The organism is Actinotignum timonense (assembly GCF_900155575.1).
Taxonomy (GTDB): Bacteria; Actinomycetota; Actinomycetes; order Actinomycetales; family Actinomycetaceae; genus Actinotignum; species Actinotignum timonense.
This window is the reverse complement of sequence record NZ_LT706966.1, coordinates 376,881-426,222: the sequence shown is the minus strand read 5'-3', so window position 1 is coordinate 426,222 and position 49,342 is coordinate 376,881. Positions and strand designations below refer to the sequence as shown.

At 61.9% G+C, this 49,342-nt stretch carries 38 protein-coding genes; 27 read left to right on the top strand and 11 right to left on the bottom strand.

Annotation, left to right across the window (positions count from 1 at the left end):
• On the top strand, positions 1-517 hold a 517-nt coding region (locus tag CZ322_RS10180), incomplete at its 5' end, for a glutamate--tRNA ligase family protein (protein WP_234984414.1).
• On the opposite strand, the gene ybaK is transcribed toward CZ322_RS10180, so the two are convergent.
• Positions 514-1,023 (bottom strand): Cys-tRNA(Pro) deacylase, encoded by a 510-nt coding sequence (gene ybaK / locus CZ322_RS01805; RefSeq protein ID WP_180948650.1) that lies wholly within the window; start codon positions 1,021-1,023, stop codon positions 514-516. The genes CZ322_RS10180 and ybaK overlap by 4 nt on opposite strands.
• 85 nt (positions 1,024-1,108) lie before the next feature.
• Here ybaK and CZ322_RS01800 point away from each other — a divergent pair, with 85 nt between their 5' ends.
• The 4 genes from CZ322_RS01800 to CZ322_RS09955 all read left to right on the top strand — a co-directional run bounded on the left by CZ322_RS01800 (position 1,109) and on the right by CZ322_RS09955 (position 5,928).
• On the top strand, positions 1,109-1,339 hold the full coding sequence (locus CZ322_RS01800) for a hypothetical protein (RefSeq protein ID WP_087069974.1): 231 nt from the start codon (positions 1,109-1,111) through the stop codon (positions 1,337-1,339).
• A gap of 281 nt (positions 1,340-1,620) precedes the next feature.
• Positions 1,621-1,956 (top strand): WXG100 family type VII secretion target, encoded by a 336-nt coding sequence (locus CZ322_RS01795; protein ID WP_087069973.1) that lies wholly within the window; start codon positions 1,621-1,623, stop codon positions 1,954-1,956.
• 46 nt (positions 1,957-2,002) lie between these two features.
• Positions 2,003-2,290, top strand: a complete 288-nt coding sequence (locus tag CZ322_RS01790) for a WXG100 family type VII secretion target (RefSeq protein WP_087069972.1) — start codon at positions 2,003-2,005, stop codon at positions 2,288-2,290.
• Positions 2,291-2,364: 74 nt separating this feature from the next.
• Complete coding sequence (locus CZ322_RS09955) at positions 2,365-5,928, top strand: VaFE repeat-containing surface-anchored protein (RefSeq protein WP_459543365.1); 3,564 nt, start codon at positions 2,365-2,367, stop codon at positions 5,926-5,928.
• A 103-nt stretch (positions 5,929-6,031) separates the two neighbouring features.
• Here CZ322_RS09955 and CZ322_RS01780 read toward each other — a convergent pair whose 3' ends face one another.
• Entirely contained in the window at positions 6,032-7,441 is a 1,410-nt protein-coding gene (locus CZ322_RS01780) for a type VII secretion protein EccB (RefSeq protein ID WP_087069970.1), read from the bottom strand.
• Positions 7,435-8,871, bottom strand: a complete 1,437-nt coding sequence (locus tag CZ322_RS01775; RefSeq protein ID WP_087069969.1) for a hypothetical protein — start codon at positions 8,869-8,871, stop codon at positions 7,435-7,437. The genes CZ322_RS01780 and CZ322_RS01775 overlap by 7 nt, the downstream gene beginning before the upstream one ends.
• 325 nt (positions 8,872-9,196) lie before the next feature.
• Here CZ322_RS01775 and CZ322_RS01770 point away from each other — a divergent pair, with 325 nt between their 5' ends.
• Complete coding sequence (locus CZ322_RS01770) at positions 9,197-13,126, top strand: FtsK/SpoIIIE domain-containing protein (protein WP_159454971.1); 3,930 nt, start codon at positions 9,197-9,199, stop codon at positions 13,124-13,126.
• On the opposite strand, the gene CZ322_RS01765 is transcribed toward CZ322_RS01770, so the two are convergent.
• Positions 13,010-14,029 carry an Fpg/Nei family DNA glycosylase gene (locus CZ322_RS01765; RefSeq protein WP_087069967.1) on the bottom strand — a complete coding sequence of 340 codons (1,020 nt, stop codon included), beginning with the start codon at positions 14,027-14,029 and terminating at the stop codon, positions 13,010-13,012. The two genes, CZ322_RS01770 and CZ322_RS01765, sit on opposite strands and share 117 nt — an antisense overlap.
• A 125-nt stretch (positions 14,030-14,154) precedes the next feature.
• On the opposite strand from CZ322_RS01765, the gene CZ322_RS01760 reads away from it, so the two are divergent.
• From CZ322_RS01760 to CZ322_RS10300, 17 genes are all read left to right on the top strand, one after another.
• Entirely contained in the window at positions 14,155-14,691 is a 537-nt protein-coding gene (locus tag CZ322_RS01760) for a hypothetical protein (RefSeq protein WP_087069966.1), read from the top strand.
• On the top strand, positions 14,675-15,475 hold the full coding sequence (locus CZ322_RS01755) for a Fic family protein (protein ID WP_143231806.1): 801 nt from the start codon (positions 14,675-14,677) through the stop codon (positions 15,473-15,475). The genes CZ322_RS01760 and CZ322_RS01755 overlap by 17 nt, the downstream gene beginning before the upstream one ends.
• A 139-nt stretch (positions 15,476-15,614) precedes the next feature.
• Positions 15,615-18,242, top strand: coding sequence for an ATP-dependent chaperone ClpB (clpB, locus tag CZ322_RS01750; protein WP_087069964.1), 2,628 nt, complete (start codon positions 15,615-15,617; stop codon positions 18,240-18,242).
• Positions 18,243-18,919: 677 nt separating this feature from the next.
• Positions 18,920-19,627 carry a hypothetical protein gene (locus CZ322_RS01740; RefSeq protein WP_087069962.1) on the top strand — a complete coding sequence of 236 codons (708 nt, stop codon included), beginning with the start codon at positions 18,920-18,922 and terminating at the stop codon, positions 19,625-19,627.
• A gap of 26 nt (positions 19,628-19,653) precedes the next feature.
• Complete coding sequence (locus CZ322_RS01735; protein ID WP_234984412.1) at positions 19,654-20,400, top strand: hypothetical protein; 747 nt, start codon at positions 19,654-19,656, stop codon at positions 20,398-20,400.
• 10 nt (positions 20,401-20,410) lie between these two features.
• Positions 20,411-21,136, top strand: coding sequence for a hypothetical protein (locus tag CZ322_RS01730; protein WP_087069961.1), 726 nt, complete (start codon positions 20,411-20,413; stop codon positions 21,134-21,136).
• Between the two features lie 9 nt (positions 21,137-21,145).
• Entirely contained in the window at positions 21,146-21,871 is a 726-nt protein-coding gene (locus tag CZ322_RS01725; RefSeq protein WP_087069960.1) for a hypothetical protein, read from the top strand.
• 23 nt (positions 21,872-21,894) lie between these two features.
• Complete coding sequence (locus CZ322_RS01720) at positions 21,895-22,620, top strand: hypothetical protein (protein ID WP_087069959.1); 726 nt, start codon at positions 21,895-21,897, stop codon at positions 22,618-22,620.
• A 49-nt stretch (positions 22,621-22,669) separates the two neighbouring features.
• Positions 22,670-23,356 carry a hypothetical protein gene (locus tag CZ322_RS01715; protein ID WP_234984411.1) on the top strand — a complete coding sequence of 229 codons (687 nt, stop codon included), beginning with the start codon at positions 22,670-22,672 and terminating at the stop codon, positions 23,354-23,356.
• Positions 23,357-23,414: 58 nt separating this feature from the next.
• Positions 23,415-24,659: a peptidoglycan-binding domain-containing protein gene (locus tag CZ322_RS01710; RefSeq protein WP_087069957.1), complete on the top strand. Its 1,245-nt coding sequence runs from the start codon at positions 23,415-23,417 to the stop codon at positions 24,657-24,659.
• Positions 24,659-25,306: an ABC transporter ATP-binding protein gene (locus CZ322_RS01705; protein WP_016441826.1), complete on the top strand. Its 648-nt coding sequence runs from the start codon at positions 24,659-24,661 to the stop codon at positions 25,304-25,306. Before CZ322_RS01710 ends, CZ322_RS01705 begins: the two co-directional genes overlap by 1 nt.
• Entirely contained in the window at positions 25,303-26,391 is a 1,089-nt protein-coding gene (locus tag CZ322_RS01700; RefSeq protein ID WP_087069956.1) for an FtsX-like permease family protein, read from the top strand. Before CZ322_RS01705 ends, CZ322_RS01700 begins: the two co-directional genes overlap by 4 nt.
• Positions 26,392-26,414: 23 nt before the next feature.
• On the top strand, positions 26,415-27,152 hold the full coding sequence (locus CZ322_RS01695; RefSeq protein ID WP_087069955.1) for an FMN-binding negative transcriptional regulator: 738 nt from the start codon (positions 26,415-26,417) through the stop codon (positions 27,150-27,152).
• A 49-nt stretch (positions 27,153-27,201) separates the two neighbouring features.
• The gene (locus tag CZ322_RS01690) at positions 27,202-28,683 is read left to right on the top strand and encodes an amidase (protein WP_087071126.1); all 1,482 of its coding nucleotides are present in this window, start codon (positions 27,202-27,204) and stop codon (positions 28,681-28,683) included.
• A 415-nt stretch (positions 28,684-29,098) separates the two neighbouring features.
• Positions 29,099-33,619: a S8 family serine peptidase gene (locus CZ322_RS01685; protein WP_159454970.1), complete on the top strand. Its 4,521-nt coding sequence runs from the start codon at positions 29,099-29,101 to the stop codon at positions 33,617-33,619.
• A gap of 12 nt (positions 33,620-33,631) precedes the next feature.
• A complete protein-coding gene (locus tag CZ322_RS01680; RefSeq protein ID WP_087069845.1) occupies positions 33,632-35,056 on the top strand; it encodes an IS3 family transposase in 1,425 nt (474 codons plus the stop codon).
• Positions 35,057-35,076: 20 nt separating this feature from the next.
• Entirely contained in the window at positions 35,077-36,528 is a 1,452-nt protein-coding gene (locus tag CZ322_RS10300) for a hypothetical protein (RefSeq protein ID WP_087069953.1), read from the top strand.
• A 75-nt stretch (positions 36,529-36,603) separates the two neighbouring features.
• On the opposite strand, the gene CZ322_RS01670 is transcribed toward CZ322_RS10300, so the two are convergent.
• From CZ322_RS01670 to CZ322_RS01655, 4 genes are all read right to left on the bottom strand, one after another.
• Positions 36,604-37,698 (bottom strand): alpha/beta fold hydrolase, encoded by a 1,095-nt coding sequence (locus CZ322_RS01670; protein ID WP_234984410.1) that lies wholly within the window; start codon positions 37,696-37,698, stop codon positions 36,604-36,606.
• 21 nt (positions 37,699-37,719) lie between these two features.
• Positions 37,720-38,184, bottom strand: a complete 465-nt coding sequence (locus tag CZ322_RS01665; protein ID WP_087069952.1) for a hypothetical protein — start codon at positions 38,182-38,184, stop codon at positions 37,720-37,722.
• A 68-nt stretch (positions 38,185-38,252) separates the two neighbouring features.
• The gene (locus tag CZ322_RS01660) at positions 38,253-38,957 is read right to left on the bottom strand and encodes an ABC transporter ATP-binding protein (protein WP_087069951.1); all 705 of its coding nucleotides are present in this window, start codon (positions 38,955-38,957) and stop codon (positions 38,253-38,255) included.
• Complete coding sequence (locus CZ322_RS01655; protein ID WP_143231804.1) at positions 38,938-40,821, bottom strand: hypothetical protein; 1,884 nt, start codon at positions 40,819-40,821, stop codon at positions 38,938-38,940. The genes CZ322_RS01660 and CZ322_RS01655 overlap by 20 nt, the downstream gene beginning before the upstream one ends.
• A gap of 511 nt (positions 40,822-41,332) precedes the next feature.
• Here CZ322_RS01655 and CZ322_RS01650 point away from each other — a divergent pair.
• Positions 41,333-42,214, top strand: a complete 882-nt coding sequence (locus CZ322_RS01650; RefSeq protein WP_087069949.1) for a hypothetical protein — start codon at positions 41,333-41,335, stop codon at positions 42,212-42,214.
• Positions 42,215-42,241: 27 nt separating this feature from the next.
• Here CZ322_RS01650 and metX read toward each other — a convergent pair whose 3' ends face one another.
• Positions 42,242-43,522, bottom strand: a complete 1,281-nt coding sequence (gene metX, locus CZ322_RS01645) for a homoserine O-acetyltransferase MetX (RefSeq protein ID WP_087069948.1) — start codon at positions 43,520-43,522, stop codon at positions 42,242-42,244.
• A gap of 22 nt (positions 43,523-43,544) precedes the next feature.
• Positions 43,545-44,861, bottom strand: a complete 1,317-nt coding sequence (locus CZ322_RS01640; protein WP_087069947.1) for an O-acetylhomoserine aminocarboxypropyltransferase/cysteine synthase family protein — start codon at positions 44,859-44,861, stop codon at positions 43,545-43,547.
• Between the two features lie 529 nt (positions 44,862-45,390).
• On the opposite strand from CZ322_RS01640, the gene CZ322_RS01635 reads away from it, so the two are divergent.
• Positions 45,391-46,722: a C40 family peptidase gene (locus CZ322_RS01635; protein WP_087069946.1), complete on the top strand. Its 1,332-nt coding sequence runs from the start codon at positions 45,391-45,393 to the stop codon at positions 46,720-46,722.
• Between the two features lie 152 nt (positions 46,723-46,874).
• Here CZ322_RS01635 and CZ322_RS01630 read toward each other — a convergent pair whose 3' ends face one another.
• The gene (locus tag CZ322_RS01630) at positions 46,875-47,399 is read right to left on the bottom strand and encodes an inorganic diphosphatase (protein WP_026428653.1); all 525 of its coding nucleotides are present in this window, start codon (positions 47,397-47,399) and stop codon (positions 46,875-46,877) included.
• Positions 47,400-47,479: 80 nt separating this feature from the next.
• On the opposite strand from CZ322_RS01630, the gene CZ322_RS01625 reads away from it, so the two are divergent.
• Complete coding sequence (locus CZ322_RS01625) at positions 47,480-48,637, top strand: D-alanyl-D-alanine carboxypeptidase (protein WP_087069945.1); 1,158 nt, start codon at positions 47,480-47,482, stop codon at positions 48,635-48,637.
• Positions 48,638-48,696: 59 nt separating this feature from the next.
• Positions 48,697-49,248 carry a hypoxanthine phosphoribosyltransferase gene (hpt, locus tag CZ322_RS01620; protein WP_016441812.1) on the top strand — a complete coding sequence of 184 codons (552 nt, stop codon included), beginning with the start codon at positions 48,697-48,699 and terminating at the stop codon, positions 49,246-49,248.
• Positions 49,249-49,342: the final 94 nt, after the last annotated feature.

The window sequence follows — 49,342 nt, the reverse complement described above, 5'->3', positions numbered from 1 at the left end:
CAAGCTTGCGGCGGTGGGCCGCCAGCCGGCCCTGCGGCTGCGCACCGAGGTGAAAGAACTGAGTATTCACGATGAGGTGTGCGGGGAAGTGAGCGGCGTCGTCGATGATTTTGTGATTCGGCGTGGCGATGGTCGGTACGCCTACAATTTTGCCTCCGTGGTGGATGATGCGCTTGAGCATATTACCCAGGTCACGCGCGGGGCGGATTTGGCGCCCTCCACGCCCCGGCAGGTGTATTTGCAGCGTTTGCTCGGGGCGCCCACCCCGGAATATTGGCATGTTCCCATGGTGCTCAACCAGGCCGGCGCGCGCCTGGCCAAACGCGACGGGGCCGTGACCATGCGGGCGCTCGCCGAATACGGCTGGAGCGCAGCTGATGTGCTGGCGCTCATCGGGCGTTCGCTGGGGTTGGAGGTGCGCACGGCCGCGGACTTCGCGGAGCAGCTGGATATTCAGGCGCTGCGCCGCGGGCCCTGGTATGTGGACGTGGCGGCTCTCGAAGCTGGGCCGGCCTAAGTATGCCGGCTAAAATCAGCGACCGGCGCGAACGTCGCGCGGGCCGCGGCCGCTAGATCCGCGGGAGCTAGCCGCACCGAGAGTCCGCGTTTCCCGCCCGACACCACCATCGCCTCCAGTTCGCGTGCCGAGGCATCAATAAAAATTGGGCTGCGGTGTTTTTGACCCAGCGGCGAAATACCCCCGGTCACGTAGCCGGTGAGTTTCTCGGCATCATGCGGATCCATCATTGCGGCCTTTTTGCCGCCCGCGGCCTTCGCCAGAGACTTGAGATTGAGCATGGCGGCAGCCGGCACCACCGCGCACACCGCCTTCCCATCCACCCGCGCCAGCAGGGTTTTGAAAATAACACGGGGATCCATCCCCAGCTCAGCGGCGGAATCGAGGGCGAATCCGTGCTCGTGATGCAAACTTTGTTCGTACTCAAGAATCGTGAACTCCACGCCGGATTTCTCCAGGGCGAGGAGGGCCGGAGTCCCGGCCGGCTTATTTTTCTTCGACGACATACGTCCAGGATAGTAGCCCTCATGTTCATATGGATGCACTACCATATTCCTACCGGGAGCCAGCCACCCGGAGACGGAGGAAACCGTGAGGAAACGCCAATTCGGCCGCCGGCATGATGACCAGCAGCGCGGCAGTGCCACCGGGGAAGATCCCGCTATCGAATCCGAAGAAGAACTGAGCGGCGGCTATGATTTCGGCGGCTACCAGCCCGGGCAGAGCTACTACCCGCGCCGTCGCCTCTTCTGGCAACGCGCCACCATTATCGGCATCGCTTTCGTTATTTCGATGGTCGCTTTGGTGGCTTATTTCCTGTAGCGCCGGATAGGGCGCCGCGGAAGCGGCGCGGCGTCGTCGCCCTGAAACAGGGTAGTGAGGTACGACGGCGCTGCCGGGCACGGGGTCGCTAGGCCGGTGAAATCCGGCCTGCCTGTGGGTGACACGCCCGCCGGGCTCGCGCCTGTGGATAACATTTTCTCCCTCTCGACAAGCACCACTTTTATCAGCCACTATGGGAACACCGGTCCTCACCGGCCGGCGTCCGAAGCGCGGAACTCTCACCACCCGCGCGCCACCACCTACGTACCTCAGGGGGATGTATGGCTGTATCCACCGCACAATTGCGGGTCGCTCATGATTCGATTCTCACCGTTCGCGCGCTCGTTACCCAGGCTCAGGAGGAGTTGCGCGCCCACCTGCACTCAACTATGGACCGCATTGCCGCCTGGCATGCCGGCTGGCGGGGTACCGCTCCGGTAGCTTTCGCCGCTGCGCTGGAGGAATACCGCGCGGCCAGCGAAAAACTGCTTGCTCTGCTGGCTGATTACGGGGCGCGCCTGGGCCGCGCGGATGCCACCGTCGCTGAAACAGACGCGGCCACCCGCGCGGATTTTTCCCGCATGGCCGCGCTAGTCGGGGATCTGCCGGCGGCGTAATAGCGCCCACACCCGGGATATCCGCACACTTAAAGAAAGGATTGTTATGACCGAGCTTCGTGCTCATTTTGGGGAACTCTCCGCGGGGGCGGCTGATATGACTGCCCACGCTTCCCGCATCGAGGGGGTGCTCGCGCAGCTTGATGCGCGAATACGCACCGCGATGGCGGATTGGGACGGGCAGTCGCAGGCAGCCTACGAAGCCGCGCAAACGCGCTGGCATGCCGCGGCCCGCTCCCTGAATGACATTTACGCGCGTATTGGCCAGCAGGTGGAATGCGCTTCGCAGAACTATCGCGCGGCTGACCGGGCGGTGGCTCGCCTCTTCGGGTAGCGCGCGGCGGTTAGTGGCTGTTAGCGGCGGTATTTTCCCGCCCGCATTTTCTGCCCGCACCATGTTCGTTACGCATGCGCATTCGCCGTGCATGCAGCTTCATCATGGCTCTATTTCGTCATGCAAAAAATAATATTGTGAAAGGACTCGTATCCACCATGGCAATAACCACGGGCCCGAAATCCACCCCACATGTGATTCGGGTATTTCTTGCTTTTCTCATGGTGTTCGCTCTGGCGGGCGCCGGTCTGTTCGGCGGCGCCGGAGCGCGCGCCGATTGGGATCATTCTGTTGGCCGCGGCATCGAAATTAAAGGTGTGAACATTGTTGGCCACCTCCGCCTCGGCCCGCATTACGCGGAAACACAATCAATTAACGGGGTGGCGGTGGAAGGCTATCCCATCTGGTGTATCCAAGCGAAATATGCCGATCCTGGCCCCGGGGAAATGGTCGATATTACGACTCTTACCGAATCCCGGGCGCTCGGGCCGGGGGAATTGCAGCTGAGCACCCCGCAAATGGCCTGGCTGCTCAACCGCTATGAAGGAAATACCACGGATGACCTCAACCTTGCTGCGTTGAGCTACCTCATCCACGTTAATTTCGAAAAGGAATACCCGGGGCGTCCGGGGCGGGCCCAAGAGACCGTGAACGAACTGGTGCAGGCGGTGCGCACCCAGCGTCCTGATATTGAGGAGCGGGCCCAGAGCTACGTGCGAGAAGCGCGCGCCAGCGCCGCCGTCGGCTACGTGAGCGGAATCGTGGAAGGCGAAGGGGAGCGCAGCGGTGCCATCCGCGGTATCGGCGTGCACCCGGATGATTCCGAGGCGTGGCTGCCCGGAATTCCCGTGGTTATTACCCTCACCGGCCCGGCAGTTTTTGATGCGAGCGGAAGCACAACCTGGAGCGGGGTGACTGATAGTAAGCCGCTGGAGCTGGCGTGGTCGGCCACCGGGAATGGCCAGGTGAGCTACACAGCCGTTTTCGATACCCCGGTTCGTACCACCCTGACTATTTTCGGGGCTGATGGCACTGTCCAAGACACCATCACCTACGGCCACCGCCCGGTCAGCGATCCTCTCACTCGCAAGGTTCCGGGGCGCACCTGGGAAGTTATTTATGATTTCCAGCCGCTTGGCACCTCGAAGGTCAGCACCCGTCCTATTAATACCGACGGCGTTATTCGCGATACTCTCACCACCGCCGTCAAGGAGGATTACGGGGACGGAAAATGGAGCCAGGTAAAGGGGGAAAATGTGCCCGTTACCTACCGGGCTACCGCCTATTGGGCGGGTCGCACCTCCCCGCAGCGCAGCGATATCGTTCCTGAAGGAGCCGAGGTCCTGGGCTCGGTCACGGTCCAGGCCAACGGCCCGGGGCAGACCCTCACCGCGGAACTTTCCACCCCCAAACGCGGTTTCGTCACCTGGGTATGGGAGGTCCGCAAAAACGAGCAGGGGGAGAACTCCCGCTATATTCACGCCGATTGGGCTGATCATTACGGGCTTCCGGAGGAAACTTCTCGGGAAGAATTCCCCTTCCGGCCTCTCGGGGTGTCCCATGTGGCTGATGCGAAAGTGGTAGATACCGGCACGGTCCTCAGCGATACTTTCGTGGCCCGCGCGGATGAGAATTTCCGGGATGGGGAATGGAGCCGCCGCCCGGGAACCAACGGTTCTTTTGAGGATGGCCCCTTTATTCCGGTTACTTACCGGGCCACCGCCTGGTATGTCTCACCCACGGCCGTTCCCGAGCCGGGCGTGGTCCCGGCCAGCTCGGAAAAAATCGGGTCGGTAACGGTGGTGGCCGAAGGCCCGGGCCCGATCCGGGCAGAATTGAGCGAACCGGTGAGCAAGCCCGGAATGTACACCTGGGTGTGGGAAGTCCTCGCGGAGGACCAACCGGCCGAGTTCTTGCCCTGGATCGAGGCCGGCTGGTCGGATACGTTCGGGCTGGCCGATGAAACAACGTCGGTGCGCTACCCCGGGAAGATCGATTCGGCTCTCTCTATTCGCCAAACGAAGTCCGGCACCTACCTGGTCGATGATGTGTGGGTGAGCGGCCTACCCGCGAACCATCCTGATTTCACCGGCGGGGCTGGATTTGGGGCGGATACTCAGACGCTAACCCACACCCTACTGTTCTTCCCGGAAGGCCAGGCGGTCACCGATGAGAACCGCGCGGCCGCCCGCCAAATCGGGCAGCCGGTGGTACTTCCCGCCCGCAACGGTTTCTATCCGAGCGTGGGTGATCCGTCGTGGATTATGGAACAGGATGAGGCCGGGGAGAACCTGCCGGGCACCTACGTAGTGGTGTCTGATTTCGCGGGCGATGACCGGGCGGCGCCGCTGGCCACCAGCGTCACCGATGTGACCGAGCAGTTCACGGTGACCCGCGAACCGTCCCTCCACACCACCATGCACCACGAGGACACTCATATCGCACCCAATACCGGCACCGTCACCCTGGTGGATACTGTTTCTTATCAGCACCTGATTCCCGGTAAGGAATACGAGGTCCACGGGGCGCTCCTGGATCCGGCTAGCGGTCAGCCGCTGCGCGATACCAGTGGCAGCGAGCTCACCAGCACCAGCCGTTTCGTGCCCGAGCACCCCAACGGTAGCGTGGAGGTGGTTTTTGAGGTCGACGCCGCAACTCTGGCCGGCACCAAGGTGGTAGCAACAGAAACTCTGCGCCAGGACGGCCGGGATATTGCCGTGCATGCTGACCTGAAGGATACCAACCAGACGGTGACCTTCACGCGCCTGGCCACCCGCGCCCGGGATGGCGCTCCGAGTGCTGCTGATCATGCCAGCGGCAAAGATGGTTCGGCGGGCATCGATGGTACCGAGGGAACAAATGGTGCCGGCGGCGATCAGATTCTGAGCGCCACCGCGGACGCGGTGATCACCGATGAGGTATGCGAGCTCAGCGGAGCACTTATCCCCGGGGAAACCTACCGGATCGAAACGGCCGCCATGTTCCCCGATGGGACGCCGGTGCTCGGGAAGGATGGCACCCCGGTACGCAAAGTCAGCGACTTCGTTCCCGGTTCTCCCAGCGAATGCGCCCGCATTAAATTGGACTTTGATGCGAGTGCTTTAGCTGGCCGCGAGGTGGTTCTTTTCGAATGGGTGTACCTGGGCGACCGGCTCATTTCCGAGCACACCGATCCGCTCGATAGCGAACAGACCGTTCGTTTCGAAGAACCACCGGTACCTCCGACGACGCCGCCCGCTACGCCACCGGCCACTCCGCCCACCACTCCGCCGGCTACGCCACCCGCTACTCCTCCGGTTACGCCGCCTGCGCCTCCGGAGCTGCAACGCACCGGTGCGGCGCTCGCGGGCTGGCTCCTGGCCGGGCTCACCGCGCTCGCCGGCGGCTTGACCCTGCGCTACCGGGCTAATTCCCGTTCCANACCTCCGCGGCCGCCCCCCGCTCGCCCACCGGCCACTCCGCCCACCACTCCGCCGGCTACGCCACCCGCTACTCCTCCGGTTACGCCGCCTGCGCCTCCGGAGCTGCAACGCACCGGTGCGGCGCTCGCGGGCTGGCTCCTGGCCGGGCTCACCGCGCTCGCCGGCGGCTTGACCCTGCGCTACCGGGCTAATTCCCGTTCCAGCGCTACCCGCTAAATCCGGGATAACCAGCCACTAACTATCTCCAACGTATGTCACTCACCGCCCGGGCCGGGGAGGAAAAATCCTCTCCCCGGCCCGGGCTTGTGGGTCTGGTCATTCACGGCCGGTTCCGGGTGCAGGCAGCAATATCGGTCCGGGCGGTACCGCCAGGACCGGTGCAGAGCGCATCGCCGGAAAGAACCGCGGCCGGCTCTGGAAGGAGTGCGCGCCAGGCGGGCGGAATCTCAAGCGGAGTGATGTTTTCCCAATTCGCGGCCCGGCGCAGCTGGTCAAGATCGGCGATATCTACGAGGGTGCTTCCCTGCAAAAGGGTGGCACTCCCCGCATCCGTGCCGGCCACGAGCGCAGCTCCGCTGGGTAGCAGCGGGGAATCAGGTGCGTACACCAGGAACGAGCGTCCCGCGTGGAAAGCCGCGCATACCCGCGCGGTGCCGGGCTGTGTGGCAACGGGAGTTGGGCCCGAAGCGATAGCGGAATCGTGTTCGGAAACCGGAGCGGTGAGCGCGCCGAGATCAGCGGGCCAGCCGTCCCCGGGGCCGGTTTCGCGAAAGGTGAGATGGGCGCGAGCTGCCGGATCAAGAGCGTATACCCGCGCCCGGGCACTGTGCTCGGAGAGCCGATACAGATGGAAAGCGGTGGGGGAGAGCGGTTCGAGCACCCCGCCCGAACTGATCTGGAACCAGGTGCGGGTGCCGTCACTTCCGCCAAAAACAACCAGGTCACCAACCCGTGCCTCCCCGATACCGGGAAAATAACCGACCGGCTCGCCAGCAGTGGGAACGCTGAGCGGCGTGAGAGCCCGGCCTTCAGCCCAGAGTTCCACCCACGCCGGCGGCGCCTCAAGCACCGGCACATCTGGAAATTCACTACGGAAAGCGGCTTCCGGTATATCCACCCGGTAGCGTTGGCCGGCAGCAATCAGCCACAAACCGCTTGTTGTTCGCACCAGTACCGCGCCACCGAATTCAGGGAGTGGGGCTGAGGCCGCCAGGGATAACGGCGCGGCCGTGCCCTGCGTATTTTCTCTGTTGGCTTCCCGTGAATCTGTAACAGTCGCGGGGCAGGCCACCAGCCACGGGTCACGCAGCTCCGCTGCGTTCGGTAAAGAATCGGGAGCACCCGGAATTCCCACGGGCGCCCCGCGCGGTACATCTGCGAGCCGGGCAGCCGGGAGCACATGTGTCGCCACGCCTTCCGGATACAAAAGATAAGCGCCAGCCAAGGTAGTGAGGGGATGGAGAATTCCCCCGGAACTGAGATAGCGCGCCCCGCTCTCCGCAGCGATGAGAACAGCGCCATCTTCCCAGCCGTCGGGAAGTTGCGGTGAGATCGCTCGCGCTGCCCCGGTACCAGCCGCGGCCACCAGGGCAAGCCCAAGAGCTCCGGCCAGCCCGGCTAATCCCGGGCGGGGAGCTTCCTCATGAGCCGGCATCCCCCACCACAACGCGCCCGCCATGCTGCGGCGCCGAAAACGGCGGGAGCTCATAATCGTGCGTGCGTTTACCATGGGCTGACCGCGATAACTATCCCGGCTCCAAGCAGCGCGGTAAGAATCTGCTCGGCGATCTCTACCCGCCGGATGAGAAGAAGCTGGGCTTCGGAGCGCTCACCGCGGCCCCGATGCTCGGCAGCACCCAGGGTCTCCAGGGTTTCCGGGGCTTCCCGAGGGCTCCGATACCCGAGGAACAGAGCGGGAATACTCACCAGTGCGGGAGCCACCAGGCAAGCAAGAAGGTACAGTGCTGCGTGCGCTGCCGGATTCCGCATGGCCAGCACGCAGAGCTCCACATCAAGAAGAAGGAAGAAGACAAGCCGAAGTACAAACGCGGCGTCGGCGTGCATACTTATGGCACGCAGCCCGAGCACAGTTACTGCCGTGCCGCATATGGCCGCGCTGAGGATATCCGGGCGGTAGGCCAGCGGTAGCAGCGCGGCGATCACGAAGACCGTGCCGGCTTCGCCGCCCAGGGCGCGGAGGATGAGAATGCGGGCCCAGTTTTCCGGGCTGTGCTCCGCCGGTAAATCCGCTATTTCGGCGGCGGACACCTCCGGCGGGGGCGCGCTCAACCGCAAGATAATCGGCGCAATCAGGCGGGTCGTGCACACCAGGGCCACCACGATCACGAGGGCAGCCGGCTCGGTAAGCCGGGCGTGAAGCAGGGTGCTGCCGCCCCAGCCCGCCAAACAAAGTGCCCAGCTCAGCAGCATACTGCGGCCGCCCGGCACGGGAACTATCGCCCGGGCTAGCAGCGCGATGATAAGGAGAAGGCTCCCGGCTGCAATCCCACGCGGTCCCGCACCTGGCACAACCAGCGGGGCCGCGCGCCATCCGCAGGCTGCCCCCGTCCAGCCGCTGGCCGCGAGTAGCGCTAACACCACCAGCTGCACCTGCACGCTCGCACCTGAGCTTCCCTGCCGGCGAGCGTGCGCCCAATTCACGCGGGCAAGACCGAGGAAAACAAGCGCGAGCCCGGCCAGTACGGGAAGGGCGAGCATGTGGGGGAGCGCGGCCCGCGCGGTATATCCGGCCAGGCCCAGCCCGCATACCACCACCAGTACCGTGGCACAGTTGCGGAGTGTGGCTGAGGAAAGTTCGCCGCGCTCCTGCAGGGTGGAATGGCGGATGCGGCTGAGAACCGGGTCGCTGCGCGGGGGCGTGGGCGGTGCAGGTCTGTCAATAAAAAGGCAGATTCCGGGGGAGAGCTGGCCGCCTGCCGGCAGGCTTGGATCTAGCCGTTGCCCGGTGGCGGTACGAACCGTCCAGGTGGGAGCCGCAAAATCCGGGGCGAGGAGGCGCAGCACCTCGGGAATAAGCGCCGTTAGTGAGAGCGAACTGGCCAGCTCGAATTCGCCGCGCTGCCCCGCGCAATGCACGCAGACGGGAATCGCAATATCCGCCGGCTGCGCGCCGCGCGATTCTGCTAGTTCTTCGGCCATATGCCCTCCTTTCTGCGTTCTTAGGTGACCGCGCCCGCCTACCCGAGCACTCGCTTACCCGAGCACTCGTCCGCCCGGCGCGCGGCATACCGCTCGGCATACCCGCCCGCTCATGTCGCCGCAGCCGCGGGGTGAGGGCACGGTATCAAGAAGGCCGCAACCTGACCAGGGCTCATCCACAGGCCAGAGAGTTATCCACAAGCCCAGCTGGCTCTTTGCGAGAGAAATGCGTCGTCGTACCGAAGCTGTGGATAACGGTTCGCCAAGAATCCGGACCCCCGCTAGGGTGTGCCGCAAGGAGAGCGCGCTCGCGAAAGGAGGAGCCATGGAAGGCCTGAGCATTCCCGCGCCGCCCGCGTGTTATCGCGGCAGCGGGCAGAAAATGAGCGCCGTCATGTTCCTTCCCGCGCTGCTGTCCGTGGTGATGCTCGTGATTCTCACGTCCACTACCCGGCGCTCTCTCAACCTGCTTCTCCTCATGGGAACGCTGGGGGTTCTCATGCTCGCGCTCACGCTGCTCAACGTGGGCCTGGGGCTGCGGCGCAACGCCGGGGAACGCGACGGCGCGCGGCGCGACTACCTCGCCGCCCTGACCAGGTGCGAAGCCGAAGCTGCCCGCATACTGGAGGCCTGTGCTCGCGAAGAAGCGCAACGTTATCCGGCCCCGCTCGTGCTCCCGTTGCGCCTGGCCCGCGGCATGCCACCGCCACCGGGCCCGATCCGGGTGGGGCAGGCGCTGCTCGCGCCGCCGTATACCGTTACGCTTGCGGAGGACCCTCCGGGGGAGCGCGACGACGCCGCCCGCCGGGCGCGGGACCGCTGTGCCACGGAGGTGCAGCGCCCGATCCCCGGCCCCGCACTCCTCGACCTGCCCTCGTATTCCACCGTGACGGTGAGCGGGGAGGCGGCCTGGGCCTGGGTGCGGGCCCTCCTCTGCCAGCTCGCGGCGAGCGTTCCGCCTGGTGATCTCGCTATTATCTCGGGCGATCATGTGCCTGCGGCCGAGTCGGACTGGCTCAGTTGGCTGCCCCCGTACGCCGTCTCGGAGGCGGGGCTCGGAAAGGCCATACACCTTATTATTAAGGGGCCTTTCGGGGAGCGTGATTGCCCAGGTTCCTCGTCCCACCTCACTTTGCATGTCCGGGACAAACCAGAGCGCGAAAAATCGCATCCGGAAGAAGCTGGCCCGGCTGATCAACCCTGCGTGCTCGCACGCGACTGGCCTGCCCAGCATGAAGCGGGCCCGCTTCCCGAACCCGGCAGCCTCGTCGCACTTGTGGATTATTCGGAGGGTGCCGAGCCCGCACATCTCAGCCTCGCCGATAGTACCGGGGTACGCTCGGGGATTCCCGATCTGCTTGACCTGGACGGAGCGGCTTATTGTGCCCGGGCGCTCTACCGGGCTCGCGGCTCGGCGGCCCAGGATTCCACCAGCGTGCAGGGTTTTGCGAAGTTGCTCGGATTGCCATCCCTCACGCCGCAACTCGCTTCGCCGCACGCCACGTCGCCCGCTCAGCAGCTCCCCGGCTCGCCTTCTCCAACTCACCGCCCGGCCGCCACCTTGCGCGTGCCCCTCGGGCTCGATCCGCAAGGCGCCCCGGTGTGGCTCGATCTCAACGAGGCCGCGGCCGGCGGGATGGGCCCGCACGGCCTGCTCGTGGGCGCAACCGGCTCCGGGAAATCGGAGCTGCTGCGCACGCTCCTCCTCGGGCTCTGCCTCACCCATTCGCCCGAACAGCTCAACCTGGTCCTGATCGATTACAAGGGCGGGGCGAGTTTCCATCCTTTCGCCGAGCTGCCCCACACCGCGGCCCTGGTCACCAACCTGGAACGCGATAGCTCCCTGAGCGAGCGCATGGAGGAAACCCTGCGCGGGGAAATGAACCGCCGCCAACACCTGCTCGCCGAGCACGGCCAGCACTCTCACCTGGGAGAATACGAGGCAGCGCGCGCTCGCGGCGCCCATGGCGGCCCGCTTCTCGCACCACTCCTTATTATTATTGACGAATTCGCCGAGCTCCTGACCGACCACCCCGATCTCATCGACACCATCGTCGCTATCGGCCGCCTGGGCCGCTCGCTCGGCATCCACCTGCTGCTCGCCACCCAGCGCCTGGACGAAGGCCGGTTGCGCGGCCTGGATTCCCACCTGTCCTACCGCATCGCGCTGCGCACTTTTTCCGAGCACGAATCTCGCGCGGTCATCGGCACCCCGCAGGCCGCCCACCTCCCACCCCAGCCCGGTTGCGGTTTCCTTGCCTGCGGCGGTGTGCCGCATCGCTTCACCGGGTTTTATGTTTCTGCGCCGCTCGCGGCCCGCCCGGCTCAAGTCCCCTCGGTACGACGACGCAGCTCCGGGCCACCAGCCGCCCCGCTCACTCATGCAGCTTCCGGGGCGGGCACGGTTCAGACCGGGCCATCCACACTCACCGCGGCACTCGCACCGCTGCGCGGGGCCGGGCCGCGGGCCCACCCGATCTGGTTGGAGCCGCTCACCCGCCCGCGCCACCTCACCGAGCTCATCGCGGTGCATACCTCAGCCCGGTTTGGGATATATGCGCCGAGCCAGCGCGCCACCCCGCTCCGGCTCACGCTCGGCGAGCGCGATCTTCCGCTGCTGCAACGCCGCGAAGCACTCCATATTGATCTCGCGGATTCTCATCTTCTGGTGCTCGGTGCTCCGGGAGCCGGATGCGATGAAGCATTGCAGACTGTTGCAGGGGTTCTGGCGTTGGGATATACCCCGGCCGAAGCACAGTACGCGCTGTGTGATGCTTCGGGATCTGAGCTCGCCGAGCTTATTAATATTCCGCATATATGTTTCCGGGTCGATCATTCCGAGCCGGAGCGGATGCGCGCCGGATTGGTCGAGCTGAGGAACGTGCTCCGCGCTCGCGAAGCCGCGCGCAGCGGGGAATCACCGAGCCCCGATCCCTTCGGAGAAATATTTATTTTTCTGCGCGGTTGGTCGGCACTGCGGGCACGCCCCGAGCTGGATGAGCCACTAACGGAACTTATTGAGCGCGGCCCGGCCAGCGGCATCCACATTATTACCACGGCTGCCCGCCCCACCGAGATTCCCGCGCACCTGCGCGATTTTTTCACCACCCGCTTGGAGCTGCGCCTGGCTGATCCCTATGATTCCCATGCCCCGCACCGGCGCGCGGCCACTGTGCCGGTGGGTTGCCCGGGCCGGGGGATAACTCCGGCAGGGGAGCATTTTTTGCTCGCCACCACCCGGCCGCGCCCGGATTCACTCGGCCCGCACCCGGATTCACCCGGCGTCGGCCAGGGTGATCTCCTCGCCGAGATTCGCGTGGCCTGGTCCGGGCCACCCGCGCCCCAGTTGTGGGAACTTCCCACCCACCTCGACTACCAGGAACTACAAGCGGGATACGGCCTCCACAAGCCTTCGCTACATTCGCTGCGCGTGGGAGTGAGCGCCCGCAACCGCGGGCCGGCCACTCTTGATCTTGCCGCTACCGGGCATGCTCTTATTATTGGGGAGGCGGGTTCGGGGAAAACCGCGGCGCTGCGCCTCCTCGCCCAGCAATTCGCGCACATATCCCCGCTCCCGCGGCTCTTCCTTATTGACCCGCACGGCTACCTGCGCACGTGCCTCCCGCCGGAACTCATCGCGGGAAGTTACCGAAGCGCCACGCAGGCCCGGGCGGATATGGAAGCCCTCGCCCAGGTGCTCGCCGCCCGCCGCACCCAAATGCACAGCACGGCTGACCGTCCCCACACTCCAGATGCAACCGGCCACACCGAGCCAGCCTCGTCACCAGCCCCGCCGCCATCCCCGTCACCCGCACCGATTATTGTCATGGTGGATGATGCCGAACTTCTTGATCCGCAGAGTTCTCCGCTCGCGCCCCTCGCCGAGGTACTCGTAGATGCCGCAGAACTCGGGTGGCACCTGATCCTCGCCACCGCGGAGCCAGCACACCTCAGCCATCTCCCGCTGTGGCGGCGACTCCTGGCTATCTCCCCCGCAGTATTCCTGCTCTCCGGAGATTTTCGCTATCGCGGCGTGAGTGCCCGCCGCGATATTCCGGGCCGAGCCCAGCTTATTATTGGCCCGGCAGCAGATACCGTGCAGATCGCGTGGTCCCCGCCCGCCCAGAAAACCCGCGGGTTAACGCTGGCAGCCCGGGCACCAGAAGAGGCGCCGCCCCGCCATGAGTTCCTCCCGGATAATTGCGCCGCAGCGCACGCACGGGCGGCCGGTGCGGTGATACACCGCGAAGCGTGAGAGCTCTGGATCGCCTTCGGGAATCGGGTCGGGCTGGAATTCGGGCGGGATCGTCACAATAATCCCGGAATCCACATCGCGGCCCATGCACAGCACCAGGTCATCCCACAGCTCGCGGTAGCGGGATTCGGAAACTTTATTGGCCGGCCGCAGCGGGGAAATCCCGGTGCGCCACAAACAATCAGCCCGATAAATATTGCCCGGGCCCGCCACAACAGCCTGGTCCATCACCACCTGGCCGGCCGGGATTTTCCGGCGGCGCGCCCCGGCCACGAATCGCTGCCGGTCACCCTCCTCATTACGAATAGGATCGGGGCCGAGCCGCGCAATCACCCCCAGGACTTCCTCCCCGCTGAGAATCTCACAGCGGGCCGGGCCGGTGAGCTGGGCAACCGCCTCCGGCCCGGCGAGGCGCAAGCGAGTTGTCGGCGTCGTCGCCAATTCTCCCAGGACTTGAATATTGTCTTCCGGTAGACCATCGCGACCACCCGCAGGCGCGGCCTCTACCAGGCGCGTGGTGCCATCTTGCCCGCCGTCAATGGTTTTGCGCATGCCCGAATCTTCGGTGGGGCTCACCCGAATCCCGGCACCGTGCAAACCGGCCACCCCCGGCCCCGCAAAAGCCCATTTTCCGTAAAGCCCCAGATGAATATGGAGCCAGGTGGCCTGCGGGTCACCGAGCTCAACGGTAGGAATACCATCCGCCGCGGCTTGTTCGGAAGTGGAAAGGAAAGGCCAGAAAAGATGCTTGCCCCAGGCGTGGGCCCGCCCGGCGCGCAATCCGTCCAGCAGGGCCGCACCTTCAGCGAAACGCCCCTGCGGGGAACTGGCAGCCACGGCGTCCCCGCCAAAAAGCGCCGTGAGAATACGTCCGTGACGATGAATAGCGTGACCTTCCGGCACCGCTCCTCCTCCATTCGGTATGCAATTCATCCAGTATAGGCGGGCGGGTTCGGGTGCGCCCCGCGGGGCGGCTCCGCGCGGCCCCGCAATATGCGACGCGGCACGCGGCCGCTAGGATAGCGGGTATGGAGCCGAACGCAGCAGTACGTCTTTTCTCTCGCGCAATCGAGGGGCGCCTGACCGCCACCGATGAGGGCGAGCTGGCTCGGCTGGAGGAAACCGGGCGCGTCCATGATCGCGCGTCGTTGCTGGCCGCGTGTGCGCCGGCCGCGCCGCTGCGAGAACGGGGCGGGCAGCTGCTCTACAGCGATAAAACCGGCAAAGATTTATTGCGTAACCTCGCGCTCATCACAAAAACTTATTGGATTTCTGGGGCTCTTGCGCTGTCGGCGAGCCTGGATCACGCGGTGAGCGGCACACCTATTTTTTATATTCCGCAAGCCGATATTGATCGTCTGGATAAAACGGCTGCCACCTGGGGCGGCATGCAGCCCCTGTGGGTGCTCCCGATTGACGAGGATGTGAGCGCGGGAGCGCAGTGGATCGATTTCTTCAAACATTACGTGGGGGTCGGGCGCGCGGTTGTAGATACGTACGCGGTTGGTGACGTGCCGGCGGCGCTCACCTGGATTAAGGAAAAAGAAGATGATGTCGCGGTATAGCCTCGGGTCGCGGCAGTATCGAGGGTACGACGACGCCGCCACCGGGCAGTCGGACTCTGTAGGCGATGATAGTGCCGTTTTTCTACTGCCCGCTCCTGCCGCACCCGCGATTGCACCCCGCACGCCGGAAAAAGCGGTCGAGCGCTTTGCCTATCTCACTTCGGGACACGTGTGGTCTATGGCCACGCTGGAAGGTAAAACTATGATCCTCCCCGAGATCGTGACCCTGATCGAAGAACGCCCGCTACCCGGCCAGAAGCGCAGCGATGAGGATGTGGCGGCGATGGTTTCCGCCCATGAGTTGGTCGCAAATCTAGTGCGGGCAGGTTTGTTCCGGATGGATGAGGACACCCAGAACCGCATCCATCGCACCCTCACCTACCACTCGCTTATTGATTCCGGCGTATTTCGGGGAGAAGGCGCGGTCCGCGGGGAGCACGGGAATGTGGACGTGGCGGGTACGCACTACCAAGCACCCCAGGATCCGGCTGCGCTGCACGCGATTTTCACGGCTTCGCTGGCGCGTCTGGATGATAGCGATCCACTGCGGAGCGCGGTGCAATTTTTCGCTACCTCTACGCTCGCGCAGTATTACTTCGACGGAAATAAGCGCACCGCACGGCTCATGGCTTCCGGGTATCTCATGACCCACGGATACGATGCCATAGCTATTCCGGCCGCGTATTTCGAGGAGTATCAGGATGCGCTGCGCGAGCTTTTCTTGAGCCGTGACATCGGGCCGATTGCGGAGTTGATCTATCGCGGCGCCCGAGAATTAGGCTAGCGCCCGCGTTTCCGTGGCTTGGTGCCCGCAACTGCCACATCTTCTAACGTGAGTGGAATAGACTCAAGAAAGCTTGCGTTGCTATGAGTGGATCGGCGAAGTGGTGAACAGGTAGCCGCCGCCGATGTAAGGAGTTGTCATGGATAAACTAACAACGAAGTCGCAGGAAGCTTTGGCGCAGGCCATTCGCACGGCGACGGATGCGGGCAATCCCCAGGTGGAGCCGGTGCATCTTCTCAGCGCACTGCTCGCCCAGGAAGGTGGGATTGCTCTTGCCCTGCTCGAAGCGGTGGGGGCTAATCGGGTGGAGATCGCGGAGCGAGTATCCGGGGCGCTGGCTTCGCTGCCGCGCTCGGCGGGGGATTCGGTGCAAAATCCCGGGGCTTCGCGCCCGCTCTCGCGGGTGATTTCGGAGGCCGGCAAGGAAGCAACCAGTTTGGGCGATGCCTATATTTCTACCGAGCATCTCCTCATGGCGATTGCAGCTTCGCAGTCCCAGGCGGGGGAGATCCTCCGGAACGCGGGCGCCTCGCATGAGGCGCTGCGGGCTACCCTGCCGCGCGTGCGCACCTCGAAGGTGGATAGCGCGGATCCGGAAGGCACGTTCCAGGCCCTGGAGAAATACGGTCAGGATCTCACCGCGATGGCTCGGGAAGGGAAAATGGATCCGGTGATCGGCCGCGATAGCGAAATTCGCCGCGTGGTCCAGGTCCTTTCTCGGCGTACCAAGAATAATCCGGTGCTCATCGGGGAACCGGGTGTTGGGAAAACCGCCGTTGTGGAGGGTTTGGCGCAGCGCATGGTCAATGGCGATGTGCCGGAATCTTTGCGCGGTAAGCGGCTCATTCAATTGGATGTGGCCGCAATGGTGGCCGGTGCAAAATACCGCGGTGAATTCGAGGAACGCTTCAAGGCTGTCCTGAATGAAATCAGGGAGGCAGCGGGTGAAATCGTTACCTTTATTGATGAGATCCATACCATCGTGGGGGCCGGTGGCGGTTCCGAAGGCGCCATGGATGCCGGAAATATGCTCAAGCCGATGCTCGCGCGCGGGGAATTGCGGCTCATTGGTGCTACCACCCTGGATGAGTACCGCGAAAATATTGAGAAGGACCCGGCTTTGGAGCGCCGTTTCCAGCAGATTTTCGTGGGTGAACCCTCGGTGGAAGATACCATCACAATTTTGCGTGGCATCGCCCCGAAATACGAAGCACACCATAAAGTAACAATTACGGACGGTGCTCTTGTTGCCGCGGCGCAGCTCTCGAATCGGTATATTACCGGCCGTCAGCTTCCCGATAAGGCCATTGATCTTATTGACGAAGCGGCCTCGCGCCTGCGCATGGAATTGGATTCTTCCCCGGAGGAAATCGACGTGTTGCAGCGCCAGGTGGATCGCCTCACGATGGAGGAGTCCTATCTTTCTGAAACTCAGGACGACGACGCAGCTACCGCCGACCGCCTAGAAACCATCCGTGCGGAATTGGCGGATCGCAAAGAAGAATTAGCTGCCTTGACGGCTCGGTGGGAAAATGAGAAGGCCGGGCGCAACCGGGTGGGTGATTTGCGGGTCAAGCTTGATGAGTTGCGCACCGAGTTTGAGTTAGCGGTTCGCGAGGGCCGGTATGAGGATGCCGGGCGGCTCCAAAACGGTGATATTCCTGATGTAGAACACCAGATTGCCGCGGCGGAAGCTGCTGAAGCGGATGGCCAGGCTCGCGATCATGAACCGATGATTGCTGAGCGGGTGGATTCTGAGGAAGTTGCTGAAGTGGTGGCGGCCTGGACGGGCGTGCCGGTGGGTAAACTCATGCAGGGCGAAACGGAGAAACTCCTCCATATGGAGGAGGAGATCGGGCATCGCCTTATTGGCCAGCAGGATGCGGTGCGGGCGGTTTCTGATGCGGTGCGCCGTTCGCGTGCCGGGGTGCAGGATCCGAACCGGCCCGATGGTTCCTTCCTCTTCCTCGGGCCTACAGGTGTGGGGAAAACGGAATTGGCGAAGTCGCTGGCGGACTTTATGTTCGACGACGAGCGCGCCATGGTGCGTATCGATATGTCGGAGTACGCCGAAAAGCACTCGGTTTCGCGGCTGGTCGGGGCACCTCCGGGATACGTGGGTTATGAGGAAGGTGGCCAGCTCACCGAAGCGGTGCGGCGGCGGCCTTACTCGGTGATTCTGCTTGACGAAGTGGAAAAGGCCCACCCGGATGTGTTCGATATTCTGCTCCAGGTTTTGGACGACGGGCGCCTCACGGACGGCCAGGGCCGTACCGTGGACTTCCGCAATACCCTCCTTATCTTGACCTCGAATTTGGGTTCTCAGGCTTTGGCTGATCCCACTATGGATGCGGCGGCCCAATATGACACGGTCATGGCTGCGGTGCGGGCGCACTTCAAGCCGGAGTTCCTGAACCGCTTGGATGACGTCATTGTTTTCCATCCGCTGAGCATGGAGGAAATTGGCAAGATCGTGGATCTGCAAATCACGCAGTTGGAGCAGCGGCTGGGTGAGCGGCGGATGCATCTGGATGTGAGCCCGGCGGCGCGCGATTACCTGACGATGGACGGATACGATCCGGCCTACGGGGCTCGCCCGCTACGCCGGCTTATCCAGCGGGAAATCGGCGACCAGCTGGCCCGCATGATCCTCGCAGGTGACGCTCATGACGGGGATACCATCCGGGTGGATACCCAGGAAAATGCCACGGCTAGTGGTGGGACTTCGGGCCGTAGCTATGCCCTGCGGCTCAGCACTGAATCCTAATAACTAAATTGCCCTATCTACGTCCGGGGTGTGCCGACGCGGCACACCCCGGACGTTCTTTTCTGTGAAGCGCGATAGCGGTGACGCCCTGAGCGAGATATTGCGACAGGTATGCCGTTAAATGCGATGCCGGTGCACTCGATGTGGTTGCCGAAATTAAGTGGTGTCAAGGTATTGACAGATCATTAACGCGTCCTTTAGCGTAGCCTTAACGGTGCTCATCCGAGCGTCGTCAGGGGTCACAAGTCCCAACCGTTCAACGATGAACAGGAGGCAGATCATGAAGACTATCCGAAAAGTAGGTGCTGCATTCGCGGCAACACTGCTATCAATCGTGGCGTTTATGCCATCAGCCAGTGCTATCCAGGTGGGTGGCTACAAGAAATGCAACTTCAACCAGGCTCATGTTGGCGTATATGCGCAACAGCAGACGTATGAATTGATGACGATTGCGGTGCGTGGGGAGACGCTTTATTCTCGGAGCGATAGATTGAGGGCCAGCGTCGTTTCGCGTTATTTCGATGGGAACTGGAGGGCCTCGGCGGAAGAACTACTTCGTGCGCCTACCCATGCTACCTGTACCCCGATTGACTGGTAGATGGTTCTGAATCCTGTAGTGGGTGGCGGGGGAGGTCCCCTCGCCACCCACTCGATTTAGCGGGGGGGGGGGAAGCTCAATGAAGAGATTTTTTCTTTGTTTAGTGGTTGCTGTGGTGATCCCGATTAGCGGCTGCACAGGTGAAGGCTCCGGAGGAGCCGAAAATGCTCAAACATCGGCTTCCTCCGAATGGGATCCGAAGTCTTGGAAGTCTGATATAGAGATTTCTCCTAAGTTTACAAGTGAGGAAGATAAGCTAGCTTTCCGGAAACGCTGGCTGGAGCGTAATACTCGGACGATGGGTGTGGTGGATCCACCTGATATTGCTTTAGTTGAGTGGATGGATTCTCCGCATGCGGCCGATGAAAAGCAGGCGGAATGTTTGCGGAGTAAAGGGTTTTCCGCTGAGGTTGCTCCGCAAGGGGGAATCATGTATGACCCTCCGATCCCTGAATCGCAGCAGGAGGCTTTCGGTATGGCTCTCTATGAGTGCCATTCGATGTACTTCCTTGACCCAGAGTTTCTTGCGAATTTGACAGAGGATCAGTTGCGGGTGCAGTGGGATTATTGGGATGAATACTATATCCCCTGCCTGGCGGCGCATGGCTTCACAGTTGATACTTCCGAGCGTCCGGGGCGGGAAGCTTACGCGACGACGTTTTACTCTGATGCTGAGCATCGGTGGTGGCCGGATAATAAGGGTGAGCTTTCTTTCCGAATCACGCCGGAAGTTATGAAGGTATGTCCGGAAACGCCGCCGACGACAGAGTTTTATGGGATCGATTGATCCGCTGTGGATAATGAGGTGTCGTCGTGGAGAATTTCGTGGGACGGGTAGAGCGTAGACAATGCTGCCTTGGGTATTTCGGCTGCATTCTTGTGCTGCTTCTTGCGGGATGTGCGGTTGCTGATAATTCCACTAAGACCGCGAGTTCGCATTCTACTGACGCTCTCTCGGCAGGATGGAATCCGGATTCTTGGACATCTGATATAGAGATTTCTCCTAAATTCACTACGGAGGAGGAGAAGTTAGCTTTTCGAGACCGGTGGTTACAACGCAATGCAGAATTTATGGAATTGAAAGCCCCTCCTAGTGTGTCTCTTGTTGAATGGCAAAAATCTCTGGAGCTCTTCGATAATAAAACTGCAGAATGTTTGAGGGGTAAGGGTTTTGGGGCGCACGCTGCTCCCCAGGGCGGCATCACTTATGACCCGGCAGTGCCAGCAGCGCAGCGGCAAGCATTTGATTTATCCCTGTATGAGTGTCAAGCGATGTATTTCCCTAATCCGGAATTCCTTGAGAATTTGACGGAGGATCAGTTGCGGGTGCAGTGGGATTACTGGGACGAGTATTATATTCCTTGCTTGGCGGCTCACGGCCTTACTGTTGATACTTCCGAGCGTCCCGCGCGGGAAACCTATGTTGCCGGCTTCAACACCGATCCGGAACACCGCTGGTGGCCTGATAACGGAGGATCATTACTACTTCAAATTCCTTCTGAGGTATGGAAAAAGTGCCCTAATATCCCTCCAGAATCAGAGCTTTACGGCTTGGAATGAGGCGTGAGAGATGAGAAACAGGATTCTATGTACCTTAAGTTCCTTATTTATTGCGGTGGGTGGTTGTGCAAGCGGTAATTCTGACTCGGGAAGCGCCGGCGAAACTGGAAGTGAAACAGCTGTAGCTTCACCGTCCGAATGGGATCCGAATACCTGGAAAGCGAAAATCAAGATTTCGCCGCGCTATCACACGGAGGAAGAGAAACTAGCATTCCGCGCGCAGTGGCTGAAACGTAATGCAGAATATTCTGGGATTGAAGCTCCTCCGGATGTCGCTCTTGTTGAATGGCAAAACTCTGTGGAATTGATGGATACCAAGCACGCCGAATGTTACAGAGAAAAGGGTTTTAGTGCCTATGTGCCACCTCAGGGCGGAGTCGCTTTTGACCCGGGTATTCCAGAATCGCAAGAAGAGGCGTACGACCTTGCCTGGTACGAGTGTTATGCGAAGTATTTTCCGAATCCGGAATTTCTCACCAATTGGTCAGAAGATCAATTGAGGGTGATATGGGATTACTGGGATGAGTATTACATTCCTTGTTTGGCCGCGCATGGATTCAAAGTAGATACTTCCAAGCGCCCGGTTCGGGAAACCTATGCCACGACGTTTTACAGTGATGCTGAGCATCGGTGGTGGCCAAACAATGGAGGATCTCTTGAATTCGAAATCCCTCCAGAGGTGTTAAAGGTTTGTCCGGAGATTCCTCCAGCTTCCCAGTTTTATGGCGTGGAATGAGGTACGGCCATGAAACATAAGATTGGATCTACTCTCTGGTTTGTCCTTACAGTGCTGACTGGCTGTGCTGCTGGCGGTTCTGATTCCGGAACTGCTGGCAATGCTGACAGTGAATTGGCAGCGTCCGCTGCATCTGAATGGGATCCGGATTCTTGGAAAACTGATATAGAGATTTCTCCTAAGTTTACAAGTGAGGAAGAGAAGTTAGCTTTCCGGAAACGCTGGCTGGAGCGTAATGCCGAGACGATCGGAGTTATGAACCCACCTGATATTGCTTTAGTTGAGTGGATGGATTCTCCGCGCGCGGACAATGAAAAGAATGCGGAGTGTTTGCGGAGTAAAGGGTTCTCCGCTGAGGTTCCCCCGCAGGGGGGAATTCTGTTTGATCCTCCGATCCCTGAATCGCAGCAGGAGGCTTTAGGTATGGCAGCCTATGAATGTAAATCGATGTACTTCCTTAACCCAGAGTTTCTTGCGAATTTGACAGAGGATCAGTTGCGGGTGCAGTGGGATTACTGGGATGAATACTATATCCCCTGCCTTGCGGCACATGGCTTCACAGTTGATACTTCCGAGCGTCCGGGGCGGGAAGCTTACACGACGACGTTTTACTCTGATGCTGAGCATCGGTGGTGGCCGGATAATAAGGGTGAGCTTTCTTTCCGAATCACGCCGGAAGTTATGAAGGTGTGCCCGGAAGCGCCGCCAATTACAGAGTTTTATGGGATTGACTGATCTGCTGGCGATAGGGGTGTTGCATGAAGCATAGAGTTCTACCGGTTTTTAGTTCGTTACTCATAGTGGTGGGCGGTTGCGCCGCGGGTGGTTCCGATCCTGGAAGTGCCGGTGCAACCAGTCACGGCACCGCCGCGGCTTCAGCATCCGAATGGGATCCGAATACCTGGAAAGCGAAGATTAAAATCTCGCCGCGCTATCACACGGAGGAAGAGAAACTCGCATTCCGCGCGCAGTGGCTGAAACGTGATGCGGAGTTTTTGGAAATTGAGGATCCGCCGGATGTTCCGCTCGTGGAGTGGCAAGAATCATTGGAACAGTCGAATATCAAAATGGCTGAGTGTTTGACCGGCAAGGGTTTTGGATCCCATGTCAATCCCAAAGGTGGGGTCGCTTCCAATGGGAGTATTCCAGAATCGCAAGAGGCGGCATATAACTTGGCTAGTTACGAATGCTATGCGATGTATTTCCTCAATCCAGAATTTCTTACCGACTGGTCGGAAGATCAATTGCGAGTGATATGGGATTACTGGGACGAGTACTATATTCCCTGCTTGGCGGCTCACGGGTTCACCGTCGATACTTCTGAGCGGCCTGCCCGGGAGACATACGTCGCGACATTCCACACCGATGCGGAACATCGATGGTTCCCCAGTAACGACGGATCGCTCTTATTCCAGATTCCTCTTGAGGTATGGAAAACCTGCCCGAATACTCCTCCTGCTTCCCAGTTTTACGGATTGGAATGAGGTCTAAGAAATGAGAAACAGAATTGTATGTGCCCTGAGTCTCCTACTCGTGGCGGTGGATGGTTGCGCGAGCGGGAGTTCCGATTCCGAGAGTGTTAACGAAACCGCAAGCGAAACCGCTGTTGCTCAAGCATCCGAATGGGATCCGAATACCTGGAAAGCGAAGATTAAAATCTCGCCGCGCTACACCACCGAGGAACAGAAGCTTGCTTTTCGCGAGAAGTGGTTGAAACGGCACGCGGACTACTGGGAGATTGAAGACGCGCCCGATGTTCCTTTGGTTGAATGGCGGACACCATCAGAGGAATCGGATATTAAAAGAGCCGAGTGCCTAACCAGCAAGGGGTTTGCGTCTCATGCTAATCCCAAAGGGGGCATCGGTTCTGATGGTGCCATACCGGAATCACAAGAAAAGGCGTACAACTTGGCCACTTATGAGTGCATATCGATGTATTTTACCGATCCGGAGTTTATCACTGATTTATCGGAGGATCAGCTGCGGGTGCAGTGGGACTACTGGGATGAATACTATATTCCCTGCTTGGAAGCGCATGGTTATAAGGTTGATATCTCCAAACGTCCCGCTCGGGAAACCTATGTTGCTAAGTTCCATACCGATCCGGAGCACCGCTGGTGGCCGGATAACGGCGGTTCTCTTGGATTCCGAATCCCGGTAGAGGTCTGGAAAGTCTGCCCGGAGACTCCTCCCGCCACAGAATTCTATGGCATAAAATAACCCCATGATATTTACCATTCACGTGTAACCGCGTGGCTACCACGAAAGGCGTGCTGCCATGAACAAGAAAATAACTCAGATCCTCGCAGGTGTGATAACACTCCTCCTCGTGGCGGCACTGGCATTCTGGGCGGGCCGCACCACCCTGAAACCCCCGGAGCGGATCACCCAAACGGGAGCGGAGACAATGACCGTCACCGTAACCGAGCAAAATATTGGCCGCACCCTCACACTCTCCACCACGGTAGAACGCGCGGCACAACCGGTTGCCGTGAACCAGCTCAACGGCACCATCACCTCCGTTGCCGCAGACGGAGAATTCCACGCCGGCGACACCCTCTACACCGTCGGAAATACCGAGGTAATCGCGGCAGAAGGTTCCACCCCCTTCTGGCGGCCCCTCGCCGAAGGAACCGAAGGTGAGGATGTCTCCCAATACCAGCGGCTCCTTGCCGCCCTCGGCTACTCACGCACCGTGGCAGATGGGAAATTTGGCCCCGCCACCACCGCGGCAACGAAAGCGTGGCAAAAAGCGCGCGGGCAGGAACAGAGCGGCGTCGTCGGCCTGGGAGAACTTGTGGCAGTGCCGCAACTACCAGCTGCGCTCACCCTGGACCGCAGTATTGCTTGGCCCGGAGCGACCCTGAACGGAAGTGAAAATATTATTAACTCGGTGTCCGGAACGCCCAGTTTTTATATGGAAATCACGCGCGAACAGCAGGCTATGATTCAGCCGGGAATGGGGATCCGCGTGAAGCTGGGCGAACAGCCCCTCATCGGTATTACCGGTGAGCCGGAGGAAACAGAAGGGGGCCAGGTCAAGGTCCCTGTTACCGCGGAAGACGGCGGTTTGCTGTGCGGCACTCGGTGCGGGGAATTGCCGGCGAGCCAAAAAGCCTATCTTCTTACCGATATTGAGATTGTGCCCGCGGTGACCGGGCCTACCGTGCCGATCTCCGCGCTATCCACCATGCCGGATGGGACCGTGAGCGTGAGGGTCGCGGGGGAGGCCGCGCCTCGCACCGTCACAGTTCAGACCGTGGCCGGCGGCCTGGCGGTAGTCGAGGGCGTGCGGGCCGGAGAAAGCGTGTATGCGCTGGCCGACGCGAAGAAGGCCGGCGCCCCGGGTGCGCCCGGCGGATCCGGCGCTGATACCGGCTCCCGCGAAGGCGCAGAAACCGGCCCCGGCGCAGATTCAGGCACGGGAACTAGCGAAGGCACGGACACGAGCGAAGGCGCGGAAACCGACTCCAGCGCAGATGCAGAAACCGAAGCCACCCCGAGCCCGGAAAGCACGAAGTAATGGACGCGCCCGGCATCGCCACCCGTGAGCTGCGCTTCCGTTACCGGAAAGGCGCCGAAGAACTCTTCGACGGCCTCACCCACGTTTTCGCCCCCGCCGCCATTACCGCGGTGACCGGGGCCTCGGGGCGCGGCAAATCCACCCTGCTCTACCTCCTCGGGCTCACGCTCACGCCCAGCTCCGGGCAGGTCCTTATTGACGGCGCCGCCGCCAGCGAGCTCACCGACCGGGAGCGCTCGCGCCTGCGTGCCCGCCGGATCGGCTTCGTTTTCCAAGATTCCGAACTTGACCCCACCCGGCCCGTCCTCGATTCCGTGATGGAACCCGGGCTTTACGCGGGACATTCGCTGGCAGCCACCCGCACCCGTGCCCGTGAACTCCTGGCCGGCCTGGGCCTGGAGCACCGCGCCGACCACCGGCCCGGGCAAATCTCCGGCGGGCAGGCCCAGCGCGTGGCGGTCTGCCGCGCCCTCGTCAATTCCCCCACCTTTATCCTGGCCGACGAACCAACCGGAAACCTCGACCCGGATAATGCCAACCTTGTGCTCGGCGCCCTGCGCGAAGCCGCGGAATCCGGATGCAGTGTCATTATTGCCACCCACGATCCCACGGTGGTCAATGCGGCAGATGAGGTGGTGCGACTATGAAATTCGCTGTTTTGCTACGCGAAGGCGCGAAAAATGCGCTCGGGGCCCTGGTCACCACCATCTTGGTGGCCCTGGTGCTCGGGGTGATGTGCGCGGCGTCGCTCGTGACGGTGGGCCGTCAGGCCGCCACCGAAGCCGAGCTGCACCGCCAGCTCACCGGCCCGCAAGCCCGCCAGCTCACCCTCATAGATCAAAAAAACGCCGGGCTGCTCCCCGAAGCATTCTTGGAAACCCTGCACGGCACCTCCGGGGTGGCCGGGGTAGTGGGATACCGGAGCACGGTGGACGTGGTCAATGGATCGCTCGGCCCGGCCTCCCAGCTGTTCGCCCTGGTGGAAACCGGTGGCGACATCTCCAAAATAATTACATTAACAGCCGGGCGTTATCCCGGTCCGGGAGAAGCTATCGTGCCCGAAGCCATGCTGCCGCAGCTGCGCCTGGCCTTCCCCAGTGGGTACGTGGAATCGCGCGGTGGGCGGCAGTGGGCCGTGGTCGGCTCCTTCACCCCCAGCGGCGGATTCGAGGACCTCGATAATTACCTCCTGGCCGGGGGTGGCTCGGGTGCCTACGTGCGGGTGACCGCGCTGGCCAACGACGCCGAAAATATTGCTGCGGTGACCGATGTTGCGCTCGCCGCCATTGGGGATTTCGATCCCGCCAAGCTCATTATCCGCAGCTCCGTCAGCCAGGCGAAACAGGGCGTGGCCGTGACCGGGCAGGTCGCGGGCATGGGTCGCGCCCTCCTCATTCTCATTCTCGGGGTGGGGGCGCTCTTTATCGCCGCGGTGGTCCTGGCCGACGTGCTTATCCGCCGCCGCGACCTGGGCCGGCGCCGTACCCTCGGCATTACCCGCGGCGGGCTGGTGGCCTTGGTGATCGCGCGCATTGCCTACCCGGCGGTGGGCGGCACCGCGCTGGGCATCGCCGCGGCCTGGGGTTATTGCCGGCTGAGCGGTAATCCGGTCGCCCTCGATTTCTCGGTGGCGGTGGGGGTGCTCGCGGTGCTCGTGGCGCTGCTCGCCTGCATTCCCCCGGCGATTTTTGCGGCCTACCGTGACCCGGTGGAGGTCATGCGCACGCCGTAGCCGCGCGCATTACACTGGCTGTCATGTACGTGGCGAGTCGTTTTGCGTTGGAACCGGAACGCGCGGTGGAACTAGCTGCCCAAATCGGGGTGGGAGAATTAATAACGGCCGGCCCGCGCGGCCTGGACGCCACCCTCCTTCCTTTTAATATTAAGTACGACGACGCCGGCACTCTCCACCTCCACAGCCATATGGCACGTATTAATCCCCAGGCGAGCGATAGCGGGCCCTGCCTTATGGTGGTTACCGGGCCAAATACCTATATATCACCCTCCGATATGCCACCCGGCCCGGCAGATGCGCCGCTGGCCCGGGTTCCCACCTGGAATTACCTCACCGTGCACCTGCGCGGCGAGCTCACTATCCACGAGGATCCCGCCTGGCTCATCCCCACCCTGCGAGAATTAGTAGACGCCCACGAAATTGCCCACCACGGTGGCACCTGGCGCCCCGATACCCACGCGCGGCCTGACCAGCTGCGCCGCATGCTGCGCGCCATCGTGGGCGTGGATATTAAAGTCACGGAGATTATTGGCAAGGCCAAGCTGTCCCAGAACTTATCAACGGAGGAGATTGCCGCCACCGCAGCCAGCTTGCGGCGTCGTCGTGAAAAAAATGCTGCCACGCAGATAGCCGAGCTAATGGAAAACCTGGCCATCCCCACCGCTGCGGCGCGCGAAAAAGCCGTGGAACGGGCGAAACACGGGCCCTGGGCCGCCCGCGCCGGCACGGAAACCGAAGGGAAACGCACCGAAACTTAATATGCCATCGCTCGCGGCAAACGTGCCCTATCTCACGTACACTGTGAACATGGAATTTCTTGAGGAGAACGTCGACCCCCTGGATCTTTCTGCCATGCAGCTGGCGCGGCGCATGCGCACCGGCCGTGTGGACCCCGTTGCGCATACCGAACGGGTGCTGGAACGGGCCCGCAGCCGCGGCGCCGCGGTGGGTGCATTCACACATATCGCAGAAGAATTCTCGCTGCGGCAGGCACACGCCGCCGCCGCGCAACTGAAAGAGGGCAGGGGAGGGCCGCTCACCGGGGTGCCTTTCCCCATCAAAGACCTCGACGACGTGGCCGGCCTGCCCACCGAATACGGCTCGCGGGCCATGCGCGGAAATATCGCCACCACCACCGGCGGAGTAGCCCAGTCCATCCTGGACGCCGGCACCGTGACCATCGGAAAAACCACCACCCCGGAATTCGGTTTCGTCGGCTACACCGAACCGGACGGCCTCACCCCCGCGCGCACCCCCTGGGACCTGGCCCGCAGCGCCGGCGGATCCTCCGGGGGAGCGGCCGCGGCGGTTGCGGCCGGCGTGGTCCCCATCGCGCACGGGAACGACGGCGGCGGCTCGGTCCGCATTCCCGCCGCGCACTGCGGGGTACTCGGCATCAAACCCAGCCACGGGTTGGTCTCACCCGGACCCGGATCCTCCTTCTTCTCCGATAGCGGGCTGGCCACCGCCGGGGTGCTGGCCCGGACTGCCCGCGATTTGGCGGCCGGACTCGATATTATTGCGCGGCGCCGGCCCGGGGATTGGAGCCCCTACCCGGGAGCGGGGGACTACCTGGCCACCCTGGATGCGGAATTCGGGTGCGGGCCGCAATCGCGCAGCCGCGCCCTCGCCTTGGCTGACCTGCGGGTGGGGGTGCTCACCGAACCGCTCAATGTTGATACCGAGATCCACCCCGCCTGCCTGGAGGCGGTGGCGCGGGCCGCGGAAGATTTCCGTGCTATGGGTGCGCGGGTGGAGCAGATCGCGCGGCCCTTCGGGCCGGAAGCCTGGCAATCCTTTATGCCGATCTGGCAGGCGGGCGCGGCTGCTATCCCGCTCCCGCCCGAACGCGAGGAACTCCTCACCCCGATGAGCCGGTGGCTGCGCGCTCGCGGGCGGGAAGCAACCGCGCCGCAACTCATGGCCGGCTTGCAGGGAATGTACGCCATTGCTCGGCGCATGGGGGAGGCTTTCGCGGATTATGACGTGATTGTGAGTCCGGCGCTCGGTACTCCGCCGGCCGACCCGGCCTGGGTGTGCTGCCCGGATGATCCGGCTGAAGATTTCCGGCGCCAGTGCATTGTGAGCCCGTGGACCAGCTCCTGGAATATGTTTGGACCGGCCGCGGTAGCCATCCCGATCCACCGCGCGGAAGTCGATGGCACGGAGTTACCTTTCGGGGTGCACGTGGGTGCCACCCGCTTCGGGGAAGAACAGCTGCTGCTCTCCATTGTGGCCGCCCTGGAAACCCTGGATCCCTGGCCGCTGATCCGGCAGCCGCGCCAGTAACGGGCGTGCCGTGAGCGCGCGGTGGTGAGCCGCGTGGGATACTCCGCGCGGCCCGCTCTGCGCGGCGCTGCCCGGCCCGCCTCCGCGCCCCGAATTTTAAGCGCATAAATATCAATGACCTAACGGAAGTGTTCACGTTGTGGACGCTCTGGACGGATGCGCACCATTCTTTGCGATGATAGCCCGCATCCGGTATTCCCACGCGTCACGCACTGCCGGTCTATCGCTCAAGGGTGAGAGGCTGAGCGGGAGGGGTGCATAACTTCTCCACTGGTTGGTAGATATGCGCGGCGGGGTGGGGAGGCTGCGCCGCGTGCGCCGTCGCCCTACCTCTCCCGAACCCTGGCCTCCGTGCAGGAATGACAACACCGGATTCCCCGACGGGATCCCTCCCGTCACGAAGTTAGGAGAAGGTGTGACAGGTTTTAACTGGCGCCGCCTGGGCGGATTATCCGTCACGGCTGCGCTCGCCTTAAGCGTACTCACTACTCCGGCGCTCGCTGCGGACCAGCCAGCGCCGTCGAATCCCGCCGGCGCTTTCGCCGGTCTCTTCTCTCCCGATAACCCCGAGCTGGCTGCCTTCCAGGATCTGCAGGGCTCCAATGAGCGGGTGCGGGTTATTGTGCTCCTCAAGGACCAGTCTCGCCTGGGCAGCGATACCGGTGAGGCGCAGAGCCTGGCCACGCAGGAAGACCTGGTGGCACAGTGGTCGGAGAAGTACGGTCTGCAGCTTGAGCGCCAGTTCGGCTACCTCGTCAATGGTTTCGCCGCGACGATGCCGGCGGATAAGATGGCGGCTCTGGAAGCGGAAGCCGCGGTGGCCTCGGTCAAGCGTGAGCGCGTCTACCAAACAACAGACGTGGCCGCGACCGAACGCGCTGCCGATATTTCCCGCGCCGTCGCCCAAAGCGCGCTCGCCCAGAACGCGGGTACCACGCAGGCGCTCGCCCAAGGTGCCCTCGCAACGCAGCCGCAGGAAAATGTGCCCCTCGAAGATGCCTCGCGCGATATGCAGGGCGCGCCCGCGGCCCTGGCTGATGCCGGCGCGGACGGCACCGGCATGGTTATTGCGATTGTGGACACGGGTATCGACCCGACTCACCGCGATATGCGCATCGACAATTGCGATACCGCGAAGATTAAGAATATTAACACCGCTGCGAATCCCGCCTTCACGTGCAAGGTTCCCAACGGCTACAACTACGCCGATGATAATTTCGAGATCGTCGATACCACCTCGTCCATGCACGGCATGCACGTGGCGGGTATTGCCGCGGCAAACGGCCTGGATGAAGGCCAGACCTTCGCAACCACCGGCCGGGTGGAAGGCATGGCCCCCAATGCCCAGCTGCTGGCAATGAAGGTCTTTTCCAATGACCCGGCGCGTTCGCGCGGCGCGGCCGACGGCGATATTATTGCCGCCATTGAAGATTCCGTGAAGCTGGGCGCCGACGTTATTAACCTCTCGCTGGGCTCCGATAACGGCTTCGGATACTCCAACGGTGCGGGCCTGGCCATCGAAGAAGCGCGCGCCAAGGGTGTGCTCCCGGTGATTTCCGCCGGTAACTCCGGGCTCAATTTCTCGCCGAGCGGCGGGGAAGACGATATGTTCGGTAAATGGGACGACGGCGTTATTGGCTCGCCCTCGGCTCACGATGCCACGCTTTCGGTTGCCTCGATTGATAATAATTTTGAAACCCGCTCGGTCGCCCGCGTGACCGTGGGGGACAAGTCCGAGGATATTTTCTACGAACTTGCCACCGGTAAGCCGGATAATGAGCCCCGCGAAGCGGTAGCCGCCGGTACCGGCAAGCCCGAAGAATTCCCGGAAAATACCGCCGGTAAATACGCTCTTATTGAGCGCGGCGGCATCACCTTCGGGGAAAAGTTCGGCAACGCACAAAAAGCCGGTGCGGCCGGTGTAATTATCTACAACCACGAAGCCGGCGGGGATTCCATGATCTCCATGGGCGGTATTGACGAATACACCTTCCCCGGTGGCGTGATGTTCCGCTCCGATGCGCTGCGCCTCGTGAAAGCAATCGAAGCTAAGACCCCGGTCACCATCGCCCTCACGGATGAAGCCCGGACCACGCCCTCGGCCACGGCCGGCGCGCCCTCCAACTTCACCTCCTGGGGCCCGACCTCCAACCTGGACTTCAAGCCGAATATTTCGGGTGTGGGCGGTAACGTCTACTCCACCCTGAATTCCAATACCTACGGCTCGATGTCCGGTACCTCCATGGCCGCTCCGAACGTGGCCGGCTCCATGGCCAGCGTGCTTCAGGTGCTCGGTGAGCGCTTCCCGGATATGTCCCGGGCGGATCGCCTCAGCCTTGCGGAAACGCTGCTTATGAACACCGCGGAAATTCCGCGGCACGACGGCGTTCCTTACGCCCCGCGCCAGATCGGCGCCGGTTTGGTGCGCGTGGATCACGCCCTGGCTTCCCAGGTGCACGCCCGCGTGGACGGTGCCAATTCGGTGGCCCTGGGCCAGGTGAACGGGCCGGTGTCCTTCACCGTGACCCTCACCAACCACGGCGATAAGGAAGCGGCCTACGCGATTCCGCGCCAGGAAGTGGTTAACGAAACGAATAACGCGAACGACACCACCTCCACCTTCATTTCCAAGGAAACGCTGACGGCGGACCGCAAGGTCCTCACCGTGGCACCCGGGGAAACCACCCAGGTTACCTTCACGCTCACCCCGAGCAAGGGCAACCACTTCGTGGAAGGCTGGGCGGTCCTCGAAGGCGTGCAAGAAACCCCGGATATTAAGGTGCCCTACCTGGGCTTCGCCGGGGACTGGAACGCCGAACCCATTTTCGTGGCTCCGGGCCAGACCTGGGGTGAGGGAAATACCTCCACCTCCCAGCTGACCACCACGATCTTCGGGATGACCCTGCCCATGAAGAACAATATCTTCGGGGAATTCTGGCTCTCGCCCAATAAGGACAATAACGTTGATGCGGTTGTCCCGAATCTCACGCAGCTGCGTAACGCGGAAGAAGCCCAGTTCGAAATCTACGATGCGGCCGGCAAGCTCGTGACGCGCGTGGGTGAGGAACAGGAACTTTCCCGCCAGATCGCCGGTACTGCCCTGGGCACGAAGAATATTGCGCAGGCCTATCGCACCCATGCTTTCGATGGCACGGTGTGGGATGCGTCCAGCGCGAGCTTTAAGGCAATTCCGGACGGGCGTTACACCTACCGCGTCAAGGCGCGCCTGGGTGATCGCTTCGACTGGCAGACCCTCGATATGCCCTTCGGCGTGGATACCGTGGCTCCCGAAGTTTCCGTGGGTGAACCCTTCGAGCGTGACGGCCAGAAGATCCTGCCCTTCACCGTGACCGAAACCGGCTCGGGGATTTTCTCCTCGCCGATGGTGGAAACGGATAAGGGCACCCAGATCAAGCCGGTCACCAAGAATTCCGATTCTTCCTTCGAAGTGGTGCTTCCCGAAGGCGTTTCCTACGTGATTGTTACCGTGGCCGACCAGGGCATGAATAACACCATGGTCACCAAGGTGCTGGGCGCGAACGCCATCGAGATCCCGAGCCTGAACACCTATAACACCCAGGTCTTCACCCCGAATCACCGCCTCGTCAAGGACGGCAAGCTGACCGTCTTCGGTCTGGCTTCCGATGCGGTGGCCCGCGTCACCGTGGCCGGCACCGATGCGGAGCTCGGTGGCGGATTCTTCGCCGCCCTGGTCCCGCTCACCGCGGGTACCCAGGAGATCCCCGTGGTTGCCTACGGTGATAACGGCCGCGAAATCACCCGCACGATGCTGACCGTCACTTACGATACGGTGGCCCCGAGCGTGGCGATTACCTCCCTCAATGCCGGCGGTAAGCAGCCGGTGGCCGAGGATGGTTCGGTCACGATCACCGGTAATGTGCGCGATGAGCGCCCCGGTGCCACCCTCACCGTCAAGGTGAATGGCACGGATGTCACGGTGGATGCCACCGGCGGATTCACCACGACCTTCACCCCGGAAGCTGACGCCGTCAGCGCCACCGTGGTGGCCTCCGATGGTGGGAATACCACCACCGAAACGGTCACCTACGAAGGCCGGGAGGTCGTGGCGGAAGATACGTCGTCGTACCAAGCACCCACCTTCACGAATGTGCAGTGCTTCGGCACCACGTGCCTACCGGATATGTCTACCGCGGAAACCACGGCGGACGGCAAGCTGGTGCTGCGCGGTAAGGCGCAGGGCGTGTCCGCCTTTGTGCTCCAGCCGCGCGTGACCGTGAACGAGGCCGGCGCCTACGTGGTTCCGGACCCGATTAACGTGAGCGTGCAGGCCGATGGCACCTTCGAAACCGCGGTGCCGGTGACCACCGGTATTAACGCCTTCCACATGAAGGTGACCGATACCGAGGGTAAGGTCCGCATGGATAGCATCCTGCGCGTGTTCTGGGATACCGGGTACCCCAAGGTGTCCTTCACGGAACCGACCCTGTACAACGGCGTGCTCTACGCGAATTCGGATGAGGTCACCTTCGCGGGTACCGCTTCCGATGATGCCTGGGGCTACGAACTCAAGATCAACGGCTCGGTGGTGCGCAGCATTATCGACCACACCGTGGGCGGCACCAAGACCAATACCCGCAGCTTCAACCAGGCATTCCCCGTTGCGGATGGCGATACGGTCCTTGTGCAATTCGGTGACAGCATGGGCAATACCCTGCTCAACACCATCCCCGTGGTGGTGGATAAGGAAGGCCCGGCGGTGAGCATCAACGGCACGGACGGCGCGGTTATTCGCGACGGCGCTGCCATTGCCACCAGCGTGACCGACCCCAACCTCAAGGCCGCGCGCGTTCTCCTCAACGGGAACGTGCTCAGCGAGCAGAGCACCGATGCGGGTCTGCTCGGCCAGACCGTTGAGGACAGTCGGGGGTGCGGACGGTTTCCTAGAGATTTTTAAGGAGAACGTTCAATGAGTAAGCGTACGTACACGAGAGAGCAGATCCGTAAAGCCCTCACCACCTACCAACGCACGCAATCGGTAACCGCCACAGTCCGTAAACTGGGCTACCCAGGCCGAGACACGCTCTACAAATGGATCCGGAATAGCAACGAGAAACCAGAGCAGAGAAAACCGAAGAAACACGCCCCTAACCAGAAAATATCAACGGACGTGAAAGTAACTGCCTGCAAGCGATTCCGCAGCGGGGAAAACGCCTACACTATCGCCCAGGATCTAGGAATCGTGAACTGCACAAACATCTATGCTTGGGTTAAAAAGTGGGATGCGGAAGGCAGTCTAGGACTCATGAACGAGAAAGAATGCGACCAGATCAAAGCGAAAACCCGCCACCAACTGGAAGCCCAGCTACCCCAAGACCCGGAAGAATTACGTGCTCTTGTAGCCGATTTAATCGTGCAGAAACGCGTCTTGAAAGCCCAGCTCGAGCTAGCAAAAAAAGGAAAAGCCCGCACAGGCGGGCGCAGTGAAGCGGTAGAGAAAACACGGGTAGCTAACCAGCTACGCTCTACCACGCCGCTAGCCATGGTCTTAGATACCTTGGATTTGCCGGCAAGCTCGTACTATTACACCGCTAAACAGCTAGAGCGGCCTGACAAGCATGCTCGCTTGCGTGAGTTGATCGCTCAGATCGCGCGCGAGGGCTTGTATACGTATGGGTATCGGCGTATCCGTTTAGCGCTTAGAAAGCTTGGGTATGTGGTCTCGGAGAAAGTCATCCAGCGCTTGATGCGGGAAGAGGAAATCCCGGTCAGGTATGCCAAAGCACGCCGGAAGTACTCTAGTTACGGCGGGGAGATCAGCCCGGCACCGGAAAACCTAGTCGAGCGTGACTTCCACGCTGATGAGCCCGGACGGCTTTGGCTCACGGATATCAGCGAGTTCCACGCAGCTAACGGGAAGGTTTATCTCTCCCCGATTATTGACTGTTATGACGGGAAAGTCGTGGCGTATACGAGGGGATTACACCCAACCTCAGTGTTGGCTGATTCCTCCCTTGAAAACGCCCTGGCAACCCTCCCGCACCAGCGTCTAAACGAGCTACAAGCCGGCCAGAGTGAGCATCCACTCGTGATCCATTCGGATCGGGGAGTCCACTACCGGTCTGTGTCCTGGATTGAGCTTACGCGGCGTTACGGGTTGACGCGGTCGATGTCGAAGAAGGGGTGTAGTCCGGATAATTCTGCTTGTGAGGGGTTTTTCGGGCGGATGAAAACCGAGATTTATCACGGGAAGAAGTGGGCTACAACCGATGAGTTATGCGAGGCGATAGACGAGTATATGTTCTTCTATAACCAGAAGCGTATTACCTTGAAGTTCGATGGTTTAACGATTGTGGAGCATCGTCAAGCGGTTTTAAGCGATAATGTCCAATAAACAGTCCGCAGCCCCGTCTCGTGGACGTCAAGACCTACTTCGGTGGCGGAAACGATGCCGGTGCGAACGGTGCGGATGCCGCGAAGGCCGTCAAGACCGATGCGAACGGCGTGGCGGATAAGGACGACGCCGCCCGCGTGGTTGCGGGCGTGAAGGATGCGGCTGGACTTATGGCTGAGGCCGATGCTCCGGTTGCCGACGACGCAGCAGCTGGCGATACCGCCGGTGATGCCGCGACCGCTCTCAACTACACCGTGGAAACCGCGGAGCTGGCGGCCGGTACCTACACCCTCACGGTGGAAGGTACCGACCTGGCCGGTAACTCCACCGCGCAGTCCATCTCCTTCACGAAGGACAGCCTGCCCGTGATCGAGGGCCCGGACACCGTGGAACTCACGGCGCCCGCCGGCGCTCTTGACCGGCAGGCCCTGGCCGCCGAGGTACTCGCCAAGTACACGGTGAAGGACGACGGTGCAGCTGGGGCCGCGGGCGATACCGCTCTCACCCTGGCACCGGGCACGGTGCTCAACCCGGGCGAGAATACGGTGACCCTCATTGCCACCGATGCTGCCGGGGCTGCCGTGACCAAGACCGTCACGGTTACGGTGACTCAGGAGAGTGCTCCGGCGCCGTCTCCCACTCCGGGTGAGCCGGGCACGCCGGGTACTCCGGATCCGACGCCGGGCCAGCCGGTGCCGAACCCGACTCCTGCGCCGAACCCGACGCCGGGTACGCCTGGTACGCCGGGTACTCCGGCGCCCGAACCGGGCACGCCGGGCAAGCCGGGTGATACCGGAAACGTGTTCTACCTGTCCAACGATTGGGTCTCCACGGTTGCTCAGCAGGTCTTCTCCTACGGGCGAGCCGCAGATCAGGTCCTCATCGGTGACTGGGATGGTGACGGCAAGGAAACCTTGGCAGTGCGCCGCGGTAACCAGATCTTCATTCAGAACAGCCTCACCGGAGGCGTGGCTGATGAAGTGATTTCCTTCGGACGTGCCGATGACACCATCGTGGTTGGTGACTGGGATGGAGACGGTAAAGACACCTTCGCGGTACGCCGCGGCAACCAGGTATTCGTCCTCAACTCGATCCGCTCGGGGGATGCCGACCAGGTATTCAGCTTCGGGCGCGAGGCCGACGTGCTGCTCGCCGGTGATTTCGACGGGGATGGCAAGGATACCTTCGCGGTGCAGCGTGGGAATGTGTTCTTCGTGAATAACACTCTCACGGGCGGCAAGGCGGAAACGTCCTTCTCCTACGGGCGAGCCGGTGACCAGATCTTTGTTGGTGACTGGGATGGCGATGGTAAGGATACCTTCGCTGTTCGCCGTGGTAACCAGGTGTTTGTGGCGAACTCGCTCAAGAGCGGGAACGCTGATATCACCCTCTACTATGGCCGGTCTGGTGACCAGATGCTGGTTGGTGACTGGGACGGGGATGGTGTTGATACCCCCATCGTCCGCCGCTAACAACTAGCAGCACCTAGTGCAAGAGAAAGGGGAGGCCCCGGAATTCCCGGAGCCTCCCCTTTTCTTATGCTGCCTTTAGCGCGCCCGCTGCGCCCGCCGCACCTGCCGCTGGCAAAACTCCCGAATCTCCGCGAATCCGGCTTCGCGTACCGGCGCGCGGGAGAGCAGCACGTCATGCACGGCATGATCCAATTTCAGGATATGCACATCGCTGGCAATTTCCGCGGCCCGGGCCCACATCTGCTCGACGTCCAAAACAGTATCGGCCCCGCGCAGCTCCTCGCTCCACGCCGTGGCCACGATGCTGCGCGCCGCGGTGAGCATGAGCACCGGCAGCCGCAGCCGCACATTCCGCGCCACGTAGCGCTGCGCCCGGATAACCGCGTGCAGCCAGCCGCCGCGAATCGGCGCCGGATCCGGGCGCATATCCCAGGCCGGAGTCCACCCGGTGGTCCAAAACGGATCGCTGGTGCCTTCCGGTGCTCCGGGCACCCGCGTCATTCCTTCCGGACGCCACGCGTCGAGCACCATCCCGTAAAAGCCGGGGTCGTGTACGGGCAGCGGTTTTTTCGGTGCGGTACGCGCCGCCAGCTCCGCCACAGGTACGACGACGGCGCTCCCGGCCGCGCCCACCTGCAAATCCAACCACGGTGAATTAAGCACCAGGCCAGCTAGATCTTTCCCGCGGCGTGAGCCGGCGTAGAGGGTGGCGGTGAGGCCGCCGGTGGAATGCCCGTACAGGATGGTGGGGAGCTGGGCTGCGGCGGGGCCGAAGCGCGCGGGGAGGTCGGTTCGCATGGCGGCCAGGGCCGCATCAATATCGGCAAAATACACCCGCATGCTGTCCGTGTAGCCGTAGCTTTGCCGCTGCGGATCCCAGGAGCGGCCATATTTACGCAGGTCGATTGCGTAGAAAGCCCCGCCGGCAGCTGTGACCGCTTCGGCAAGGGCCCACTGGTAGAACATGTCATTCCAGCCGTGAATGGCGAGGAAAGCGAAGCTCGGGGTAGGCGCGCCCGCAGGTGGCAGTGCGCGGATAAGGGTGGCGATGACGGCGCCTTCGTCGTCGTCGGGAAGAGGAAGGGTGAGGCGTTCGTAACCGGCGCCGAGGAGGTCGGGTTCCCACGCGAGCGCGGGGTGGTGGGGTGCGGCGGCTCGAGTCACGTTCATCCTTTCGGCTTTTCCTCGATTTTACCGCCCGCGTGGTGTTCTTCGGGTCTTTCGGGTTTTCCGCAAGGTCAGGATCGCGGTCACCAGTGTGACCAGGAGGAATGGGGCCAGGGCAATAGCTGTTTCCGGGATCGTATTGACGCTGCGGTAGAACACCGGGAAATCGGTATAGCCGCGCAGCGTATCCATCCATTCCGGCCCCCACCGGAAAATCACGAAGCCTACGATTGCGAGAACCATGCATCCGATTGCGCCGAGTGCTTTCTTTGCCGTGGATGTTTGTGGCATCGTTGCCCACAGCGCCGAGGCGAGCAGCGGAAGCAGGAGGAATCCTCCGAAGAAAACCAGGGCGATCAGATCGGACCGCGTTGAAGGGTATTCATCGGCAACCTTGGGCCAGTAAAGCTGGGAGGCGTAGAGAATCGTCCCGATAACAATCGCGATTCCGATGAGGATAATAATCGCAAGAACACGGTTGAGTTTCATGATTCTTCGCAATCTCGAGGAAAGTGATGAGAGCCCCGGTGTTCTCAGGGACAACCTATCACGCCCAATTACCCCGCGGCAGCGGTAGCACGTGCCGCTTCCGGTTGGGCGCCCTCTAGCTGGGCGTTCGGCGGGAGGATCGGCTGGAGGACGAGGGTGCGGTCGGTGCGGGCGGCGATGCTTGGGTCGTGGGTGACGAGCAGCAGGGCGCAATCGCGTTCGCGCACGGTATCGAGGATGAGGCTGAGGACTTCATCGCGCAGCTCGGTATCCAGCGCTCCGGTCGGTTCATCAGCCACCAGCAGGCGCGGGTGATTAATGAGCGCCCGGGCCAGCGCTACCCGCTGGCGTTCCCCGCCGGAGAGGTTTTCAGCCATCGTTTGGGGGAGGACACCTAGGGTGCCGAGGAGCTCGCTGGCCTCTGTGGCGACGTCGCCATCATGACGGTTCCACAGCAGGCGCGGAAGCATCACGTTATCGAGGGCGGTGTATCCGGCTATGAGTTCGCCGTGCTGGAAAACGGTGCCGATGGTTGTGGAACGCAGGCGCGCGAGGCGGTTGAAGGGGAGGTGGTGAATATTGGTGTCGTTCACCTCGATGGTGCCGGAGATGGGTTTATGCATTCCCAGAATCGTGGTGAGGAGGGTTGTTTTCCCCACGCCGGAGCGGCCCATGACGGTGAGGGTGTCCCCGCCGTTGAGGGTGAACGTGATGGGGCTGAACAGCGGGTGGGTGTAGCCGCAGACGAGGTTGTCACAGTGCAGAATACTCATGGTGATCCTTTCCCGGGCGCCACGCGCGGGCCCGTGCGGTTAGCCGGCGATACACAAGAATGGATTGCGCGGCGATGAAACAGCCGTAGATCGCGGCGATGGTGAGGATGAACTCCCAGGGGATAAATCCGGTTCCGGGCAGTAAGAATTGGCGTGCCAGGAAGGTGCCGACCGCGAGGGCGGCGATACCGGTCACGATATTGGTGGCGAGGGTGCGCCGGGCGAGGATGCGGGCAACCGTGCGGGTTTGCCCGGTGAGTGCCGTGATAGCGGCGGCGTCGCGTGCCTGGGCTTCGGCTTCCCGGGAGAAATTCAGCCACACCACCAGCAGCCCGCAGATGAAAGCGAAGGTGGTAAAGAGGCTGAGCCAGGTGGAATGCTGGCGGTAGATTTGTGCCAGTCCGCGGCTATCTTCACCTAGCGGTGCGGATAGCGCGGGGATCGGGCTGCCCAGGTCCAAGCTGTGGATTTGGCTGAGGAGCTTTTCTCCAGAATCTGGGCCATCTGATTCGATGAGGGTGACGAGCCCGCCGCGGTTTAGGTTTTCGGGGAGATCTTTCTTCGGTGCGCCATATAACGGGGCAAGGTAATCGGAGAGCACCAGCTCTAGATTTTCTGGAGCAACCTGCCCGGCTTCTAGCGGGACCACTCCGATTCCGTTGCCGGCGGCGATAATGGCGGCATCCGGACGGGCCGCGTGAATCTGAGCAGCGGCATTTTCGAGGCAGCCCGGAGTATTGGGGCGGCACACAAGGGAAGAATAAACTGCACTGAGGTTCTCAGGAAGTGGCGGCATCTCCTTATCGGTATCCGCGACCGCGTTGAAGCAAGCGATTAGCAGGGTTCCGATAATGAGGAAACAGCCCGCGAGGGTGCCGGAGCGGGAAGCTACCTCGGGATGGCGCATAACCCAGCGGGTGGTGAGATCAGTGAGGTGATCCCGGCGGGATCTGGTGGCGAGGCTTGCCGCGGCACGGGTAAGCAGCGTGAAGGTTGCCGGCAGGCCGAGCAGGACCAGAATAATACCTATAGGAATGGCGGCAGAAGCAATGTCCAAGGGAATCCACCAGAGATACCATTGGAATCCTGCTGCCAAGAGAATCCCGATAGTGAAGAGAGCTAGGCCAAGCCGAGGATGCTTCCTTTTTTGCCGAGCTGGGCGCATCGAAAGTGTGAGGCGGGGCCAGGCGAAAAACAGCGCGAGCGCAGCGAGTGTGACTAGCAAGGCGAGGATGATCCAGCCTAGCTGGGGGAGAAATGCCTGTGGGTGGAAGTGGAATCCGGTGAAAGGCAGGCGAATAACACCGCTCATGAGAATGGTGACCGCGGCGCTGCCCGCTAGTCCACCGAGTAATACTGGCGGAATGACTCGGGTACTGGCGTGCCGAATGAGGTGACTGCGCCGCGCCCCCACGCATTGAAGAATGAATTGCTCCTGCGCAATGCTGCTCTGAAAATTCTTACGGCAGGCCAGGATGTAGAGGAAAATGGGTAGGACGATAACAATTAGCGCGAGGGGGAGAAGGTTTTTGGCCCAGTCCTCGTACATCACAATGCTGAAACGGAAACCGGGCGCATTGTTTGGATCTGTGGTGAATCCCGGGGAGAGCGATGCTTGAGATCCTGCCCGGGCAAGCTCAGGCAAAGCTTCGGTGTTTGCGGGGCGACTGATAACCAGTAGTTCGCCCTCAAGGGTTGCAGAGTCGTCAATAATTGCTGTTATGGGGCCGAATTGGCTCTCAATAAGATCGCGGTAGGGGAGAGCAGAACGATTAACTGCCGTGTTCCCCGCTGTGGGCCAAGTATCAAGCCCCAGGGGTGGTGGAATCTCTGGCCTTAAGGGTTCCACATAGAGGACGCTCATAAGGTGAGAATCGATGAACGCATGATCAGGCCGATAGGCGAGAGATGCTTGTGACTTATCTTCGGTGTATAAAAGTCCACTCTTCTGCACAACCTTGTTCCGGTACGGGAGCTCAACACCTATGGAAGCCAGTGAAAAAACCGCGATGACGCTCAATAAGGCCGCAATGAGCAGGGCCGAGAATGATCTCCGAGATTCGAGGGACTTCATGAGCGGTTGGGGGTTGTTGTTTTCCGTTTCATGATGGAACCTCCGTCTCGGTTGTTACCACCCAATGAAGCGAATTTGCCCGGCTGGGTAGCGTGCGCTCCGTTGCGCGGTGGGGAGAGCTGGAATCTTTCCCCACTTAGGATTCTACGGGCACGCCAGCCTCAAGGGAACTACGTCTTTTTGAGCTAATAGCGAAATGCATTCGCTATTTGGGTTTTCGTTATATAAAATTATTAGTTATTTTGGATGGGGAATTTTGTAGAATCCCCCTAACAGCCCATCACATAGGGAGGAGCCGCACGTGTCCACAACACAAAGCCAGCCCGGCTTGCGGGAAACAGCCACCCGGCTGCTCCCCGCGCTCGGTTTCGGACTCATCCTCGGGGCCCTCGCCCTGCTCTGGATGAACGACTGGCACGGCACCCTCTACATCGCCCTCATCGTGATCGGTACCCTTACCGTGCTGGGCGGCATTATTTATTTACGCTACCGCTACCTCCACACCGCCGCCGCGCACGACCACCCACTCCGCCCCCTCACCGCCACGCTCACGGGCATCGCATTATTCCTGGGCGGCACCCTCCTGCCCACCCTCCTCAACCCACCCCAAGCCGTCCGCATCGTCACCACCCAAATCAAAGACTGGGGCGGCGGCCCACTGCGCTCCTATTTCACGGGCGGGGCTGAAGACCTGAGTGTCGCCGTCGTCGATATTGAAAAAGAAGCCGGGACCACGCAAGCGTTCCGGGCCCTCGTGCGCGAACGCCGCCTCGAAATTGACGTTCCCGTGGGCGAACACAATAACGCCGCGGTCACCTACTCCTGGGCGCTTCCGCGCGATACCACGCCCTACGGCTTCGCGGCCTCGCGGCCCTTCCGTTTCGAACGCATCCCCACCTTCGACTACACCCAGCTCGAAGCCGCGCTCTTCACCCGCGCCACCACCCTCGTGCGCGAACGCGCCGCTCAGATCGGATTGACCGCCGAGCAGCTGGAAAGCGCGGAAGTATTCGTGCGAGTCAAATCCGCGGCCGCCGAGCTGCCCGAATGCGAAGGCACCTGCCCCGCGCCCGAAGACCTCATCTACACGGGGTGGTTGCACGCCGGCGGCAAAGCCGGGCACGTGATGATCGACGCGCGCGGCACCGTGCTCGGCGAAGACTGGTCGCAATTCGGCGAGTAACGGGCCGAGTGGCGGGCGGCGCGGTGGCTAAAGGGTAGCGCCCTCCCGGGCGGTTGCAACCGGCGCGATTTTCGCGGGCGCAACCTCGGCGAGGAAATCCGCAATAATCGCGGAAACCTCATTATTTTCGATAAGGAAACCATCGTGGCCGTGCGCGGAATGCACGGTCTGGAGCGGGCGCGCCCCGGGCAAAGCCGCGGCCAATTCCGCCATATGCTGCGGATAAAAAAGCCGATCCGAATCAACGGCGACGACGAGCGCCGGCTGCTTCAGCCCCGCCACCACCTGCGCGGTGCCACCCCGCCCGCGCCCAATATCGTGAGTAATAAATGCCTGGCTGATCGTCAGGTAGGAATTCGCATCGAAACGCGCCACCAATTTCGCGCCGTGATAATCCAAATAAGATTGGACCGCGTAACGACCCCCGCGCAGCGGATCTTCACCCTCCTGCGGGGTGCGCCCGAAACGCGCCGCCAACTCCGGGGCGCAGCGATAAGTTAAATGCGCTATTTCACGGGCGAGGCCGAGCCCGGCATCCGGGCCGCTCACCCCGCTCTCATCGGGCTCGGCATCGTAATAATGCCCGCCGCGCCAGCGCGGATCCAGGCGAATCGCCAAATTCTGTAGATGGGCATAAGCAATATGTTCCGCGGTGCTGGCCGGGCCCGCCACGAGCACCGCAAAAGCACCCACCCGCTCCGGGAAAGAAGCCGCCCATTCCATGGTGCGGCAGCCGCCGAAGGAGGCCCCTGCCACCAGGGCCCAGCGCTCCACCCCGAGCAGATCGGCGAGTCGGGCCTCCGCCGCGGCCATATCCCGCATGGTAATTTCCGGGAAGCGCGGGCCCCAGGGCTGGCCATCGGGAGCCGGGGAAGCCGGACCGGTACTTCCCTGGCAACCACCCAACACATTCGGGCACACCACGTAATACCGATCAGTATCAATGGCCAGGCCCGGGCCCACAATATCTTTCCACCAGCCGCTCTGCCCATCGCGCGCCGCGGCATGGGAATCCCCGGTGAGCGCGTGGCACAGCAGCACCGCATTGGAGCGGTCCGCGTTGAGCTGCCCCCACGTTTCGTAGGCGAGCCGAACCTGCGGCAGGCGGCCGCCCAGCTCCAGTTCCAGGGGGCCAAGATCCGCGAAGCGGCGCTCACCCGGGTCATCCCCTTCCAGCCAGGCGCCGGTAGGGCGCTCGGTCAGGCGGGGTGCGGGGGTGTAGCCGGTATCGAAATCACCGATAGGTTCGGCATCGGTGACCGGGTCTAGGGGAGCGTGTCCCACGAGGAACTGGGGGCTGGGCGTCATGATAATCCTTGATCTTCTAGCTCTAGGCGATGGACTCGAGGCCCTGGCGAATATCGGCAATAAGATCGCGCGGATCTTCAATACCGATGGACAGGCGCACGGTGGCCGGGCTAATACCATTGGCTGCCAGCTCTTCCGCGGTCAGCTGCGAATGCGTGGTCGAAGCCGGGTGCACCACCAGCGACTTCGCATCCCCAATATTCGCGAGATTGGAGAAGAGATGGAGGGACTCCACGAAAGCCGCGGCCTTCTCAAATCCGCCCGCAACTTCCACCGTGAAGACCGAACCGGGGCCCTTCGGGGCATACTTGGCGGCCAGCTCGTGATAGGGATTATCCGGCAGGCCAGCCCAGTTCACCGAGTTAATCCCGGGGTGCTCGGCCAAGAATTCCGCCACTGCGCGGGTATTGGAAAGATGGCGGTCGATGCGCAGGGAAAGGGTCTCCAGGCCCAGCCCGATCAGGAAGGCGTTGAAGGGAGAAATGGCGGCGCCGGTATCACGCAGCAAGGTAGCGCGGATACGGGTTGTGAAAGGAGCGCCGGGAAGATCACCCCAGACGATGCCGTGGTAGGACTCGTCCACCCCGTGGAAACCGGGGAACTTGCCGTTCTTCCAGTTGAAGCCCGCGCGTTCCACCACGGAACCGGCAATGGAGGTGCCGTGCCCGCCCAGGAACTTGGTGGCTGAATCCACCACTACGTCCGCCCCGAAATCGAAGGGATTCACATTGGCGGGAGTGCCGATCGTATTATCCACAATGAGCGGAATATCGTGGGAATGGGCGAGCTTGGCCAGCGCCTCAATATCGAGAATATCCTGCTTCGGGTTCGGGATCGTTTCGCCGTAGAGGGCCTTGGTGTTCTCATCAATGAGGGCTTCCCAATTGGCCGGATCCGCAGGATTCTCCACGAAACGAGCCTCGATGCCGAAGTTCTTGAGTACGTGCTTGAACTGGTTGTAGGTCCCGCCGTAGAGCGAATCGGAGGACACAATATTATCTCCGGCCTGCGCCACATTCGTGACCGCGTAGAAAATAGCAGCCGAACCGGAAGCGAGGAGCAGCCCGCCCGTGCCGCCGTACAGCGCGGAAATACGTTCTTCGACAGCACCCTGGGTGGGGTTGGTGATGCGGGTGTAAATCATGCCCGGATCGGTGAGTGCGAAACGCCCGCGAGCCTGCTCATTATCCTTGAATACATAGGACGTGGTCTGGAAAATCGGCAGCGCCCGGGCGCCGTGATCGGAATCGAGGACCTGGCCGGCATGCACCTGAAGAGTATCGAAGTGCAAAGCCTCCGGGGTAGCTGCGATGTGCTGGGAATTCTGATTTTCTGACATGGTGCTCTCCTTCAAAAATGTGATGGGGAGCGGGCGGCAGATAACGCCCCGGCATAAACCTAGGAAAATATTCTTTTTCTCAGGCGCAGCAATATCCATTCTGGATAAACCAGAGGTGTGAAATGTGGAATATCAGGAATGGAATTGTGCGATGCGGCGAATGCGCTCTGACCAGCCCGCTTATTTTTCTACTTGGTGTTCTTTTCCAAAATCAGCAGGGCTGATAGCGCACGTTAGGGCGGCTGGGCCGCGGAACGTGCGCTAGTTGGGCATTCGCATGACGAACATGATGCAAGCATAGGCAGGCGAGGGCGGTATTCGTCAAGTTCACGACGTGAATCACATTCTTATAAAAGTGACCGGAGGTGCCAGTGTGACGAAAAAGAACAGAATTACACCTGTGAAATTTTGGGGCAGATGTTTCGTTTTGGACTGGTGTGAGGTATGTTCTTAGTGTTTATATCGAATTGTGGGCTCAGTCTGCGCGCACCCGTCCGGGGCGCGGGAAAGCCCGCCCTCTGGAGGTCGTGTGGAGAATCGTTCTCGGCGCCTAACGGCTGTGCTGGCCGCCTGCGCCCTCGCTCTCTCAGTGCTACCCGGTGCCCGCGCGGATAACGTTGATCGCGATATTGATCGCTCGCGGGCCGCGGAAAAGCAAACAGCTCAAAGTATCGGGCAGATTGAAGCTTCGCTGGCCGGGCTCGCCTCCCAGGCCGAAGCTGCGCGTACCGATGTGGTGATTAAGGCGGCCGAAGCCCAGCGCGCCCAGCGCAACCTGGAAGATTCGGTCAATACCGCGATGGATGCCCAGGTGGTGGCCAATAGTGCCCGGGCGGAAGCCGATGCGGCGCGCGGGGAACTCGGCTCGATTTCCTCGGCGATGTACCGGGATTCTTCCACCACGCTCACCGCCGCCAACGCGCTGCTCGGGGCGCAATCCCTGCGCGATGCCGATGACCGCCAGCGCGCCTTCCGCACCGCGGGCCACGCCACCGACCAGAAGCTGCAGCGCTACCAGGCCGCCCGCGATATTGCCGATACCCTCCAGGGCGAAGCGGATCGCAAGGCCAATGAGCAGGCCACGATTGCCGCGCGCGCCGAGGGGGCCGCGAAGGACGCCAGCTCGGCCGCCTCCCAATTGGATAGCCAACTGGCCTCCATCGAAGCGCAACGCGACCAACTTTTCGAAACCCTCGCCCGGCAAAAGGGTACGACGGCGGCACTGGAACGCGCCCAGCAAGAACAGAAAGAAGCCGCGGCGCGTGCCCAGGCCGAAGCTGAACGCCAGCGCATCGCGGCCGAAGCGGCAGCCCAGGAGCAGGCCGCCCGTGAGGCAGCGGCTCGGGAAGCCGCGGCCCGCCAGGCGGCCGCGGAAGAAGCGGCTCGGCGCCAGGCTGAAGCTCAGCCCGCCCCCGCGCCGGCACCCGCCCCTGCTCCCGCACCGGAACCTGATCCGGAACCGGCGCCCGCACCCGCTCCGGCCCCCGAACCTGAACCGGAACCCGAACCGGCCCCGGCGCCTTCGGGTGATGGCTGGGCGATTGTCAGCTTCGCGCGGCAATTCGTGGGCGTGCCCTATGTGTGGGGTGGCAATACCCCCTCGGGCTGGGATTGCTCCGGTTTCACCCGCTATGTATACGGGCACTTCGGGTATTCCCTGCCGCGTACCTCCGGGGCGCAGCGCTCGGCCGGCTACGAGATTTCCCCCTCCCAAGCCCAACCCGGCGACCTGCTGTGGTGGCCCGGGCACGTGGGAATCTACACCGGAAACGGCATGCATATCGCCGCCACCAATCCGGAAGGCGGCACCCGCGAAGGCCCGATCTGGGGTAGTCCCACCTACGTGCGGATTATTGACTAGGTTGCGCTGCGTGAGCTCAGTGTGAGCTCAGCGGGAGCTCAGCAAGATACCTAAAAGCGGGAGCTGTGCATTATCTGCATAGCTCCCGCTTTTTGCGCTTCTATTTGGGGTTATTGGCCCGGCTACCCGCCTACTGTTGGCCGGCTGCCCGCTTAGTGCTGGCTGGGCGGCTGTGCTTCGTGTGCGGTGTAATAGCCTTCGTCAATGGCCCGCTGGAAGGAAGCCCGGATTTCCTCCTCCGCGGCTTCGCGGCCCACCCAGTGGGCGCCTTCCACGGACTTGCCCGGCTCCAGATCCTTGTAGACCTCGAAGAAGTGCTGGATTTCCAGGCGATGGAATTCCGAAACATCCTCAATTTCGGTACGCCAGGAGGCCCGCTGATCCGAGGCCGGCACGCACAACACCTTATCGTCGCCGCCCTTTTCATCACGCATGCGGAACATGCCCAGCGCGCGGCACCGAATCACACAACCCGGGAACGTGGGCTCTTCAAGCAGCACCAGGGCGTCCAGCGGATCGCCGTCCTCACCGAGGGTGTCATCAATAAATCCGTAATCATCGGGGTACCGGGTGGATGTGAAAAGCATGCGGTCCAGGCGAATCCGCCCGGTTTCGTGATCTACTTCGTACTTATTTCGATTTCCCTTGGGGATTTCGATGGTGACATCGAATTCCATCATGTGAAGCTCTCCTCGCTGACGGCTGGCACATAAGAACACCTAAGAATACGAGCTGCGTTCCGTGCAAGAATAGGCCCGTGAAAGGAAAAGCTCAGATCGCTTTGTCCCTGGTGCTCCTTCTTGCGGGCGGGTACGCATTCGCTGATGCCTTTGATCTTACCCCCGGATTGCTCACCCTGGGACCTAGGGCCGATGCCGCCGCGCCGTATCCGCATCCCACCCCTGTGCCGGCCGTGACCATTCCGGCTGCTCCCGCGCCCGCGGAACTCGAGGATGCCAGCGCCGCCAAAGTGGCCGCCCTCGGCCAGGAATTCGCCGCCCGCCTGGCCCCCACGGGCCAGGTATCCTACGAAATTCGCGAGGCTGCCACCGGGCGGGTCCTCGCCAGCAAAGACGCAAAAGTCCCGCGGGTACCGGCCTCCAATATGAAACTGGTGACCGCCCGGGTGGCCCTGGAAACCCTCGGCCCGGACCGCCGCTTCGCTACCAGCGTGGCCGCTTCCGGCTCCACCATTCACCTCATCGGCGGGGGCGATGTATTCCTGGCTCCCGATACCGCCGCCACCCAGGTCCCGGGCACCATTGCCCGCGGCGATCTTTCGGAATTGGCCGCGGCCGCCGCCACCTACGCGCGCGAGCACCCGGGCGGCCCGGTGAGCGTCGTCGTAGATACCTCTCTTTTCGCAGGGCCGGAGTATGCGCCCACCCTTGACCCGATCAATCACGACTACGTGGCACCCATCACGCCGATTGCCGTGAATGGCGGGGCGGTGGGCTACCACTACAGCGCTACGCCCGCCCTCGACGCCGGGAATGCCCTGGCTGAGCAGCTGCGCGGGGCCGGCGTTGAGGTGGCGGAGGTGCGTGCGGGGCAGGCACCCAAGGAAGCGGCGGCCCACCCGCTGGCCACGGTGCATTCGGCGAGCGTGCGCGAGCTGGTGGACCGCATGCTCACCGAATCGGATAACACCCTGGCCGAAACCCTCGGGCACCTGGTGGCGCGTGAGCGCGGGGAAAGCGCGGATTTTGCGGGGGCGGCGCGGGCCACGCGCGCGGCTCTGGAGGAGCTCGGCTACCCGCTGGAGGGCNATTCTGCGTGCCCTTGCCCTGCGCGCTGGAGCGCGTGGCGGGGAGGTGAACGCGGGGCATATCGAGGCCCTCGACGCGCTGGTGACCGGGCCGGGCGGCGTGCGCCACTGCGACCTGCCCGGGGCGCGAGCGCTTCGGCGCGATAATATTGTCGTCTTCGCGCGTTAGGCTTAGATGCACAGCGGAACTGCTCAAGGAGATGGTGATGGACCACACCGATATGGGTGATAAGTTGGAAAAAATCCTCGTCACAAATGAGGAAATCCAAGCGAAGCTTGAGGATATGGCGCGCCAGATTGACGCCGATTACGATGGTGATCTGCTCGTGGTGGGCGTGCTCAAGGGCGCCGTCATGGTGATGGCGGATCTGGTGCGGAAAATCCACTCTCCGCTGAATATGGATTGGATGGCGGTGTCCTCCTACGGGATGGGTACCAAATCCTCCGGCGTGGTGCGGATTTTGAAGGACCTGGATGCTGATGTGACCGGCCGGCACGTCCTCATCGTGGAAGATATTATCGATTCCGGCCTTACCCTCGCGTGGCTGAAGAAGAACCTGCTGGATCGCGGGGCGCAATCGGTGCGGATCGCGGCTATTCTGCGAAAACCCGAGGCGGCTAAAGTTGACGTTCAGGTTGACTATCTAGGCTTTGATATTCCCGATGAGTTCGTGGTGGGGTACGGACTCGACTATGCCGAACAATTCCGGCATCTGCCTTTTGTGGGCACCCTGGCCCCGCACGTTTACGGAGGATAAGTGGACGAACAGCAAGAACCTCGCGGTACGGAACCGGGCGGCACCGCGCCGGGCGGCACTGCGCCGGGCGGAAGCGAAGCTCGTGGCGGTGAGG

Excerpts from the sequence above, each read along its gene's own strand:
- ybaK (WP_180948650.1), bottom strand. The coding sequence starts at position 1,023 with ATGTCGTCGAAGAAAAATAAGCCGGCCGGGACTCCGGCCCTCCTCGCC.
- CZ322_RS01795 (WP_087069973.1), top strand. The coding sequence starts at position 1,621 with ATGGCTGTATCCACCGCACAATTGCGGGTCGCTCATGATTCGATTCTC.
- CZ322_RS01790 (WP_087069972.1), top strand. The coding sequence starts at position 2,003 with ATGACCGAGCTTCGTGCTCATTTTGGGGAACTCTCCGCGGGGGCGGCT.
- CZ322_RS01780 (WP_087069970.1), bottom strand. The coding sequence starts at position 7,441 with ATGGTAAACGCACGCACGATTATGAGCTCCCGCCGTTTTCGGCGCCGC.
- CZ322_RS01775 (WP_087069969.1), bottom strand. The coding sequence starts at position 8,871 with ATGGCCGAAGAACTAGCAGAATCGCGCGGCGCGCAGCCGGCGGATATT.
- CZ322_RS01770 (WP_159454971.1), top strand. The coding sequence starts at position 9,197 with ATGGAAGGCCTGAGCATTCCCGCGCCGCCCGCGTGTTATCGCGGCAGC.
- CZ322_RS01760 (WP_087069966.1), top strand. The coding sequence starts at position 14,155 with ATGGAGCCGAACGCAGCAGTACGTCTTTTCTCTCGCGCAATCGAGGGG.
- CZ322_RS01755 (WP_143231806.1), top strand. The coding sequence starts at position 14,675 with ATGATGTCGCGGTATAGCCTCGGGTCGCGGCAGTATCGAGGGTACGAC.
- clpB (WP_087069964.1), top strand. The coding sequence starts at position 15,615 with ATGGATAAACTAACAACGAAGTCGCAGGAAGCTTTGGCGCAGGCCATT.
- CZ322_RS01740 (WP_087069962.1), top strand. The coding sequence starts at position 18,920 with ATGAAGAGATTTTTTCTTTGTTTAGTGGTTGCTGTGGTGATCCCGATT.
- CZ322_RS01730 (WP_087069961.1), top strand. The coding sequence starts at position 20,411 with ATGAGAAACAGGATTCTATGTACCTTAAGTTCCTTATTTATTGCGGTG.
- CZ322_RS01725 (WP_087069960.1), top strand. The coding sequence starts at position 21,146 with ATGAAACATAAGATTGGATCTACTCTCTGGTTTGTCCTTACAGTGCTG.
- CZ322_RS01720 (WP_087069959.1), top strand. The coding sequence starts at position 21,895 with ATGAAGCATAGAGTTCTACCGGTTTTTAGTTCGTTACTCATAGTGGTG.
- CZ322_RS01710 (WP_087069957.1), top strand. The coding sequence starts at position 23,415 with ATGAACAAGAAAATAACTCAGATCCTCGCAGGTGTGATAACACTCCTC.
- CZ322_RS01705 (WP_016441826.1), top strand. The coding sequence starts at position 24,659 with ATGGACGCGCCCGGCATCGCCACCCGTGAGCTGCGCTTCCGTTACCGG.
- CZ322_RS01700 (WP_087069956.1), top strand. The coding sequence starts at position 25,303 with ATGAAATTCGCTGTTTTGCTACGCGAAGGCGCGAAAAATGCGCTCGGG.
- CZ322_RS01695 (WP_087069955.1), top strand. The coding sequence starts at position 26,415 with ATGTACGTGGCGAGTCGTTTTGCGTTGGAACCGGAACGCGCGGTGGAA.
- CZ322_RS01690 (WP_087071126.1), top strand. The coding sequence starts at position 27,202 with ATGGAATTTCTTGAGGAGAACGTCGACCCCCTGGATCTTTCTGCCATG.
- CZ322_RS01680 (WP_087069845.1), top strand. The coding sequence starts at position 33,632 with ATGAGTAAGCGTACGTACACGAGAGAGCAGATCCGTAAAGCCCTCACC.
- CZ322_RS01670 (WP_234984410.1), bottom strand. The coding sequence starts at position 37,698 with ATGAACGTGACTCGAGCCGCCGCACCCCACCACCCCGCGCTCGCGTGG.
- CZ322_RS01665 (WP_087069952.1), bottom strand. The coding sequence starts at position 38,184 with ATGAAACTCAACCGTGTTCTTGCGATTATTATCCTCATCGGAATCGCG.
- CZ322_RS01660 (WP_087069951.1), bottom strand. The coding sequence starts at position 38,957 with ATGAGTATTCTGCACTGTGACAACCTCGTCTGCGGCTACACCCACCCG.
- CZ322_RS01655 (WP_143231804.1), bottom strand. The coding sequence starts at position 40,821 with ATGAGCGTCCTCTATGTGGAACCCTTAAGGCCAGAGATTCCACCACCC.
- metX (WP_087069948.1), bottom strand. The coding sequence starts at position 43,522 with ATGACGCCCAGCCCCCAGTTCCTCGTGGGACACGCTCCCCTAGACCCG.
- CZ322_RS01640 (WP_087069947.1), bottom strand. The coding sequence starts at position 44,861 with ATGTCAGAAAATCAGAATTCCCAGCACATCGCAGCTACCCCGGAGGCT.
- CZ322_RS01630 (WP_026428653.1), bottom strand. The coding sequence starts at position 47,399 with ATGGAATTCGATGTCACCATCGAAATCCCCAAGGGAAATCGAAATAAG.
- hpt (WP_016441812.1), top strand. The coding sequence starts at position 48,697 with ATGGACCACACCGATATGGGTGATAAGTTGGAAAAAATCCTCGTCACA.